The sequence below is a fragment of the Flexivirga endophytica genome, assembly GCF_014640635.1.
Lineage (GTDB): Bacteria > Actinomycetota > Actinomycetes > Actinomycetales > Dermatophilaceae > Flexivirga > Flexivirga endophytica.
The window spans coordinates 1-56,620 of the sequence record NZ_BMHI01000008.1 but is presented as its reverse complement, the minus strand read 5'-3'; the positions used below and the strand labels follow the sequence as shown (position 1 = coordinate 56,620).

At 68.0% G+C, this 56,620-nt stretch carries 52 protein-coding genes and 1 riboswitch (1 of these 53 cut by a window edge); of the genes, 20 read left to right on the top strand and 32 right to left on the bottom strand.

The annotated features are described in order from the left end of the window. From tsaE to IEX71_RS21260, 5 genes are all read right to left on the bottom strand, one after another. Positions 1-287, bottom strand: partial view of a tRNA (adenosine(37)-N6)-threonylcarbamoyltransferase complex ATPase subunit type 1 TsaE gene (tsaE, locus tag IEX71_RS21280; protein ID WP_188839099.1) — the 5' portion only. The gene continues 178 nt to the left of window position 1, outside the view; 287 of the gene's 465 nt are visible here — the first part of the coding sequence; it begins with the start codon at positions 285-287; its stop codon lies beyond the left edge, outside the window. Beyond that, positions 284-1,402 (bottom strand): alpha/beta fold hydrolase, encoded by a 1,119-nt coding sequence (locus tag IEX71_RS21275; protein ID WP_188839098.1) that lies wholly within the window; start codon positions 1,400-1,402, stop codon positions 284-286. Before IEX71_RS21275 ends, tsaE begins: the two co-directional genes overlap by 4 nt. Beyond that, entirely contained in the window at positions 1,392-2,513 is a 1,122-nt protein-coding gene (alr, locus tag IEX71_RS21270) for an alanine racemase (protein WP_229749938.1), read from the bottom strand. The genes IEX71_RS21275 and alr overlap by 11 nt, the downstream gene beginning before the upstream one ends. A gap of 155 nt (positions 2,514-2,668) precedes the next feature. Further along, entirely contained in the window at positions 2,669-4,147 is a 1,479-nt protein-coding gene (locus tag IEX71_RS21265) for a bifunctional ADP-dependent NAD(P)H-hydrate dehydratase/NAD(P)H-hydrate epimerase (protein WP_188839097.1), read from the bottom strand. Positions 4,148-4,187: 40 nt separating this feature from the next. After that, positions 4,188-4,754, bottom strand: a complete 567-nt coding sequence (locus IEX71_RS21260; protein WP_188839096.1) for a TetR/AcrR family transcriptional regulator — start codon at positions 4,752-4,754, stop codon at positions 4,188-4,190. A gap of 80 nt (positions 4,755-4,834) precedes the next feature. Between IEX71_RS21260 and IEX71_RS21255 the strand changes: the two genes are divergently transcribed. Next, entirely contained in the window at positions 4,835-5,722 is an 888-nt protein-coding gene (locus IEX71_RS21255) for an NmrA family NAD(P)-binding protein (protein WP_188839095.1), read from the top strand. On the opposite strand, the gene IEX71_RS21250 is transcribed toward IEX71_RS21255, so the two are convergent. Further along, positions 5,696-6,046 carry a holo-ACP synthase gene (locus tag IEX71_RS21250; RefSeq protein ID WP_188839094.1) on the bottom strand — a complete coding sequence of 117 codons (351 nt, stop codon included), beginning with the start codon at positions 6,044-6,046 and terminating at the stop codon, positions 5,696-5,698. The genes IEX71_RS21255 and IEX71_RS21250 overlap by 27 nt on opposite strands. A 61-nt stretch (positions 6,047-6,107) precedes the next feature. Continuing rightward, on the bottom strand, positions 6,108-7,961 hold the full coding sequence (glmS, locus tag IEX71_RS21245; RefSeq protein WP_188839093.1) for a glutamine--fructose-6-phosphate transaminase (isomerizing): 1,854 nt from the start codon (positions 7,959-7,961) through the stop codon (positions 6,108-6,110). A 181-nt stretch (positions 7,962-8,142) separates the two neighbouring features. On the opposite strand from glmS, the gene coaA reads away from it, so the two are divergent. Further along, positions 8,143-9,105: a type I pantothenate kinase gene (coaA, locus tag IEX71_RS21240; protein WP_188839092.1), complete on the top strand. Its 963-nt coding sequence runs from the start codon at positions 8,143-8,145 to the stop codon at positions 9,103-9,105. Positions 9,106-9,112: 7 nt separating this feature from the next. On the opposite strand, the gene IEX71_RS21235 is transcribed toward coaA, so the two are convergent. The 3 genes from IEX71_RS21235 to phoH2 all read right to left on the bottom strand — a co-directional run bounded on the left by IEX71_RS21235 (position 9,113) and on the right by phoH2 (position 12,176). Then, positions 9,113-9,592 (bottom strand): hypothetical protein, encoded by a 480-nt coding sequence (locus tag IEX71_RS21235; protein WP_188839091.1) that lies wholly within the window; start codon positions 9,590-9,592, stop codon positions 9,113-9,115. Positions 9,593-9,760: 168 nt separating this feature from the next. After that, the gene (locus IEX71_RS21230) at positions 9,761-10,582 is read right to left on the bottom strand and encodes an aggregation-promoting factor C-terminal-like domain-containing protein (RefSeq protein ID WP_188839090.1); all 822 of its coding nucleotides are present in this window, start codon (positions 10,580-10,582) and stop codon (positions 9,761-9,763) included. Between the two features lie 250 nt (positions 10,583-10,832). Then, a complete protein-coding gene (gene phoH2 / locus IEX71_RS21225) occupies positions 10,833-12,176 on the bottom strand; it encodes an RNA 5'-3' helicase PhoH2 (RefSeq protein ID WP_188839089.1) in 1,344 nt (447 codons plus the stop codon). Between the two features lie 379 nt (positions 12,177-12,555). Between phoH2 and IEX71_RS21220 the strand changes: the two genes are divergently transcribed. Next, positions 12,556-13,590, top strand: coding sequence for a S66 peptidase family protein (locus tag IEX71_RS21220; protein WP_188839088.1), 1,035 nt, complete (start codon positions 12,556-12,558; stop codon positions 13,588-13,590). A gap of 50 nt (positions 13,591-13,640) precedes the next feature. Here IEX71_RS21220 and IEX71_RS21215 read toward each other — a convergent pair whose 3' ends face one another. Beyond that, entirely contained in the window at positions 13,641-14,402 is a 762-nt protein-coding gene (locus IEX71_RS21215) for an isoprenyl transferase (RefSeq protein WP_188839087.1), read from the bottom strand. 117 nt (positions 14,403-14,519) lie between these two features. Here IEX71_RS21215 and trhA point away from each other — a divergent pair, with 117 nt between their 5' ends. Continuing rightward, positions 14,520-15,215: a PAQR family membrane homeostasis protein TrhA gene (gene trhA, locus IEX71_RS21210; protein ID WP_188839086.1), complete on the top strand. Its 696-nt coding sequence runs from the start codon at positions 14,520-14,522 to the stop codon at positions 15,213-15,215. A gap of 25 nt (positions 15,216-15,240) precedes the next feature. Here trhA and IEX71_RS21205 read toward each other — a convergent pair whose 3' ends face one another. Both IEX71_RS21205 and mca read right to left on the bottom strand, forming a co-directional pair. After that, the gene (locus tag IEX71_RS21205; RefSeq protein WP_188839085.1) at positions 15,241-15,504 is read right to left on the bottom strand and encodes a hypothetical protein; all 264 of its coding nucleotides are present in this window, start codon (positions 15,502-15,504) and stop codon (positions 15,241-15,243) included. Beyond that, positions 15,497-16,459, bottom strand: a complete 963-nt coding sequence (gene mca, locus IEX71_RS21200; protein WP_229749937.1) for a mycothiol conjugate amidase Mca — start codon at positions 16,457-16,459, stop codon at positions 15,497-15,499. Before mca ends, IEX71_RS21205 begins: the two co-directional genes overlap by 8 nt. Before the next feature lie 194 nt (positions 16,460-16,653). Between mca and IEX71_RS21195 the strand changes: the two genes are divergently transcribed. Further along, complete coding sequence (locus IEX71_RS21195; RefSeq protein WP_188839084.1) at positions 16,654-17,016, top strand: DUF4307 domain-containing protein; 363 nt, start codon at positions 16,654-16,656, stop codon at positions 17,014-17,016. A 169-nt stretch (positions 17,017-17,185) separates the two neighbouring features. Then, entirely contained in the window at positions 17,186-17,677 is a 492-nt protein-coding gene (gene greA / locus IEX71_RS21190) for a transcription elongation factor GreA (RefSeq protein ID WP_188839083.1), read from the top strand. Positions 17,678-17,778: 101 nt separating this feature from the next. Here the strand turns inward: greA and IEX71_RS21185 are convergent, their stop codons facing one another. The 3 genes from IEX71_RS21185 to IEX71_RS21175 form a co-directional block, all read right to left on the bottom strand. Continuing rightward, the gene (locus IEX71_RS21185) at positions 17,779-18,693 is read right to left on the bottom strand and encodes an ABC transporter permease (RefSeq protein WP_188839082.1); all 915 of its coding nucleotides are present in this window, start codon (positions 18,691-18,693) and stop codon (positions 17,779-17,781) included. Then, the gene (locus IEX71_RS21180) at positions 18,690-19,667 is read right to left on the bottom strand and encodes an ATP-binding cassette domain-containing protein (RefSeq protein WP_188839081.1); all 978 of its coding nucleotides are present in this window, start codon (positions 19,665-19,667) and stop codon (positions 18,690-18,692) included. The genes IEX71_RS21185 and IEX71_RS21180 overlap by 4 nt, the downstream gene beginning before the upstream one ends. A gap of 416 nt (positions 19,668-20,083) precedes the next feature. After that, positions 20,084-21,259, bottom strand: coding sequence for a cystathionine gamma-synthase (locus tag IEX71_RS21175; RefSeq protein ID WP_188839080.1), 1,176 nt, complete (start codon positions 21,257-21,259; stop codon positions 20,084-20,086). Positions 21,260-21,301: 42 nt separating this feature from the next. On the opposite strand from IEX71_RS21175, the gene IEX71_RS21170 reads away from it, so the two are divergent. Next, on the top strand, positions 21,302-23,068 hold the full coding sequence (locus tag IEX71_RS21170) for an alpha-amylase family glycosyl hydrolase (protein WP_188839079.1): 1,767 nt from the start codon (positions 21,302-21,304) through the stop codon (positions 23,066-23,068). A gap of 11 nt (positions 23,069-23,079) precedes the next feature. Here the strand turns inward: IEX71_RS21170 and IEX71_RS21165 are convergent, their stop codons facing one another. Beyond that, the gene (locus IEX71_RS21165) at positions 23,080-26,103 is read right to left on the bottom strand and encodes a glycine--tRNA ligase (RefSeq protein WP_188839078.1); all 3,024 of its coding nucleotides are present in this window, start codon (positions 26,101-26,103) and stop codon (positions 23,080-23,082) included. 166 nt (positions 26,104-26,269) lie between these two features. On the opposite strand from IEX71_RS21165, the gene IEX71_RS21160 reads away from it, so the two are divergent. Both IEX71_RS21160 and msrA read left to right on the top strand, forming a co-directional pair. Then, positions 26,270-26,743, top strand: coding sequence for a lamin tail domain-containing protein (locus tag IEX71_RS21160; RefSeq protein ID WP_229749936.1), 474 nt, complete (start codon positions 26,270-26,272; stop codon positions 26,741-26,743). A 39-nt stretch (positions 26,744-26,782) separates the two neighbouring features. Further along, entirely contained in the window at positions 26,783-27,487 is a 705-nt protein-coding gene (msrA, locus tag IEX71_RS21155) for a peptide-methionine (S)-S-oxide reductase MsrA (RefSeq protein ID WP_188839174.1), read from the top strand. Positions 27,488-27,631: 144 nt separating this feature from the next. On the opposite strand, the gene IEX71_RS21150 is transcribed toward msrA, so the two are convergent. From IEX71_RS21150 to IEX71_RS21140, 3 genes are all read right to left on the bottom strand, one after another. Then, on the bottom strand, positions 27,632-28,384 hold the full coding sequence (locus IEX71_RS21150; RefSeq protein ID WP_229749935.1) for a class I SAM-dependent methyltransferase: 753 nt from the start codon (positions 28,382-28,384) through the stop codon (positions 27,632-27,634). 45 nt (positions 28,385-28,429) lie between these two features. Continuing rightward, on the bottom strand, positions 28,430-30,898 hold the full coding sequence (gene uvrA / locus IEX71_RS21145; protein WP_188839076.1) for an excinuclease ABC subunit UvrA: 2,469 nt from the start codon (positions 30,896-30,898) through the stop codon (positions 28,430-28,432). A gap of 118 nt (positions 30,899-31,016) precedes the next feature. After that, positions 31,017-31,976, bottom strand: coding sequence for a hypothetical protein (locus tag IEX71_RS21140; protein ID WP_188839075.1), 960 nt, complete (start codon positions 31,974-31,976; stop codon positions 31,017-31,019). A gap of 104 nt (positions 31,977-32,080) precedes the next feature. On the opposite strand from IEX71_RS21140, the gene IEX71_RS21135 reads away from it, so the two are divergent. Both IEX71_RS21135 and IEX71_RS21130 read left to right on the top strand, forming a co-directional pair. Further along, positions 32,081-32,374: a GNAT family N-acetyltransferase gene (locus tag IEX71_RS21135; RefSeq protein ID WP_188839074.1), complete on the top strand. Its 294-nt coding sequence runs from the start codon at positions 32,081-32,083 to the stop codon at positions 32,372-32,374. Between the two features lie 109 nt (positions 32,375-32,483). Then, positions 32,484-33,002, top strand: coding sequence for a ferritin (locus tag IEX71_RS21130; RefSeq protein ID WP_188839073.1), 519 nt, complete (start codon positions 32,484-32,486; stop codon positions 33,000-33,002). Between the two features lie 27 nt (positions 33,003-33,029). On the opposite strand, the gene IEX71_RS21125 is transcribed toward IEX71_RS21130, so the two are convergent. After that, positions 33,030-33,884: an alpha/beta fold hydrolase gene (locus tag IEX71_RS21125; RefSeq protein WP_229749934.1), complete on the bottom strand. Its 855-nt coding sequence runs from the start codon at positions 33,882-33,884 to the stop codon at positions 33,030-33,032. 96 nt (positions 33,885-33,980) lie between these two features. Between IEX71_RS21125 and imuA' the strand changes: the two genes are divergently transcribed. The 3 genes from imuA' to IEX71_RS21110 all read left to right on the top strand — a co-directional run bounded on the left by imuA' (position 33,981) and on the right by IEX71_RS21110 (position 39,809). Next, a complete protein-coding gene (gene imuA' / locus IEX71_RS21120; protein ID WP_188839072.1) occupies positions 33,981-34,589 on the top strand; it encodes a DnaE2-dependent mutagenesis accessory factor ImuA' in 609 nt (202 codons plus the stop codon). A gap of 154 nt (positions 34,590-34,743) precedes the next feature. Then, on the top strand, positions 34,744-36,327 hold the full coding sequence (locus IEX71_RS21115) for a DNA polymerase Y family protein (protein ID WP_188839071.1): 1,584 nt from the start codon (positions 34,744-34,746) through the stop codon (positions 36,325-36,327). 68 nt (positions 36,328-36,395) lie between these two features. Then, positions 36,396-39,809, top strand: coding sequence for an error-prone DNA polymerase (locus tag IEX71_RS21110; RefSeq protein ID WP_188839070.1), 3,414 nt, complete (start codon positions 36,396-36,398; stop codon positions 39,807-39,809). A gap of 73 nt (positions 39,810-39,882) precedes the next feature. On the opposite strand, the gene IEX71_RS21105 is transcribed toward IEX71_RS21110, so the two are convergent. From IEX71_RS21105 to IEX71_RS21090, 4 genes are all read right to left on the bottom strand, one after another. Then, positions 39,883-40,614 carry a class I SAM-dependent methyltransferase gene (locus IEX71_RS21105; RefSeq protein WP_188839069.1) on the bottom strand — a complete coding sequence of 244 codons (732 nt, stop codon included), beginning with the start codon at positions 40,612-40,614 and terminating at the stop codon, positions 39,883-39,885. Positions 40,615-40,641: 27 nt separating this feature from the next. After that, positions 40,642-41,487: a bifunctional 5,10-methylenetetrahydrofolate dehydrogenase/5,10-methenyltetrahydrofolate cyclohydrolase gene (locus tag IEX71_RS21100; RefSeq protein ID WP_188839068.1), complete on the bottom strand. Its 846-nt coding sequence runs from the start codon at positions 41,485-41,487 to the stop codon at positions 40,642-40,644. Between the two features lie 23 nt (positions 41,488-41,510). Continuing rightward, positions 41,511-41,589, bottom strand: a riboswitch (ZMP/ZTP riboswitch). A gap of 1 nt (position 41,590) precedes the next feature. Then, entirely contained in the window at positions 41,591-42,061 is a 471-nt protein-coding gene (locus IEX71_RS21095) for an HIT family protein (RefSeq protein WP_188839067.1), read from the bottom strand. Between the two features lie 108 nt (positions 42,062-42,169). Further along, positions 42,170-43,252 carry a LacI family DNA-binding transcriptional regulator gene (locus IEX71_RS21090; RefSeq protein ID WP_188839066.1) on the bottom strand — a complete coding sequence of 361 codons (1,083 nt, stop codon included), beginning with the start codon at positions 43,250-43,252 and terminating at the stop codon, positions 42,170-42,172. A 72-nt stretch (positions 43,253-43,324) separates the two neighbouring features. Here IEX71_RS21090 and IEX71_RS21085 point away from each other — a divergent pair, with 72 nt between their 5' ends. Together IEX71_RS21085 and IEX71_RS21080 are read left to right on the top strand one after the other, a co-directional pair. After that, entirely contained in the window at positions 43,325-44,653 is a 1,329-nt protein-coding gene (locus tag IEX71_RS21085) for an MFS transporter (protein WP_229749933.1), read from the top strand. A 133-nt stretch (positions 44,654-44,786) separates the two neighbouring features. Beyond that, positions 44,787-45,164, top strand: coding sequence for a helix-turn-helix domain-containing protein (locus tag IEX71_RS21080; RefSeq protein WP_188839065.1), 378 nt, complete (start codon positions 44,787-44,789; stop codon positions 45,162-45,164). A gap of 145 nt (positions 45,165-45,309) precedes the next feature. Here IEX71_RS21080 and IEX71_RS21075 read toward each other — a convergent pair whose 3' ends face one another. Together IEX71_RS21075 and IEX71_RS21070 are read right to left on the bottom strand one after the other, a co-directional pair. Further along, positions 45,310-45,900: a ClpP family protease gene (locus IEX71_RS21075; RefSeq protein ID WP_188839064.1), complete on the bottom strand. Its 591-nt coding sequence runs from the start codon at positions 45,898-45,900 to the stop codon at positions 45,310-45,312. Next, a complete protein-coding gene (locus IEX71_RS21070; protein ID WP_188839063.1) occupies positions 45,897-46,517 on the bottom strand; it encodes a ClpP family protease in 621 nt (206 codons plus the stop codon). The genes IEX71_RS21075 and IEX71_RS21070 overlap by 4 nt, the downstream gene beginning before the upstream one ends. Positions 46,518-46,613: 96 nt before the next feature. Between IEX71_RS21070 and IEX71_RS21065 the strand changes: the two genes are divergently transcribed. Next, positions 46,614-47,339 (top strand): transporter substrate-binding domain-containing protein, encoded by a 726-nt coding sequence (locus IEX71_RS21065; RefSeq protein WP_188839062.1) that lies wholly within the window; start codon positions 46,614-46,616, stop codon positions 47,337-47,339. Here the strand turns inward: IEX71_RS21065 and IEX71_RS21060 are convergent. After that, positions 47,336-47,830: a hypothetical protein gene (locus IEX71_RS21060; protein WP_188839061.1), complete on the bottom strand. Its 495-nt coding sequence runs from the start codon at positions 47,828-47,830 to the stop codon at positions 47,336-47,338. The two genes, IEX71_RS21065 and IEX71_RS21060, sit on opposite strands and share 4 nt — an antisense overlap. A gap of 138 nt (positions 47,831-47,968) precedes the next feature. Between IEX71_RS21060 and IEX71_RS21055 the strand changes: the two genes are divergently transcribed. Then, positions 47,969-49,948, top strand: a complete 1,980-nt coding sequence (locus tag IEX71_RS21055) for a thioredoxin domain-containing protein (RefSeq protein ID WP_188839060.1) — start codon at positions 47,969-47,971, stop codon at positions 49,946-49,948. Here IEX71_RS21055 and IEX71_RS21050 read toward each other — a convergent pair. Next, positions 49,945-50,832 (bottom strand): amidohydrolase family protein, encoded by an 888-nt coding sequence (locus IEX71_RS21050; RefSeq protein ID WP_229749932.1) that lies wholly within the window; start codon positions 50,830-50,832, stop codon positions 49,945-49,947. The genes IEX71_RS21055 and IEX71_RS21050 overlap by 4 nt on opposite strands. 76 nt (positions 50,833-50,908) lie before the next feature. On the opposite strand from IEX71_RS21050, the gene IEX71_RS21045 reads away from it, so the two are divergent. Then, entirely contained in the window at positions 50,909-51,379 is a 471-nt protein-coding gene (locus tag IEX71_RS21045) for a phosphoribosyltransferase (RefSeq protein ID WP_188839058.1), read from the top strand. A 7-nt stretch (positions 51,380-51,386) separates the two neighbouring features. On the opposite strand, the gene IEX71_RS21040 is transcribed toward IEX71_RS21045, so the two are convergent. Then, positions 51,387-51,932, bottom strand: a complete 546-nt coding sequence (locus tag IEX71_RS21040; RefSeq protein ID WP_188839057.1) for a YciI family protein — start codon at positions 51,930-51,932, stop codon at positions 51,387-51,389. After that, entirely contained in the window at positions 51,929-52,327 is a 399-nt protein-coding gene (locus IEX71_RS21035) for a DoxX family protein (protein ID WP_188839056.1), read from the bottom strand. Before IEX71_RS21035 ends, IEX71_RS21040 begins: the two co-directional genes overlap by 4 nt. Before the next feature lie 30 nt (positions 52,328-52,357). Here IEX71_RS21035 and IEX71_RS21030 point away from each other — a divergent pair, with 30 nt between their 5' ends. After that, a complete protein-coding gene (locus tag IEX71_RS21030) occupies positions 52,358-53,017 on the top strand; it encodes a TetR/AcrR family transcriptional regulator (RefSeq protein WP_188839055.1) in 660 nt (219 codons plus the stop codon). 3 nt (positions 53,018-53,020) lie between these two features. Here the strand turns inward: IEX71_RS21030 and lysX are convergent, their stop codons facing one another. Then, positions 53,021-56,443 (bottom strand): bifunctional lysylphosphatidylglycerol synthetase/lysine--tRNA ligase LysX, encoded by a 3,423-nt coding sequence (gene lysX, locus IEX71_RS21025; RefSeq protein WP_229749930.1) that lies wholly within the window; start codon positions 56,441-56,443, stop codon positions 53,021-53,023. Positions 56,444-56,620 lie beyond the last annotated feature (177 nt).

Below are 56,620 nucleotides of genomic sequence, written 5' to 3'. Positions count from 1 at the left end.
AGGTCGAGGTCGTCGAGCTCGTCGGAGCCGCCGAGCCGGTAGGCGTCGACGTGCACCAGCGCCGGTCCCCCGACGAGTGACGGGTGGATCCGGGAGATCACGAAGGTCGGCGAGGTGATCGGTCCACGCACTCCGAGCCCGGCCGCGATCCCCTGGGTCAACGTCGTCTTGCCCGCGCCGAGACCGCCGGTCAGGACCAGCAGGTCACCCGCCCGCAGCAACGCACCGAGGCGCGCACCCCACTGCTGCGTGGCATCGGCGTCCTCCAGACGGACCCGGACGCTCATCGGTCGACCACCGATCGCTCGGCACGCTCCAGGAACGCCAGCAGCTCCGCGCTGACCAACTCGGGCGACTCCAGGGGCAGCACGTGTCCCGCGCCCTTGACCACCACCAGCTCGGCGCCCTGCAACGATCGGGCGAGCCGCTCTCCGTGCGCGATGGGAGTCATCCGGTCGCGCGTGCCGTGCACGATGAGTGTCTCGATCCCATCGAAGACCGGCAATGCCGCCTCGCGATCGTGCTCGATCAAGGTGGGCAGGAACGCGCCGATCACGTGCAAACGGGTGCCGAAGATCATCTCGGCGACTTCGCGTATGACGTCCTTCGGGACCGGACCACCGAACGAATACCGGTGCACGAGAGCGGATTCCACGTTACGTCCGAGTAGTCGCGCCGCGTTGAAGGTCTGCGGTCGCTTGTCGGCGCGTGCGACGGCGGCCGGGCCGAGCCGGTGCACGACCCCGCCGAGTTGCCTGCCGAGCCCGAAGTCCACCTCGGACATGCCGCCGGCACTGGTGCTGATCAGCGCGACGCCGACGACGCGATCCCGCACCACCTGCGAGCGTTGCTCGGCGAGTGCCATGAGCGCCATACCGCCCATCGAGTGTCCGACGAGTGCGATGGGCCCGGTCGGGGTCGTCTGCTCGATCACGGCCGCGAGGTCACGGCCCAACTGCGCGATCGTGTATGACGCGTCGTCGCCCTCGCCGGATCTGCCGTGACCACGCAGGTCCACGCAGACCACCCGGTAACCGGCTCCGGTGATGTCCCGGCGCTGCTGCGCCCAGATCGCGTGGCTGTGTGCATAGCCGTGCACCAGCAGCACGGTGGCCCGACCCCACGAAGTTCTCCCCCGCTTCGATCCTCCGATACCTCGCGGGGACCCCGGGTCCTTCGCAGCGCCGGTCGGCTCCTCGATCTCGACGTAGAGCGGCACGCCGTCGTCGGCGACGACCACGGAACCGCGCTGCTCCAGCTCGGGATCGTCCGGCGGGGACGGCGTCCCCACTCGCCGCCGACGCGAACGCAGCACCCGTTCGGTGGCCACACCGGCAGCCGTTGCGGCGCCGGCCGCGGCGACACCGATGCCCACACCGATCAGTCCGCGCCTAGCGCTCATTCGTGTCGCCGAGGTAGATGCGCGGCAGCCGAGAGCTCGTGCGGGTGACGATCTCGTAGCTGATGGTGTCGGTGACCTCCGCCCAGTCCTGAGCAGTGGGACCACCGTCGGCGCCGTTGCCGAAGAGCACGACGTCGTCACCGGCCTGCACCGGCAGATCGCCGACGTCGACGACGAACTGGTCCATGCAGACGCGACCGGAGACGGTGAAGCGCCGCCCGCCGATCAGCACGGGCCCCTTGGACGAGGCGGCCCGCGGGACCCCGTCGGCATACCCGCACGGGACGTCGACCAGGGTGGTCTCCCGTGGCGTGACGTAGGTGTGGCTGTAGCTGACGCCCTGACCGATCGGAACCCGTTTGGTAACAGTCACATTCGCACTCATCGTCATCGCCGGGATCAACCCGAAGCGGGACGACCCGCCGATGTCGGGCACCGGCGAGAGGCCGTAGACGGCCAACCCCGGGCGCACCATGTCCCAGGCGGCCTTCGGCGTGGTGAGCGTCGCCGCCGAGTTGGACATGTGCCGCACCTCGAGGTCGAAGCCGGCGCGTTCGCAGTCACGCACCGCATCGGCGAACCGCACCTGTTGCGCCTGCACCGTCGGGTGATGGGGCACGTCTGCGAAGGCGAAATGCGTGAAAACGCCTGTCACCTTGAGGGTTCCGTCTGCGACGTGGCGCTGCGCAGCCTGCACGAGCATCGGCCAGTCCGGGCCGAAGGCGCCGTTGCGGGCCAGGCCGGTGTCGACCTTCAGCTGCACCCTGGCGACGCGGCCGGTCTCCCGCGCCGCGGCCGCGATCGCGTCGATCTCCCAGACCGCGGGCACGCCCAGGTCGATGTCGGCCTCGATCGCGCGGGCGAAATCCACCCCGGGGGCGTGCAGCCAACTCAGCAGCGGTGCGGTGACGCCGGCGCTGCGCAGAGCGAGGGCCTCCTGCAACTGTGCGACGCCGAGCCAGCGCGCCCCGCCGCGCAGGGCGGCCCGGGCGCTCGGGACGAGCCCGTGTCCGTAGGCGTCCCCCTTCACGACGGCCATCACCATCGCGTCGCCCGCGTGCTGCTGCAGCACCCCGACGTTGTGGGCGATCGCGTCGAGATCCACCGTCACCCGCGCGGGAGCAAACTCACCCCACGAAGTTCTCCCCCGCTTCGCTCCTCCGATACTTCGCGGGGACCCCGAGTCCCTCGCATCGGTGTTTCGCGATGTTGCCGGCTGGTGATTCACAGGGGCAAGTGTGACACCTCGCCGACTTCGTGAGGTGATCAGCCGGGAAGCCGCAGCAGGTGCGCGACGGTGCGGCCCACCTCGTGGGCGATGTCCATCGCCCTCACCGGACCGCCGGGGTTGGCCCGGTCCCCCGCGACTCCGTGCACCAGCGCACCGAGTGCGCCGGCACGCAACGGGTCGAGTCCGGCCGCCAGCAGTGCCCCGCACACCCCGGCCAGCACATCTCCGCTGCCGGCTGTCGCCAGCCAGGCCGGTCCGTCGGCCTGGGTGTGGATCGGCTGCCCGGTGGCGGTCGGCGGCACCACCGCGGTCACCGCACCTTTGACCAGGACCGTGCACTCCAACCGGTCCGCCACCTCGCGCGCGACCACGGTGGGCGCGCGGTGTACGTCGTCCGCTGCCAACTCCCCACCGTCCGTCGCTCCTATGCCGAGCCGCTGCGCCAGCCGGAGCAACTCGCCCGCATGCGGGGTCAGCAACGTCGGCGCCGACCGGGGACGCTCCAACAGATCCAGGCCGCCTGCGTCGAGCAGCACCGGTAGGTCGGATGCCAGGGCATCCCGAGCGGCCGACAACTGCTCCGGGGAGGCGTCGTCGACGTCCATGCCGGATCCGATCGCCCACGCCTGCACACGGCCGACACCGAAGACGGCTTCGGGCGCCGCCTGCCGCAGCAGGTTCGTGGGTGCGTCAGGCCCGACGTACCGAACCATGCCCACGCCTGCGGTGACGGCCGCGGTGACCGACATCAGTGCCGCACCGGTGTAGTGCTCGCCGCCGGTGATGACGCCGAGCACACCCCGGGAGTATTTGTCGTCCCCGGGCGCGGGCACCGGCCAGGAGCCCGCGACATCGGTGTGTGAAAACCGTTGCACCGCAGGCATGTCCGGATCGGGCACGCCGATGTCGAGCACGGTGAGCAGGCCGATCGCCTGCTCCGTCGCCGGCATCAGGTGCACCGGTTTGGCCAGGCTGAAGGTCACCGTCTCGTCCGCGAAGATCGCGTCGCTGCGTATGTCGCCCGCCGGGTCGAGACCGGAGGGCAGGTCGACCGCCAGGACCAGCGCGTCCTCCGGGATCAGATCCGGCACGTCGCTCAGGTGCGGCGGCAGCCCGGGCCGGCCGCCGATCCCCAGGATCCCGTCGATCACCAGCTCGGCGGACGCGAGCGCCTCGCGAACGTCCGCCGGCGAGACTCCGGAGCGCCATTCGAGGACGTCGACGCCGGCCCCCTGCGCCGCGGCCAGCGCGGCCTCGTGCGCGCGAGAGCCGACCAGGACCGCGGTGACGTCCGCGTCCTCGGCGAGCCGGGCGGCGGCATACAGGGCATCACCGCCGTTGTCCCCGCTGCCGGCGAGCACCACGACCCGTTCGGCGTCCTCCTCCGCCATCCGCGCGGCCGCGACGTCGGCCAGGCCGCTCGCAGCACGCTGCATCAGCTCCCCGTCGGCAAGAGTCCGTCGGACCGCGTCCTCGGCGGCACGAACGGCCGCCACGTCATACGCCGTGATCATGGTCCGACGATAGGGCCTCCGGCCCGCAACGCCGCGGCGGTCACTGAGGGTCCGGACCGCGAACGCCCTCCAACATCAGCTCGACGTAGCGGCGCCAGTCGTCGGCGCCGGTCATGTTCGCCATCGCGCCACGGGAGATCAGGACGAAGTCCTGGGCGCTGAAGTCCGCACGGAGCCAGCCGGCATCGACCGCGCGCTGCACGACGCGCTCGATGATCTCGCCGAAGTCGGTCTTCTCGCTCGCGATCTGGACCCAGCTCGGTTCTTCCGGGCCGAGCAGGGCGAAGCGGAATCCCGCGTCGGCCTGCGCTGATTCCAGGTAGGTGTGCAGCAGTTCCTCGAACGCCGTCCCCGGCTCCTCCGAGTCGTCGGCCGCACGGGCCGACTCGGTCATCGCCTCGAAACGACGGCCGATGATCGCGGCGAGCAGGGCCTGCTTGTCCGCGAAGTGCCGGTAGACGGTGCCCACCCCCAGCCCGGCACGCTCGGCGATCTCGTCCATCTGCACGGCGTCGCCCCGCTCGGCGAAGAGCTCGCCGGCCGCGTCGAGGACCGACTCGCGGTTGCGTCGTGCGTCGGCACGCAGCGGACGTTCGGAAGCGCTCATGGTTGCTCCACTGTAGTTGACCGGTTCGGCCCTCCGACCTATATTCGGAACCTGAGTTCCGGTTCATCTTAGGAGATCGCATGATCGTCACCACCACCCCTACCGGTCAGATCGGTCGCCGGCTGGTCGCTCGGTTGCTCGCCCAGGACGAGCAACTACGGGTCATCGTCCGCGACGCCGCACGGCTGGACGGCGCCATACGCGACCGTGTCCAGATCGTCGAGGGCAGCCACGACGATCCCGTCGTGCTGGACAAGGCACTCGCCGGTGCGGACGCATTGTTCTGGCTCGTTCCGCCGAACCCGACCGCACCGAGTGCGGCCGAGCACTACCTCGCGTTCGCGCGAGCCGGCGCCGCTGCCATCGCGCGCAACGGCACACCGCACGTGGTCGGCGTCACCAGCGCCGGCCACGACTTCGAGGGGTCGGCAGGCGTGCTGTCCGCCGCCTTCCGGATGGACTCCGAGCTGGCGGCGTCGGGAGCGCCATACCGGGCGTTGTCGCTGCCCTTCTACATGGAGAACCTGCTCGGCCAGCTCGACGCGATCCGTGACGAGGGAGCGTTCTACCTGACCTGCGCCGCCGATCAACCGCTGGCCTCCATCGCTACCCGCGACATCGCCGAGCACGCGGCCGACCTGCTCACCGACCGGTCCTGGACCGGTCAGGAGAACGTCCCGGTGTTCGGACCCGACCGGCTGACGCCCGACGAGATGGCAGCCGTCATCGGTGAAGAACTCGGTCGACCCGTCTCCTACCGCCGAATCACCATGGACGACTTCGCATCGATGCTCCGCTCGCGCGGAGCGAGCGACCAGGCGGTCCAGGACATGACGGAGATGTTCGCCGCACAGGACAACGGCATCTACGACGCGGACTGGGCTACCGCCAAGATCGCGGCGACCGACTTCCGGACCTGGTGCCGGGAGGTGCTGCGGCCGTCAGCTCTCGGCGACGACGACCGCTGAGGCGATCCCGGCGTCGTGTGAGATCGACAGGTGCATCGACCGTATGCCGAGCGCCTCGGCGCGCGCCGCAACCGAACCTGCCAGCTCCCACGAGGGCTTGCCGATCTCGTCCTTGACCACGACCGCGTCGGTCCAGTGCAGCCCGACCGGCGCGCCGAGCGCCTTGGCGAGGGCCTCTTTGGCGGCGAACCGGCCGGCGAGGGAGGTGGGAGGCAGGTCGCGTTCCTGCACGGCGAACAGTCGCTCCAGCAGCCGTGGTGTCGCGCCGAGCTTGGCGGTGAAGCGCTCCACGTCGACGACGTCGATGCCGACCCCGACGATCACGAGGTCTCGATACGCCAGGAGCGAGCAAGCTCGCGGGGGGCTACCCGACCAGCATGGTCGGTCATTCCACGGTCACCGACTTGGCCAGGTTGCGCGGCTGGTCGACGTCCAGGCCCTTGGCGTTGGCCAGCTCCATCGCGAAGACCTGCAGCGGCACCGCGGTCAGCAGCGGCTGCAGCATCGGTGACGTGCGGGGCACCCTGATCACCTCGTCGGCGAAGGGCTCGACCGCAGTGTCGCCGTCCTGTGCGATGACGATGGTGCGAGCTCCTCGGGCGCGGATCTCCTGGATGTTGGAGACGACCTTGCCGTGCAACCCGTGCGGGGTGTCCGGACCGGGCACCACGATGAAGACCGGCTGGCCGGGCTCGATCAGCGCGATCGGGCCGTGCTTCAGCTCGCCGGCGGCGAAACCCTCGGCGTGGATGTAGGCGAGTTCCTTCAGCTTCAGCGCGCCCTCGAGCGCGATCGGGTAGCCGACGTGGCGCCCCAGGAAGAGGACCGAGCGGGTGTCGGCCATGAAGTGCGCGATCTCGCGGACCCGGTCCAGGCGGTCCAGTACCTCGGCGATCCGGTCCGGGGTCTCGTGCAACTCGGTGAGGACCACTCGGGCGTCGTCGGCGTACGACTCGCCACGCAACTGGGCGAGGTAGAGACCGAGCAGGTAGCAGGCGGTGATCTGGGCCAGGAAGCCCTTGGTCGACGCGACCGCGATCTCGGGACCGGCGTGCGTGTAGAGGACGGCGTCGGACTCGCGCGGGATGGTCGCGCCGTGCGTATTGCAGATCGACACGGTCAACGCGCCCAGGTCATGCGCGTGCTTCACCGCCATCAGCGTGTCCATCGTCTCGCCGGACTGACTGATCGACACGACCAGCGTGCGCTCGTCGGCGATCGGGTCGCAGTAGCGGAACTCGTGGGCGAGCGCGACCTCTACGGGGATCCGCGTCCAGCGTTCGATCGCGTATTTCGCGACCATCCCGGCGTATGCCGCAGTGCCGCACGCCACGAAGGTGATCCGGTCGACGTTCCGCAACTGCTCCTCGGAGATGCGCAACTCGTCGAGCACCAGCGCGCCGGTCTCGTCGGTCCGGCCCAGCAGCGTGTCGGCGACAGCCTGGGGCTGCTCGTGGATCTCCTTCTCCATGAACCACTCGTGGCCGCCCTTCTCGGCGGCGGCAGCGTCCCAGTCGACGTGGAAGGTCTTGCCCTTGGCGGACTCACCGTCGAAGCCGATGACCTCGACGCGGTCAGGAGTGATGGTGACGATCTGGTCCTGCTCCAGCTCCATCGCCTCGCGGGTGTAGCCGATGAAGGCGGCGACATCGGAGCCGAGGAAGTTCTCGCCCTCGCCGAGACCGACCACGAGCGGACTGTTGCGCCGGGCGCCGACCACGACACCGGGCTGGTCGACGTGGACCGCGAGCAGGGTGAAGGCGCCCTCCAGCCGCGCGACGACCGCGCGCATCGCGGTGGTCAGGTCGCCGTCATACGCGCGGGCCAGCAGGTGTGCCACGACCTCCGTGTCCGTCTCGGAGGCGAACTCCACACCGGCTTCGAGCAGTTCGGTGCGCAGCGCGTGGAAGTTCTCGATGATGCCGTTGTGGATCAGCGCCAGCTTGCCGTCCGGGCCGCCCAGGTGCGGGTGCGCGTTGGCGTCGGTCGGACCACCGTGGGTCGCCCACCGGGTGTGCCCTATCGCGGTGCTCGAGGCCGCCAGCGGGTGCTGACCGATGTCGCTGATGAGGTTGGCGAGCTTGCCCGAGCGCTTGCGGCTCTCGATGGCGCCATCCGCGACCAGTGCTATCCCGGCCGAGTCATAACCGCGGTATTCGAGTCGGGCCAGGCCCTCCATCACCACGTCCTGCGCTCGAGAACTCACCTGCGAGCCGACATACCCGACGATTCCACACATGGCCGGCTCACTTCGCGCCGGAAGGACAGGTCGCGAGCTCCCTGTCGTTCCAACGCGTCGTGGAGCGGCTGCGCCCGTGCTCATTCAACTTCATGAGGGCAATTGAACCCGATGGACGCGCTGCGCCGTGGAGGCGCCCCGGCGCGAGGGCTTCGAACGCGCGACCAACGTTTCGTGGACAATGGCGGTCGTGTCTCGCAGCCGCATCCCTGTGCCGTCGCCCTATCTCGAGTTCGACCGTGCCGCCTGGGCCGGCCTGCGTGACTCCCACCCGATGAGCCTCACCGCCGAGGACGTGCGGCGACTGCGCAGCACCGGAGACCGGTTGGACCTGCCGGAGGTCGAGGACATCTACCTGCCGCTGTCCCGGCTGCTCAACATCTTCGTGGCCGCGACGGGTCGGCTGCACCGGGTCACCACCGACTTCCTCGGCGAGCGACCGGCACGCACACCGTTCGTGATCGGTATCGCGGGATCGGTCGCGGTCGGGAAGTCGACCACCGCACGCATCCTGCGTGAGCTGCTCGCCCGCTGGCCGGGCACGCCGCGTGTCGACCTGGTGACCACTGACGGTTTCCTCTTCCCCAACGCTGAGCTGGAACGCCGGAACCTGTTGCAGCGCAAAGGCTTTCCGGAGTCCTACGATCGCCGGAAGCTGATCCGCTTCCTTACCGAGGTCAAATCCGGAGCCAAACACGTGACGGCGCCGGTGTATTCGCACCTGAGCTACGACATCGTCCCGGACGAGCACATCACCCTGGAGCAGCCGGACGTGCTGATCGTGGAGGGCCTCAACGTGCTGCAGCCGTCAGCGCCCACCATCGACCAGCGCGGCACGCTGGCGGTCTCCGATTTCTTCGACTTCTCGGTTTTCGTCGACGCCCGCGAGGAGCACATCAAGCAGTGGTACGTCGAGCGCTTCCTGCGCTGGCGGCAGACCGCGTTCGCGGACCCGAACTCCTACTTCCACCGGTATGCCGCACTGACCGACGAGCAGGCCGTCGAACGCGCCGGGCAGATCTGGGAGACGACCAACGGCCCGAACCTCGAGCACAACGTCGCGCCCACCCGCAGCCGGGCGACCCTGGTGTTGCGCAAGGACGCCGACCACAACGTGACGCGGGTCCGGTTGCGGAAGATCTGAGCGACCGTCAGCGGGCGTCCGGTCGGGCCGGGTACTCCTCGCCGTCATACGGGAGTTCGTCGTCCTCGTCGTCATACGACTCGGCGTCGTCCTCCGCACCGAGCTCGTTGTCCTCGTCCGCTACGGCGAGTTCGGCGTCCTCGTCGTCCTCGTCGGAGAACATCCCCTCGACGTCGTCGACCGACATCGTGTCGGCATCGTCGTCCTCGGAGTCGTCGTACGGCGGCTCGACGCGACGGCTACGCACCCACAACAAGAGCCAGACGCCGGCGAAGACAGCCGCCACGACCAGTGCCAGCAGGACGCCGCCGAAGACCTGGTAGAGCATGTGCGAGACGCCGTTGGCCGGGACCGAGCCCTTCTCCTTGTTGTTGAAGGTCGGCGCCTCACTGTCGCCCCATTTCGCCCCGAGCCCACCGCCGACAGCGATCAGCACGACCGCGACGATCCAGTAGACCGCCACGAACCAGCGCTTGTGCAGGAGCATGTTGCCCAAAATAGCCCGTCGGTCGAGAGTGTCCGGGTCAGCCATCGGTCGGCGTTTCGCGTTGGGAGCCTCCGTGGGGCGGAGTCGGGGTCCCCACGAAGTGTCGGAGGAGCGGAGCGGGGGGAACTTCGTGGGTGACGAAGCGGGGGAGAAACTTCGTGGGGTGAACTAGTACCAGCCGGTGGCCTGGGAGTGGCCCCAAGCACCGCACGGCGAGCCGTAGGTCGCCTTGATGTAGCCGAGTCCCCAGCGGATCTGCGTCGCCGGGTTGGTGCGCCAGTCGGCGCCGGCACTGGCCATCTTGCTGCCGGGCAGCGACTGCGGGATGCCGTAGGCACCGGACGACGGGTTGGTGGCACTGGCGTTCCAGCCGGACTCGCGGTTCCAGAGGCTGACCAGGCAGCTCATCTGGCCCTGGTCCCAGCCGTAGGACGGCAACATCGAGGAGGCGTAGGCCTGCGGGCTGCCGCTGAACGTGGCGGCCGGCGGCCGCGAACTGCTCCGGGAGGAGCTGGGCGCCTGCTCGCGCTTGGCCGCGGCCGCCTTCTGCTCAGCGGCCTTCTTGGCGGCAGCCTTCTCCGCCGCTGCCTTCTCGGCAGCCGACTTCTTGGCGGCCGCAGCGCTGGACTCGGCAGCGGTGCGCAATTTGCTCGCGGCGCTCGCGCGCTTGGCCGCGGCCGAGCGCGACTTCGCGTCGGCGGCCCGGCGGGCGCTCACGGCCTGCAACGCGGCGGCTGCCTGGGCCTGACCGTCGGCGGCCACACCGGAGTTGGCGGCGCGCAGCGCCGTCGACGTGGTGGCCGGAGCACCCAGCACCAAGTGTGCCTGCGCCGTGCCGGCGACGGTGGCGTTGGCGCTCGCCGCCGTGGAATACGCCGCAGCTGCGACCGACACGGTCGAGATCGCTGCGGTTGCTGCAACGGCCGGTCGGCGTAGGGCGCCGATCCCGGTGTCGCGACGGGCGCGGTGACGTCCCACGGGACGAGACATGTGGCGGCAGCCTTTCGGGGGGAGACATGGCCAACGCGCCCGCAAACCGGCAGAGCAATGCGACAGCACCAGAGGGTCCTGTCGCATCACTCTGCCGCGCTCGCGACGGGCCGATCCAGGGGGATCAACCGGCTCGAACCCTCTCGGGTTGCGGGCCTTTCGAGCGCGTCCGCAGGTACGTTACGCGAAAGTATGACGTGGCGTTACCGAAACGAGATAACCGGGTCAAAACTTTTGCGGTCCGAGCCCGTCAGGAGTCCGATCCTTCCAGCAGATCGGTCACCAGGGCGGCGATCGGGCTGCGCTCGCTACGGTGCAGGGTCACGTGCCCGAAGAGCGGGTGGCCCTTGAGCTTCTCGATCACGGCGGCGACTCCGTCGTGCCGGCCGACCCGGAGGTTGTCGCGCTGGGCGACGTCGTGGGTGAGCACGATCCGGGAGTTCTGACCGATGCGGGACAGCACGGTCAGCAGCACCCCGCGCTCCAGCGACTGCGCCTCGTCGACCACGACGAAGGCGTCGTGCAACGACCGGCCGCGGATGTGGGTCAGCGGGAGCACCTCCAGCAGTCCGCGATCCATGACCTCCTCGGTCACCTCCCGTGAGACGACCGCGCCCAGGGTGTCGAAGACCGCTTGGGCCCACGGGCCCATCTTCTCGTTCTCGGTGCCGGGCAGGTAGCCCAGCTCCTGGCCACCGACGGCATACAACGGCCGGAAGACGATCACCTTGCTGTGCTGGCGGCGCTCCATCACGGCTTCCAGGCCGGCGCACAGCGCGAGCGCGGACTTACCGGTCCCCGCCCGACCGCCGAGACTGACGATGCCGACGTCGGGGTCGAGCAACAGGTCGAGTGCGATGCGCTGCTCAGCCGAACGGCCGTGCAGCCCGAACGCGTCGCGGTCACCGCGCACCAGCCGCACCGACTTGTCGGCCATCACCCGGCCGAGCGCACTGCTGCTGCCGGCGCCCAGCATGACCACGCCGGTGTTGGTCGGCAGGTCCGCCGCCTCCGGGATCTCGGCGCTGCCCTCGTCATACAAGGTGTCGAGCACCTCGGGCGGGACGTCCAGCTCGGTGGTGCCGGTCCATCCGGAGTCGACAGCGAGCTCGGCGCGGTATTCGTCCGCGTGCAGCCCGACCGCTGACGCCTTGACCCGCATCGGCATGTCCTTGCTGACGACGGTCACGTCGTTGCCCTCGTTGGCCAGGTTGCGGGCCACCGCCAGAATGCGAGTGTCGTTGTCCCCCAAGCGAAATCCGCTCGGCAGCGACTGCGGGTCGGTGTGGTTGAGCTCCACCCGCAAGGTGCCACCGTCCCCGATCGGGACGGCGGAGTCGAGCCTGCCGTGCGTCGCTCTCAGATCGTCCAGGGCACGCAGCGCACTGCGGGCGAAGTAGCCCAGCTCAGGGTGGTGACGCTTCGCTTCGAGCTCAGTCACGACCACCACCGGAAGCACGACCTCGTGCTCGGCGAAACGGGTCATCGCCCGTGGATCGGACAACAGCACCGACGTGTCGAGCACATAGGTGCGTATGCCGCTGGCGGACTTGACGGTGGACGTCGAAGGGGAGGGCTGGGAGCTGGTAGCCATGACGATCTCCTCCAGTCACGCGGCATGTCTCGCCGTGTGACCTACTCTCGGACCAAGTGCCGGGACCGGGCCCATGAGGGCCGGTGCCGGCCCTTCGTCCGGAGCGAAGATCGCTCCATCTCGGGCCTCCCGAACGCAGCACGGGGATCGCGTTGCGTCACCGTCGACATTACGACTGCTTCCCCCGATCACCAGGCGACACACCGCATGACACGCGAGCCACCCGCCGAGTGTTCACCGGCAGGTCGGCTGCTCGTCGACCGGTTGGTCACACTGGCCCCAACAGCACCAAAAATCACAGGCGCCGTCCCCGCTCGAGTGTCCGTTGCCGGGCGAATCCGGTTGCTGGTGCTCGCCGGTGCCCGCTTGGATGGCGGGCATGACCACGCCCGTGCTGCCTCCGCCCCTGCGACCCGGCGATCGCATTGCGATCCTGTCGCCGAGCTGGGCCGCGCCGGCGCACTTCCCCGCCATACACGAGCAGGCGCTGGAGCGGCTGCGCAGCGAGTTCGGGCTGGAGCCGGTGGAATTCCCGACCACTCGGCGCGACAGCTCACCGGCCGAGCGCGCAGCCGATGTGAATGCCGCGTTCGCCGACCCGAGCATCAAGGCGATCATGTCGACCATCGGCGGCGACGACCAGATCACCGTCCTGAAACACTTGGACGCGGACATCATCCGGACGAACCCGAAGCGGTTCCTGGCCTACAGCGACAACACCAACCTGCTCAATTACCTGTGGTACCAAGGCATTGCGGGCGTGTATGGCGGGTCGACGCAGGTGCACCTCGGGCCGGTGCCGGACGCCGCGCACCTGGAGTCACTGCGCGTCGCGCTCTTCGGCGGCGATGTCCGGCTGACGCCACCCGCACGCACCCGGGACTTCGGCATCCGGTGGGACGACCCGCGCGCGCTCACCGACGCCGCGCCGGACCTGCCCGCCGAGCCGTGGACCTGGAGCGGGCCACCGCGCTCCGTCACCGGGCCGACCTGGGGTGGGTGCCTGGAGATCGTCGAGTGGACGCTCGCGGTGGACCGGTGGATGCGCCCGGTCGAGGACTACGCCGGTGCCATACTCCTGCTCGAGCCGCACGAGGAGCTCCCGACGCCGGCGCAGAACTACCGGCTGCTGCGCAATCTCGGCGAGCGCGGCCTTCTGGGCGTCGCGTCAGCGCTGCTCTGGGGCCGTCCCCCGGTCAGCGACCACGAGCACCCTGCGACCGAGCAACAGGCGTCCCAGCTGCGGTCCGAGCACCGCGACTCCGTGCTGCGCGCGATCTCCGAGTACAACCCGGAGCTGGTTGTCGCGCTCGACGTCGACTTCGGCCACACCAGCCCGCAGCTGCTCCTGCCGTATGGCGGCAACGTCACTATCGACCGCGAATCACAAACCATCACAGCCCATTTCGGCTGAGCCCTCCCCATGCCGAGTGGCCCAACCGGGCAGCGTGTGAGTGGGCGGTCCTACTTGCCGAGGCGGCGGTCGCGCACGGCATACGCACGCAACGCACGCAGGAAGTCGACCTTGCGGAAGTCTGGCCAGTAGGCCTCGCAGAAGTAGAACTCCGAGTGTGCGCTCTGCCAGAGCAGGAACCCACCGAGCCGCTGCTCCCCCGACGTCCGGATCACCAGATCGGGATCCGGTTGGCCCTTGGTGTAGAGGTGCTCCGCGATGTGCTCGACGTCGAGCGTCTCGGCGAGCTGCTCGATCGAGGTGCCACGCGCCGCGTGCTCCTGCAACATGGCGCGGACCGCATCGGCGATCTCCCGGCGGCCGCCATACCCGACGGCGATGTTGACGATCATGCCGTCGACGGCGGCGGTGCTGTCGGCGGACTCCTTCAGCACCTGGGCGGTGGTGTCCGGGAGCAGGTCCAGTGCGCCCACCGGGTGCAGCCGCCAGCGTTGCTCGGCGGCAAGGCCTTCGACCGCTCCTTCGATGATGCCGAGCAACGGCTTCAACTCCGCCGGCGAGCGGTTGAGGTTGTCGGTCGAGAGCAGCCACAGCGTGACGACCTCGACGCCTGCTTCCTCGCACCAGTCGAGCAGCGGTTTGATGTTGTCGGCGCCGGCGCGGTGACCATCAGCGGTCTGCGCACCGCGCGCCTTCGCCCAGCGGCGATTGCCGTCCAGCATCACGCCGACGTGTCGCGGGAGGTTCTCCTCGGGGAGAGACTTGCGCACGTGTCGCTCATACGCGAGATAGAGCAGATCGCTCATGCGCATCGGCCGTCCCCCACCTTCCTGTCATCGGGCGTTGCAGACACCCAGCGTATGCCGCGACGCACGCGTCGTGGACCGTGAGTGGGAACTGCACTCAGAAAAGACCCCTACCCTGGACTCATGACCGAGTCGACCGCCCGCGGACTGCAGCAGGACGCTATTGAGTTGGTGCGCGCAGTCAAGCCCAAGCTGCGTGGCTGGTTGCACGCCGGCATGACGCCGTTGGCGGTCGCCGCAGGCATCGTGCTGGTCTGCCTGGCCCCCAGCGACCGCGGTCGCATCGGCGCCGCGGTGTTCGCGCTGACCGCGGTGCTGCTGTTCGGCACCTCGGCGGCCTACCACCGCGGCACCTGGTCACCGCGGGTGGATCGCACGCTCAAGCGGATGGATCACTCCAACATCTTCCTCATCATCGCGGGCACCTACACGCCCTTCGCGCTGATGCTGCTGCACGGCAACCAGGCCCTCAGCCTGCTCCTGCTGGTCTGGGGTGGCGCCGGCCTCGGGGTGCTGTTCCGGGTGTTCTGGGTCGGCGCACCGCGCTGGCTCTACACGCCGATCTACGTCGCGCTCGGCTGGGTCGCGATCTTCTACTTCGGCCCGTTGATGCGCTCCGGCGGGCCGGCGATCATCACGTTGATCGCGGTCGGCGGGGGCCTCTACACGCTCGGCGCGATCGTCTACGGCACCAAACGCCCCAACCCGTCACCGCGGTGGTTCGGCTTCCACGAGATCTTCCACACCTTCACGGTCGTGGCGTTCGTCTCGCACTACATCGCCGCGTCCATGGCGATCTACGGGCACGCGTCGGCCTGACCATGCCGGCCGGCACATCGCCACGTCAGGTGTTGGTGTCGCCCTTGCCGGGGTCCGTGCGGTCGGCGGCCTTCTTCGACCGAGTCGGCTCGGCCTCCGTGGCGCGACGGGGCGCCGTCGGGATCCGTTGCCGCACCGGATGATCCTGCTCCTCCTGCCACTGCGACTTGCGCAGGTGGTTGTTCATGCTGCGGAACAGCAGCCAGCAGGCGATCGCCAGTCCGAAGAGCACCACGAAGCCCCAGAAGCCGGCGGTCACCGCCACACTCTCGTTGCCACCGTCACCCATGGTGCGCCTCCTGCGTCACTCGTTGTTTCACGTCGTCCACGACCGGTGCGCCGAGCGCTCCGGTGGCCGCCATCGCATCGGCTCGCGCCACGTCGGTCGGCAGACCGGCGAAGAGATCGTCCTCGTCGTCGGCGACCGGAACGAAGGAACGTGCCACGTCGAACTCCTCGGTCGGCCAGATCCGCGCCTGGTCGGCCGGGGACAGCGCGAAGAAACTGCCGTCGGGGTCGATCTGGGTCGCGTGCGCCAGTAGCGCCTGCTCGCGCACCGGGAAGTACTTCGAGCACTCGACGCGGGTGGTGACCCGGCCCTCGGGGCGGTCCTCGCGGTGCTTGAGCCACTCGGCGTATGGCGACTCGCGCCCCTCCTCCACCAGCGCCTCGTGGAAGGCCACCATCTTCGCCTTGGAGAAGCCGCGGTCGTAGTAGAGCTTCAACGGTTGCCACGGTGCTCCGGCGTGCGGGAACGCCTCCGCGTCGCCGGCTGCTTCGAACGCCGCGACCGTCACATCGTGGGTCATGATGTGGTCCGGGTGGGGATAGCCACCGTTCTCGTCATACGTCGTGATGACGTGTGGCCGGAACTCGCGGATCGCCCGGACCAGTGCCTCGGTGGTGATCTCCAGCGGCTCCAGCGCGAAGCAGCCTTCCGGCAATGGAGGAAGCGGATCGCCTTCTGGCAGACCGGAATCCACGAAACCCAACCAGGTCTGCTCGACACCCAGGATCTCGCGAGCCTTGGCCATCTCGGCCCGCCGGACCTGGGGCAGGTCACGCGCGATGTCGGCGTTGCCCTTCAGCCGCGGATTGAGTATGTCGCCACGCTCGCCACCCGTGCAGGTCACCACCATCACGGGGTGTCCTTCGTCGACGTAGCGGGCCATCGTGGCGGACCCTTTGCTGGACTCGTCGTCAGGGTGGGCGTGAACTGCCATCAGGCGCAGGGCCTCAGTCACGTGCTGCACTCCTTGAAGTTGATTCTGAATAAACACGTGAGGTTTGTGGTGCGGTGGCGTTGCCGGGAGCTTGCGACTCGCAACGCCTGCGCACGATAAACCTCCTTGCCACAATGCTCAGGAGACGGTCAGCTGCCGGTAGCGCTCGGGGGCGACCGTGGACCGTCGATCTTCGAGACCTATTCTCTCACTTCATGGCCGTCCCCCGAATTCCACCCGAGCAACGCGCGTGGTGGATCATCGGCACCATCGGAGTGCTCATCATGACGGCCGGCGCGGTCTGGTGGGGCATCTCCGCGACCAGCGGCGTGAGCTGGGACAACGGCCCCTTCACCGTGGTCAACGACCGGAGCGTCAAAGTGACGTTCTACGTCACCAATCAGGACGACAAGCCGGTGCGTTGCCGCCTCGAGGCGCAGGACATCAAGCACGACCGGGTCGGCGTACGCACGGTGGACCTGCCCGCCAGCCACTTCCGGACGACGGAATACACCCGGGTGATCCCGACCGTTGACACGGCCGTGACCGGTTTCGTCGATCACTGCGAATACCGCTGAGCAGAGGGTCCGTCCCTTCCCGCAACCGATTCGAACCGCACCGTTCTCGGTGCTATGGTTGGCCGTTATACCCAAGGTCTGGGACCAGCATCCGAGCCACGCGCCGGAGCGGCCCGGACCTCATTGTTTGACCACCGGTTCGACAGGTCCATCGACCTAAGGAGATGTCATGAGCACCGCTGACGCATCGGCCAGTTACCTGACCCAGGAGGCGTACGACCGCCTGAAGGCTGAGCTTGACCGTCTCTCCGGCGAGGGCCGCTCCGACATCGCGGCCAAGATCGAGGAAGCCCGCGAAGAGGGCGACCTGAAGGAGAACGGCGGCTACCACGCGGCCAAGGAGGAGCAGGGCAAGATGGAGGCCCGCATCCGCCAGCTCGAGGAGTTGCTCCGCAATGCGGTCGTCGGCCAGTCCTCCGCCACCGAAGGCACCGTGAGCCCCGGCATGGTCGTCACCGTCGAGATGTTCGGTGACAAGGAGAAATTCCTGCTCGGCAGCCGCGAGATCGCCGGTGACGCCCAGCTGGACGTCTATAGCGAGAAGTCCCCGCTGGGCGACGCCATCAACGGCGCGAAGGTCGGCGACAGCGTGTCCTACGAGGCGCCCAACGGCAAGACCATCGACGTCAAGGTTCTGGAGGCGACTGCCTACACCGGCTAGTCCCGCCGTACGACGCAAAGGACGCCTCGCAGCGATCGCTGCGAGGCGTCCTTCGTTGCTCCCCCGAGTCCGTTCTGGTCAATTTCCGACCTGCTGCAGTGCTACTTCGCGACGGCCTTCTTGTATGCCGAGGTCGCGAATGGCAGGAAGATCCCGAGCAGCGCGACCGACCAGATGAGCGTGTAGAGGTTGGGGTGCTGCAACGCCCACGTGTATGCCGTCTGCTTGTCGATCTGCGCGTGGGTCTGCCCCGGCGCCTGCATCGAGTAGAGGTTGCCAAAGTTTTCCCGGGCGGACTGGGTGATCGTCGAGACGGGGTTCCACCCGGCGATGGTCTTCAGCACCGACGGCATGTTCTGGGACGGCACGAAGGTGTTGGCGATGAAGGTCACCGGGAAGATCACCATGAAGGACGCGTTGTTGACGACCTCCGGTGACCGCACCCGCATGCCGATGTAGGCGAACACCCATGACAACGCGTAGGCGAAGAACAGCATCAGCACGTAGGCCCACAATGCCTTGACCGGCCCACCATGGACCCGCCAACCGATGACCAGCCCGGTGACCGACATGACCACCAGCACGACGATGTTGTTGACCACGTCGGTCAGCGTGCGGCCGAAGAGCACCGCGCTGGGATGCATCGGCAGGGTGCGGAACCTGTCTATCACGCCCTTCTGCATGTCCTCGGCCATCATGTAGCCGGTGATGGTCGCGCCGAAGATGATCGTCTGGGTGAAGATGCCGGCCATCATGAACTCTCGGTAACCGGCCTGCACCGAGGCACCGGAGCCGGCCAACGATCCGAAGACGTAGCCGAAGAGCAGCACGAACATGATCGGCTGCAACGTGGTGAAGATCAGCAGGTCGGGGACTCGCCGGATCTTGATGAGGTTGCGCTTGGCGACGGTCAGCCCGTCTCCGATCAGGCTCCCGGTGCGTGCCTCCCGGGGCGCACCGGTGGATGATGCCACCGGCGTCTCGGTCACACTGGTGGAGCTGCTGGGCGTCGTCATGCGGACTCACCGACCAACTCGAGCTCGGTGTCCGTCTCGGCCTTGTGACCGGTCAGGCTGAGGAAGGCGTCGTCGAGCGTGGGGCGGCGGATCCCGATGTCCTGCACCGTGATCGACTGATCGTCGAAGGCGCGCACCGCCTGCAGCAACGACTGGGTGCCACCGCTGACGGGGACGATCAGCCGCCGGGTGTGCTCGTCGGTCTCGGTCGCTCCGGCACCGACCGTGCGCATGATCTCCGCAGCCTCGGACAGCCGAGCAGCGTCGGCGACCGTCACCTCGAGCCGCTCGCCACCCACCTGCGCCTTGAGCTCGTCGGCGGTGCCCTCAGCGATGATCTGCCCGTGGTCGATCACCACGATGTTGTCGGCCAGCCGGTCGGCCTCCTCGAGGTATTGCGTCGTGAGCAGGACCGAGGTGCCGTGCCCGACCAGGTTGTTGATGACGTCCCACATGTCGCCGCGGCCCCGCGGGTCCAGGCCGGTGGTCGGCTCGTCCAGGAAGATCACCGGCGGCCGAGCGACCAGGGCACCGGCCAGATCGAGCCGTCGCCGCATGCCCCCGGAGTAGGTCTTGGCCGGCCGCCCCGCGGCGTCCTCGAGGCGGAACTGGCCGAGCAGCTCAGCGGCCCGGGACTTCGCCTCCTTGCCCGACAGGTGATAGAGCCGGCCGATCATCTCGAGATTTTCGCGGCCGGTGAGGTATTCATCCACGGCCGCGTATTGGCCGGACACCCCGATCTGCCGCCGGACCGCCTGCGGGTCGCGCAGCACATCGGCGCCCGCCACCGTCGCCGTCCCGGCATCGGGCCGGATCAACGTCGTCAGCATGCGCACCGTGGTCGTCTTGCCGGCGCCGTTGGGGCCGAGCACTCCGAGCACACTGCCTTCAGGCACTCGCAGGCTCACGCCGTCAACGGCCTTCACGTCCTTGTAGTGCTTGACCAGCCCCTCGGCTGTGACCGCGTCGGTCATGTCGTCTCCCTTGTCCCGACTGCCGTTCAACCGTCTCACGGACCTCTGACATCCGGCCTGTCATTTTTCGCGACATATCGTGAGTTCGAGATGACGATATATCGCGTTTGGGGTGGGAGTCAACGGGGTTTGTATGTCGCGTGCTTCTCATACCTCGACACCGGGGAGACTCCGGCACGCCGGAGCCGACGTACCCGTACCGGACCCGACACCGGGGAGACTCCGGCACGCCGGAGCCGACGTACCCGTACCGGACCCGACACCGGGGAGACTCCGGCACGCCGGACGGCAAGCGGACGCCCGGCGAGACGACGACCACGACTGAAGGGGCTGCGCCGCGAACTTGTTCGCGGCGCAGCCCCTTCAGTCGTGCGAGGAGTCGAGTCGAATGGGCACGACGAGCCAGAGGACCCGACTCAGCCGTCGAGGGCCTGCGCGAGGTCGGCGATCAGGTCGTCCGGGTCCTCCAGGCCGACCGACAACCGGATGAGGTCCGCCGGGACCTCGAGCTCGGTGCCGGCGACGCTGGCGTGCGTCATCCGGCCCGGGTGCTCGATGAGGGACTCGACGCCGCCGAGCGACTCCCCCAGCGTCCAGATCTTCGTGCGGCCGATCGCGTCGACCGCGTGCTGCTCGCCGCCTTCCAGCTGGAAGCTGACCATGCCGCCGAAGCGGCGCATCTGCTTCGCGGCGATGTCGTGGCCGGGGTGGCTGTCCAGCCCCGGGTAGTAGATGTGCGTGACGTCCTTGCGCCCGCGCAGGTAGTCGACGACCTTCTCCGCGTTGTCGCAGTGCCGCTCCATACGGACCGCGAGCGTCTTCAGGCCGCGCAGCACCAGCCACGAGTCGAAGGGCCCGGCGATCGCGCCCATGGAGTTCTGGTGGAAACCGACGCGCTCTGCCGCGTCGGCGAACTCGGGGACGCCGATGTCCTCGGCGACGACTACTGCGCCCCCGACGACGTCGCTGTGCCCGCCGGAGTACTTCGTGGTCGAGTGCACGACGATGTCGGCACCGAGGCTGAGCGGCTGCTGCAGGTATGCCGACGCGAACGTGTTGTCCACGACGAGCAACGCCCCAGCCTCGTGGGCGATCTGCGCGATCGCGGCGATGTCGGCGATGCCGAGCAACGGGTTGGTGGGCGTCTCCAGCCAGACCAGTTTGGTGACGCCCGGACGAATCTCACCGCGTATGGCGTCCGCCTGCGACACCTTCGCCAGGCTGTAGTCGACGCCCCAGACCTTCTGCACCTTGTCGACCAGTCGGAACGTGCCGCCATACGCATCGGTGGGAATGATCATGTGCTCGCCGGGTCGCAGGATCGCGCGCATGATGCAGTCCTCGGCGGCCAGGCCGGACGAGAACGCGAATCCCTTTGCGCCGCCTTCCAATGCAGCGATGCACTCTTCGAGCGCCGAACGAGTCGGGTTGCCCGAGCGGGAGTATTCGTAACCGTCCCGCAGCCCGCCGACGCCGTCCTGTTTGTAGGTCGACGTCTGGTAGATCGCGGGCACGACCGCTCCGGTGCGAGGGTCGGGCTCCTGCCCTGCGTGGATGGCGCGTGTGGAGAAGCCGGGTTGCTCAGTGGTCATGGTCCAACATTACGGTCACGCCGATCTGGCATCGTGGCGGCCATGAGTGATGTCGACTTCCGCGGGCTCGGTGCCCATCCGCACGACGGCGGGACCAGGTTCGGCGTGTGGGCTCCGCACGCCGAGTCCGTGACCGTGGTCGGCGACTTCAACGACTGGAACGACTCGGCCAGTCCGCTCACCCGTGACGGCGACGTCTGGAGCGCGGACGTCGCCGGAGCGGCGCCGGGGCACGAATACAAGTTCGCGATCAGCAATGGCGGCACCGTGTCCCGACGGATCGACCCCTACGCACGCCAGTGCACCAATTCGGTGGGCAACGGCATCATCTACGACGACAGCACCTTCGACTGGGACGACGATGACTTCCGGTGCCCACCGATGAATGAACTCGTCATCTACGAGACGCACGTCGGATCATTCGTCACCGATGGCGAGAGCGTCGGCCGGCTCGACCAGGCTGCAGCGAAGCTCGGTTACCTGAAATCGTTGGGCATCAACGCGATCCAACTGATGCCACTGATGGAGTTCGCCGGTGACTACTCGTGGGGTTACAACCCGGCCCACGTGTTCGCGGTCGAGTCCGCGTATGGCGGGCCGGACGCGCTCAAGCGACTCGTCAAGTCCGCTCACGAGCACGGGATCGCCGTGATCGTCGACGTGGTCTACAACCATTTCGGCCCGTCCGACCTCGACATGTGGCAGTTCGACGGATGGAGCGAGAACGACAAGGGCGGCATCTACTTCTTCCAGGACTGGCGGTCGACGACACCATGGGGTGACACACGCCCGGACTACGGCCGTCAGGAGGTGCGTCAGTTCATCGCGGACAATGCGCGAATGTGGTTGGCCAGCTACCACGCGGACGGGTTGCGGTGGGACATGACGCCATACATCCGCAGTGTCGACGCGACGGTGGAGAACATCCCCGAAGGGCGCGTGATGTGCCGCGAGGTCAACGACGAGATCCGCCGGGACTTCCCCGACTGCGTGTCGATCGCCGAGGACCTGCACGGAGACCCGACGGTGACCTCGACCGCCGACGGCGGCGCCGGCTTCCACTCGCAGTGGGACAACCACTTCGTCCACCCGATCCGGGACGCGATCATTCCCGCCGACGACGGGTCACGCTCGATGGCGTCGGTCGCCGAGGCAATCACTTACTCGTATGGCGACGCGTTCGCGCGAGTCATCTACACGGAGTCGCACGACGAGGTGGCCAACGGCCAGGCCCGCGTGCCCCAGGAGGCCGACCCGGACGACCCCGGCAGCGCGCGGGCTCAGAAGGCGTCCACCTTGGGCGCGGCGTTGACCCTCACCTCGCCGGGCATCCCCATGCTCTTCATGGGCCAGGAGTTCCTTCAGGACGAATGGTTCCGGGACAACGTGCCGCTCGACTGGTCCGCCCTGGGCGACTTCCACGGCATCGCGGTGCTCCACCAGGACCTGATCCGGCTCCGCCGCAACGGGGACGACACGACGCGCGGCCTGTCCGGCCAGCACGTCGCGCCGCTCGACGTCGACGAGGCCGCCAAGGTGATCGCCTACCACCGCTGGATGGACGGCGGGCCTGGCGACGACGTCACGGTCGTGGTCAATGCGAGTGGGGCCACGCACGAGAACGTCGGCGTGCGGTTCCCATCCGTCGGGCGTTGGAAACTGGTCCTCAACACCGACGCCACCGTCTACAGCAGCAGCTTCACCGGCACCTGGGTCGGTGATGCCGACGCGCAGGACCACAACGGGGTGCCGATGGCCCGGGTGACGCTGCCGCCATACACCGCGCTCATCTTCGCCCGCACCGAGTAGGCCTACGGGGCCTAGAGAGCGGAGTTCAACTCGCGCCAGTCGATGCCGCGCGGTGCCCGCTCGACGATGGTCTGCACCAGACCGAGGCGCGAGGCGCGCAAGGTCTTGTCATCCGCCATCAGCATGACGTCGTCGAAGAATGTCGCCAGGGGCGCGACGAGCGGCAGAGCGTCCGGGATCCATTGCGGCAGAGCGTCGTTCGCGTGGTCGGGCAGCTCGTCGACATACACAACGAGCGCCTGCTCCGGCTCGGAGGCCAACAGTGCGCGGTCGTATGACGCAGGCGTGCCCTCCGGCACGATCCGGGTGATGCGCTGGACCGCCTCGACGAGCGCTGGGAAGCGGTCGTCCTGGCGCGCCGTCTCGATGTCCGTGAGTGCCTGGGATGCGACGCCGGGCGCTGCGGCCAGGGGCGTGACGGTGGCCACCAGGCCCACCGGCACGCCCTCGTCGCGCAGTTGCTGGGCGAACCGACCGACGATGAATTCCTTTGCTGCAGCGATGGATTCGTCCGAGACCTCGATGCCTTGCTGACGCAGTCGCGCTGCGGCCGCAGCCAGACCGGCGTCGACAGTGACGGCGCCGAGCTCGGAGTGTCCGCGCAGGATGGACACCAACCCGAGTGCCGCGCGACGCAGCGCGAAGGGGTCCGACGAGCCGGACGGCTTGGCACCGATCGCGAACATCGCGGTCAGCAGGTCGAAGCGGTCGGCGAGGGCCAGCACGGCTCCGGGCACCGACTCCGGCAATGCGTCGCCGGTCGAGCGCGGCAACTCCATCTCCCACAGCGCCTGGGCGACCTGCGTGGTCTCCCCCGCCTTCGTCGCATACTCGCGCGCCATGAAACCGGCCAGCGAGGACAGCTCGATCACCATCTGGCTGGACAGGTCGAACTTCGCGAGCTGTCCCGCCCGCTCCAGCGCCTGCGCGTCCGAGCCGGAAAGCTCCAGCTGCGAGGCGATCTCGCGGGCCACGTCGTGGATGCGGTCAGCGCGGTCGGCCATCGAACCGAGGCGGTTCTCGAAGGTCAGTTTCCCGATGCCGGTGCGCAGGTCGGCCACCGGCCGCTTCAGGTCGGCGTCGTAGAAGAAGGCCGCATCCTCGTAGCGAGCGCGCAGCACCGTCTCGTTGCCGAGCTTGACGAGTTCGTCGTCGCATTCGCCGTTGGCGACCGTGACGAAGTAGGGCAGCAAAGCGCCGTCGGCGCCGCGCACCGGCAAGTAGCGCTGGTGCTTGCGCATCACCGTCGTCAGGATCTGCTCGGGCAGCTCGAGATGCTTCTCGCCATACGTTCCGAGTATGGCGTGCGGCTCCTCGACGAGGTTGGTGATCTCGTCGACGAGCGCCGACTCACCCTCGAAATCGATTGTTCCGCCGACAGATTCGGCGAGGGCGCGTGACTGGTCGATGACCTGCTGCCGACGCTGCACCGGGTCGATGACCAATCCGTGTGTCTCCAGCACGTTGCGCAGTTGGTCAGCCGCCTCGACCCGGACCAGCGGTGTCGCATCGGTGCGCTGCACGTAGGTGGTGCGGCCGGCGGACAGCTCGGAGGCGTGCACCGGGACCACGGTCGCGCCCCAGAGCGCAACGATCCAGCGGACCGGACGGCTGTAGGACAGCTGCGGGTCCTCCCACCGCATGTTCTTGTCGGCGCGCAGTGCCTCGACAATCTCGGCGATGATCCCGCCGGCGACCGTGAGCACGTCACGTCCGGTCTCGGTGATCCTGACCGCGACGTGCTCGACGCCGTCGAATTCAGCGCGGATCAGCTCACTCGGATCCACCTTCTGACCGCGCGCGAAGCCTTGTGCGGCCTTGGTCGGCTCGCCCTTGTCGTCATACGCCGCAACGACTTTCGGGCCCTTGCGCAGGCTCTCGGCATCCGGCTCGTGCGCGGAGAGCGCTGCCACCGTCGCGACGATGCGTCGCGGTGTGCCGACGACGTCGATCGCGCCATGGGTGAGCCGGGTCGCGTCCAGGCGCTCAGTGAGCGAGGTGCGGACGAAGTCGATCGCCTGGTCGACGACGTGCGGCGGCAACTCCTCGACGCCGATCTCGACGGCCAGCGTCTGGTCGTCGGTCGGCAGCGTCGTGAGGTCGACGTCCTCCGGGTCGTCGGCGGGGTGGCGTACCGCGGAACCGGTCAGCACCTTGGCCGCCTCGGTCTTCAGGAGCGGGAAGTCGAGCTCCTCACGGCGCTCGACCCACAGCTTCGAGACATCACGCGCCAGGCCACGCATGGTCGAGAACGCCTTGGCGCGTTCGGTGGTCGAGATAGCGCCGCGGGCGTCGAGGACGTTGAACGCGTGCGACGACTTCAGCACGTAGTTGTATGCCGGGACCGGCAACCGCTGCTCGATCATCCGCGTCGCCTCGGCGACGTAGCGGTCGAAGAACTCCTGGTTGACCGCGACGTCGGCGTCGTCCAGGTAGTAGCGCGACATCTCGTACTCCTGCTGGCCGAAGGCCTCGCCATACATGATGCCGGGGGCGTACTGCATGTCCTTGAAGTGCGAAACCCCTTGCTGCGCCATCATGATGCGCTCGATGCCGTAGGTGAGCTCGACGGGGATCGGGTCGAGGTTCTGGCCGCCCACCTGCTGGAAGTAGGTGAACTGGGTGATCTCCATGCCGTCCAGCCAGACCTCCCAGCCCAGGCCCCAGGCGCCGATCGCCGGCTGCGCCCAGTTGTCCTCGACGAAGCGGATGTCGTGTGCGTGGATGTCGATGTCGAGGGCCTCGAGCGACTCGAGGTAGAGCTCCTGCGGGTTGCCCGGCTCCGGCTTGAGGATGACCTGGAACTGCGTGTGCGTCTGCAAGCGGTTGGGGTTCTCGCCATACCGGCTGTCATCGGGGCGTACCGACGGCTCGACGTAGGCGACCCGCCACGGCTCCGGCCCGAGCACCCGCATCAAGGTGGCGGGGTTCATGGTTCCCGCCCCGACCTCGGTGTTGTTGGGCTGCACGATCATGCAGCCGCGGTCGGTCCAGAACTTCTGGAGGCGGATGAGGGCGTCTTGCACGGTCAGCACCGGGACAGGCTACCGAGAGGCTGCGTATTCGCTCACGTCGCGTCCACGGCCCAGCCGCATCGGGAGCTTCCCCGGATCCGCTGGACGCGGGGCCGGCCACTCTTTACTCTTCCTTTACCCGGCGGGCAACGCCGTCACACCACTTCTCGCCGAAAGACCTCTCGCCATGCGTCGCCTTGCCTCCCTCCTCGTCGTCACCGCGGTCTCCACCGGTATGGCGGTGCCCCTCGCCGCGCCCGCCCACGCAGCGACCACGCTGAAGTTCGCCCGCTTCTACGCCGACCAGCCGGGCTCGGACACGCCATACACGACGACCCGCCTGAACCGCGAGTACATCCAGGTCAAGAACGTCACCCGCAAGACGATCAGCCTGTCCGGCTACCTGATCCACGACCGGAAGAACTACCACGTCTACCGCTTCCCGACGACCTTCCGGCTCGGCGCGGGCAAGACGGTGACCGTGCACACCGGCAAGGGCCGCAACACCTCGGCGAACCTCTACTGGGGCATGCGGTCGATGGTGTGGAACAACACGCTCGACACGGCATACCTGATGAAGGGCCGCACCAAGGTCGCCACCTGCACCTACAAGCAGACCGCGACGCAGAAACGGCTGAAGACCGGCTACAAGAACTGCTGATCCGGGAAGGCTTCCGCCCACCTTTTCGTTGTGCTGGGCATGAGCTTCCTCTTCGGCCGCAAGACCACGATGGTGTCCCCCGACGAAGCACTCCCCGGTCGCCAGGCGCAGCTGCCCGGCATACCCGAGAAGCACGAAGTGCTCGGCACGCCGATGCAGGGTCCGTGGCCCGACGGCACGCAATTGCTGTATGTCGCCATGGGTTGTTTCTGGGGTACCGAGCGCATCTTCTGGCAGCAGCCCGGCGTCGTCGCGACCGCCGCGGGTTACATGGGCGGCTACACGCCGAACCCGACCTACGAGGAGACGTGCACCGGTCGCACCGGGCACACCGAGGCTGTGCTGATCGCGTACGACCCGGCGAAGACGTCACCGGAGTTGCTGCTGAAGGCGTTCTGGGAGAACCACGACTCGACCACCGCCAACCAGCAGGGCAATGACGTCGGCACGCAATACCGCTCGGCGATCTACTGGACCGCTCCGGAGCAGGAGCAGGCCGCGATCGCCACGCGCGACGCCTTCCAAAAGGTGTTGCACGACAACGGTTTCGGCGAGATCAGCACCGAGATCCGCCCGGCGGCCGACGCGGGGCCGTTCTTCTATGCCGAGGACTACCACCAGCAGTACCTGCACAAGAACCCGGCGGGCTATTGCAATCACGGCCCGAACGGCATGACCTGCCCGGTGGGCCTGGTGCGCCAGGACCAGCTGCCGAGCCAGCAGTCGGTGCTGCCACCGCAGTGATCTCGTAGCACTCGCCTGTGCTCCGACCGAGTCGTAGGCGCAGTACGACTTCTGCCGAGATCAGCGGAAATCGGGCAACCGATCACGGCTGCGGTCGTCCTCCCCCATGTGTCCCACCGCCGGCCCTCAGGGCAGCGCTGTCGTTCAGCCCGGCAGGGGGCGGAGCTTGAAGAGGAGGATGCCGAGGTACTTGTTCAGAACAGCCTGCTTGTGTGGGTACCGCCGACGGGCGTCCTCGGACAGCTGGGGCTCAACCGCAGCCTCGATCCACAACCCGGCCGCGCTGAAGACATTGAGCAGATCCGACATCGTGTAGGGCCGCTTCGTGAGCGTGACCTGATCGTTCCAGCCGTTGTGACGGTAGGAGAACGAGTCGGTGGAGAAGTACTCCTCACCCAGCGAGGTGCCGTTCTGCTCGGCACGTTCGATCGCATATCGGATCGGCTGAGTCCGGGTCAGCACGATGAATCCGTTGTCGGCCAACATCATTCGTGCGGTGCGCAATGCGGCAACCGGGTCCTTCGCATATCCGAACGACTGCAGGAACATGATCCGGTCGAACCGCCGGCCACCAAGGCCGGGCACCGCGGCCAGGTCGGACAGGTCGCCCTGGATGAGTTGCGTGCCGGGTGGCGGTGCATCGACGAAGTTGCCACTGATATCGACTCCCACCGAAGCGGCTGCGCCGTCGCGCACCAGCTCCGCGACCTTGGCTCCATTGCCGCAGCCGGCATCAAGCACGGACAGTCCGTTGACATCACCCAGCAGCTCACGCTGCGCCGGCCACTCGACGAGCCGATCCAGCGAGTCTTCCCGGGATCGTGCCTGTTCGTAGTCCGAAGCAAGCTGCTCCCACGGTCGACTGGCATCGCCGGCGCCGTGGGAGTTCGATGTCACGTGAGAATCGTCGGGCACCACACAACACAAGCTAGCGGCTCGGCGTCAGCCCGCCGCGAGATGCTTGGCCAGGTATGGCGCCGTGGCGCTTCCCTTCGCACGGGCGACCTTCTCGGGCGTGCCCGTCGCGATCACTCGACCACCCTGGTCACCACCGCCCGGCCCGAGATCGATCACCCAGTCCGCGCTGGCGATCGTGTCGAGGTCGTGCTCGACCAGCACGACGGTGTTGCCGGCGTCCACCAGCCGGTGCAGTTGGCGAACCAGCAGCGCGATGTCGGCAGGATGCAACCCTGAGGTGGGCTCGTCGAGCAGGTAGAGCGCGTGCCCGCGGCGGGCTCGTTGCAACTCGGTCGCCAGCTTGATCCGCTGCGCCTCGCCACCGCTGAGCTCGGTCGCCGGCTGCCCAAGGCGCAGGTAGCCCAGGCCGACCTCGCGCAGCGTGGTCAGGCTGCGCGAGGCGGCCGGTACGTCGCTCAGGAACTCCGCAGCCTCGTCCACGGACAGGGACAGCACGTCCGCGATGGTCTTGCCGCGGTAGTCGATCTCGAGTGTCTCCGCGTTGTAGCGCGCACCGTGGCAGGACGGGCAGGGCGCGTAGGTGCCGGGCAGGAAGAGCAGTTCCACCGAGACGAACCCCTCCCCCTGGCAGGTCTCGCAGCGGCCGTCGGCGACGTTGAAGGAGAAGCGACCCGCGCCATACCCGCGGCGACGAGCTTCCGGGGTGGCGGCATACAGCTTGCGCACGGCATCGAACAGCCCCGTGTAGGTGGCCAGGTTGGACCGTGGCGTGCGCCCGATCGGCCGCTGGTCCACGCGCACGAGCCGGTCGAAGGACTCGAGGCCGGTGGCGTCGTCGACATCGACCTCGAAGTCGCTGTCCTCCGCGTCGTCGGGCGCCTGGCCGAGGTGGCGGCGCACCAGCTCGGCGAGCACCTGCGTGACCAGCGTGGACTTGCCCGACCCGGAGACCCCGGTCACGGCCGTCAGCACGCACAGCGGGATCTCGACAGAAAGGTCCTGCAGATTGTGGCGGGTGACTCCGTGCAGATGCAGCCGACCGTGAGGTTGGCGCTGGGGGCGGACGAGGGGTTCGGCACGACCGAAGAGGTGGTCCCCGGTGATCGACCCCGCAACCTGCTCGAGGCCAGCGACCGGCCCGGAGTAGAGCACCTCGCCACCGCCCTCGCCGGCGCCCGGGCCGATGTCAATGATCCAGTCGGCTCGGCGCACCACGTCGAGATCGTGCTCGACCACGAACAGCGAATTGCCGGACGACTTCAGGGTGTCCAGCACGTCCAGCAGCGGCTCGGCGTCAGCAGGGTGCAGCCCCGCGGACGGCTCGTCGAGCACGTAGACCACTCCGAAGAGGCCCGAGCGCAACTGGGTCGCGATGCGCAGCCGCTGCGCCTCGCCCGGCGAGAGTGTGGTGGAGCTGCGCCCCGGCGAGAGATAGCCCAGCCCGAGGTCGAGCAGCACCTGGACCCGCGCGACGAGGTCGGCGCAGATGCGCACCGCGACCTCGGTCGCCTCGCCCGATCCGGCCGATGACGTCGCTGCGCCGGCCTCTTCGAGCTCGGCCACCGGGCGCAGCAGGGTGACCAGATCGCTGAACGACAGCGCGTTGAGCTGCCCGATGTTCAGCCCGCGGAAGGTGACCGCCAGTGAGTCCGCCTGCAGCCCCGTGCCGCCACAGGCCGAGCAGGACACGCTCTGGACGAAGCGCATCACCTTGTCGCGCATCATCTGGCTCTGGGAGTTGGCCAGCACATGGTGGACGTGTGTGCGGGCACTGCGGAACAAGCCGTAGTAGCCGTGGTCGACACGACCCGGTTCGGGCTCGATCATCACCTTCGGCTGCTCCTCGGTGAAGAGCAGCCACTGCTGATCCTTCGCCCGCAATTTGCTCCAGGGGGTGTCCAGATCGATGCCCAGCCCGGACACGATGCTCCGCAGATTGGCGCCCTGCCAGGCACCCGGCCAGGCGGCGATCGCTCCTTCCCGAATCGTCAGCGATTGGTCCGGCACCATCAGTTCCTCGCTGACGTCGTGCTCCTCACCCAGCCCGTGGCAGCGCGGGCAGGCTCCTGCGGCTGTGTTCGGGGAGAACGCCTCGGCGGCCAGCCGCGACGCGCCCTCGGGGTAGGTGCCGGCGCGCGAGTAGAGCATCCGCAACAGGTTGGACAAGGTAGTCAGCGTGCCGACCGTCGAGCGCGAACTGGCGGCACCGCGGCGCTGCTGGAGCGCTACGGCAGGCGGCAACCCGGTGATCTCCTGCACGTGCGGGGCGCCCACCTGTTGCAACAGGCGGCGAGCGTATGGCGCCACCGACTCGAAGTAGCGGCGCTGCGCCTCGGCATAGAGGGTGCCGAAGGCCAGGGAGGATTTGCCCGAACCCGAGACGCCGGTGAAGGCGACCATCGCATCCCGCGGCAGGTCCACGTCGACGTTCTTCAGGTTGTGCTCGCTGGCGCCCCGAACACGGACGAAGTGGTCGCGCTGATCATCGGTCACTGCCCATGTGTATCTGCTGCCGTCGCCCAGCACAACGGGATCCCTTCCGGGTGCTCCTGGAACCGTTGCCAGTGGATTTTCGACCGCTCAGGTCGGCACGAATCACCGATCACCGCAATCAGGCAGTCGCCTCGTCGGTCCAGCGCAACACCCGCAGGGCACGAAGGGTGTTCCAGCGACTCGGCTTGCCGTCGCCGTCCTCGAGCTCGAAGTGAATCAACCCGGGATGGGTGTTCTCCTGCAGCCAACTGCCATCCGGCTGTCGCTTGGAGCGGACGTGCTCGACGGCGTCGGTCAGCCGCTGGTCGGGCGTGCCACCGACCGCGCGGAAGTAGTCGAGGCCGCGCAGCACGTCGTAGTGCCACTGCGTCGGGAACGAGAACTGCAACCAGTCCGCATCCGCGACCTCGCCGCTGCTCGCCCGCCGAAAGAGCTTGCGCTGCAACAGATATTGCTCGCCCAGTCGCCGCGCGTCCGCGACCTCGAGATCACCGCCGGATCGCTCGTAGTCGAGCAATCCCTCCAACACGCAGATCGTCGTGTGGAACGACGACCGCGTGGAGCCGTTCTCAGCCTCGCAGTTCCAGCCACCGTCGTCGAGTTGCTCGCCGAGCAGGCGCCGGACGACGCCGTCCACGTCCTGGCCGAAGTAGGCACCGACCGCGACGGTGCCGCCGTTGATGCACGGCTCGACCTCACCGTCGAAGAACGCCGACCCGTCATACTCCCAACGACAACCCTCACGAACGCCATCGACGGCAGTCACCACTCGCGAATCCTGAGGATCCACACCGAATTCGCGCAACAACCGCAGCGTCGGAAGCGTGGCAGTCCACGGTTGTCCCTCGGGGTCGCCGACCGGTCCGTCCGGCGGTCGCCAATCCTGGCTCGGGAAGCAGGCACCACCGGCCCACGCCCCCTCGACATACAGATCGAGCAGTCGCTTGCCCTGACCCGTCTGCGCGACCCGAGATCGCTCGACCGTCACCTCGTCCTCGGATGCGCCGGTCAGGTCGCGCAGCACCTGCCAACGGACCGACGGATCCCCCTCGAGGAGCCAACTCTCCAGGTCATTCATCTGTCTCACTCCTCCACGAATGATGCGACAAAACGCTAGACCCGACCTCTGACATTCGGCATCGGTCGCGCAACGCCCCTTGCCACGAGGTCCAAGATGGATCCATGACTGACGACATCCCAGTGCGCGACAACCTGGACCAGAGCCGCTACGAGGCCCGCATCGGCGGTCTGCTCGCAGGGTTCGCGGTCTACCGGCTCTCCGAGGGCCGGATCACCTTCGTGCACACCGAGGTCGACCCGAAGTTCGAGAGCAAGGGCGTGGGCTCGGCGATCGCGCGGTATGCGCTGGACGAGGTGCGCTCCACCGGCGAACGTTCCGTGGTGCCGGACTGCCCCTTCATCAAGGCCTGGATCGACCGGCACCCCGACTATCAGTCATTGGTCCGGCAGGACTGAGTGCAAGCCTCGGGTTGGCTCGTGGATCCACAAGAAGGTGAGGCAAACCCAACTGTGGGTAGGCAAACTTTGCTGGCCGCGGCAACCGTCGCCACCTACGCTGAGGCCCATGAAGATGAGCGCCGCACTTGAGAAGAAGTTCAACGCCCAGATCACCCTGGAGTTCGAGTCCTCGATGGTCTACCGTCAGCTCGCGATCGAGATGGAGGACCGAGACCTGCCGGGCATCGCCGCGTGGTTGCGACACCAGGCCGACGAGGAGATCGTCCACGCCAACAAGTTCATCGACCACCTCAGCGACCGCGCCAACCACCCGGTGATCGGTGCCATCGCCGCCCCCAAGGTCAGCGTCAAGTCCGTACTCGCCGTCTTCGAGGCCGCCCTCTCGCACGAGCAGAAGGTCTCCGCCTCGATCCGCGATCTCTACGCCGCGACGGAGAAGGCCGGCGATCTCGACTCCCGTCCGCTGCTGCTGTGGTTCCTGAGCGAGCAGGTCGAAGAGGAGTCGTCGGTCGACGAGATCGTCGGACGCGTCAAGCTGATCAACGACGACGGTCCCGGCCTGCTGCGCCTCGATGACGAGCTGGCCCAGCGCCCGGTGGCCACCACCGAGAACACCGCCGGCTGATAGACCGACGCACCCCGTGCGGGCCGGTCACCGATCTTCGGTGACCGGCCCGCACGCGTTCAGAATGCGCTCCAGGGTCTGCCGCCACGCCTGCGGCTGTTCCAGGTGCAGGTCATGACCGGCGCCGGCGATCACGGTGCACTCGACGTTCGCACGGCGGCGCATCCGCTCCACCTGCTCGGTCGGTATGGCGCTGCGCTCGGCCACCACCAGGTGCGTCGGGACGCTCACGGACTCCCACGCCCGCCACCGGGGCAAGACGTGCACCGCGCGCAGTGCCTCGACCAGCACGTCCGTGTCCCAGCACGGAACCAGGCCACCCGCGTCGAACTGCAGGCCGTCCGCCCACGCTTCACCGGCCGCCGGCGTCCCGTTGCTTCTTGCCTCGCCTCGGTCGGCACTCATGAAGAAGTCGGTGAAGGCATCCCGGTCCGGGAAGCGCGCCGGCCAACTGCGCAGCCACTGCTCAACCGGTGCCGTGGCAGCATCACCGCCACCACCGACTCCGGCTTCGACCATCACCAATTGCCTTACCAAGTGCGGGTTTTCGGCTGCCACGAGCATCGCCGTATGACCGCCCATCGATTGCCCGACGAGTGTCACCGGGCCGCCGCCGAGTCGATCGATCAACGCCACCACGTCCGCGACGTACGCCGCCCGGGTCACATCCTTCGGCACACGCGTCGAATGCCCGTGACCGCGCTGTTCCAGGGCCGCCACCCGATGGGTGTCGCTGAGCGCGCGTAGCGTGACCGACCATTCCTGGGCCGTGCCGGCCAGGCCGTGCAGCAGGACCACCGGGTGATCGCCGGCGCCGGCTTCGGCATACGCCAATTCGACCGGACCACGTGCCAGGGCGCGCCAGGCGGTAGATGCGATCACCCGACGATTATGGCCGTGGGGTGATTGCCGCCGACCACCGCATCGACGCTGCACCGCCGATTGACTTTATCGAACACACGTTCGATCATGGAACGCATGACAGCACCCACCGCGACCCGGGTTGCCGAGTTGCACGACCTGCTGCAGCGGCACGAGCAGACGCCCGCTGCTGACAGCGTGCCGGTGCACCCCGCCCTCACGGAGTTGTTCCCCCGGGGGCTGCGCGGCGGTGCGGTCTACGCGTTGCACGGCTCGATGAGCGCCGCGCTCGCCCTGCTCGCCGGGCCGTCGTTGGCCGGGTCGTGGTGCGGCGTCGTTGGGCTGCCCGATCTCGGCGTCGAGGCGGCCGCCGAGTGGGGTGTTCGGCTCGACCGGCTGGCGCTGGTCCCCCAGATCTCCCCCGCCGACTGGACCTCGGTGATCGCGTCCCTCGTCGAGGTCACCGCGCTGGTCGTCGCGACGCCTCCGGAGCACATCTCGCCTGGCGAGGTGTCCCGCCTGCTCGCCCGGCTGCGCACCAGCGGCAGCACGCTGGTCGTGCTCGGTGACTGGCCGCGTGCTGCCGCCGCGCTCACCGGCCGGATCGTGCGGTGGGCCGGCCTGCATGCCGGGCACGGCCACCTCTCCGGCGGCACCCTGCGGTTCGAGGTGACCGAGCGGCACCGCACCCGGCACGTCGATCTCGCCATACCGGTCCGGCCATGATCGGCACCCCACGAAGTTTCTCCTCCGCTACCCTGCACCCAACGAAGTTCTCCCCCGCTCCGCTCCTCCGATACTTCGTCGGGGCCCGCCTCCTCCGAATACTTCGCGGGGACCCCGCCCATCCTTCGGCAAACATGTGCTCGGAGACGGGACCATGATCACCAACTCACCCGTGCGCGTCATGCTCCTCTGGTGCCCGGGCTGGTCGGTGCTGGCGGCCCGGCTCACCCAGGGCATCTCCGCCGATCAGGCCATCGCCCTCACCGACCGCGGCTTCGTCGTGGCCTGCTCCGCCGCCGCCAAGCTCGAGGGCGTCACCGTCGGATTGCGCATCCGCCAGGCACAGCATCGGTGCCCGGAGCTGATCGTGCTGCCCCATGACGTCGTGGCCGAAGCACGCGCCTTCGAGCCGGTGCTGCAGGCGGTCGAGGAGAAGATCCCCGACGTGCACGTGGTCCGTCCGGGCATCGCCGCGGTGCGCGCACAGGGAGCCGGTCGTTTCTACGGTGGTGAGCACGCCGCCGCGAACGCCCTCCTCGCCCACCTGCACGACTTCACCGAGCACGAGTTGCGCCTGCCGGTCGATCTGCGGGTCGCCGTCGCCGACGGTCTCTTCACCGCCGAGCAGGCTGCTTACACCAGCTCCACCGTGACACCGCTGCACATCGTCCCCGCAGGAGGTTCCGCCGACTTCCTCGCCGGGCTGCCCGTTGCCGTCGCGTGCGACAAGAAGCTGGACAACCTCTTGCAACGCATGGGGATTCGCAAGCTCGGTGACCTGGTGCAGCTGCCGCGCGATCAGGTGCACGCCCGGTTCGGCGCTGCCGGCCTACGCGCACACCAGCTCGCCAGCGGCGAGGACGCACCGATCCTGAGTCCTCGCACGGTGCCACCGGAGCTGGGCATGCATGTCGTCTTCGACCCGGCCACCGACCGGGTCGAGCAGATCATCGCGCACTGCGAGCCGGCCGCCTCCGACTTCGCCCAGCTGCTCACCCGTTCGTCGTTGATCTGCACCGAGATCCGGGTCACCGTGCAACTCGAGCCCGACGCTCTCTTCGAGCGCCTCTGGCGTCATCCGTGGCAGTTCGGCAGCTCCGAGGTTCTGGACCGGATCCGTTGGCAGTTGGAGGATCTCGCGACCGAGGCGGCAACCGTCGATGACGACTCCTTGGGAGCTTCGGTGCTCTCCGTGCAGGTGTTGCCCGAGTCGATCGACAACGCCGAGCACCACGCGCAGGGTCTGTGGGGTGACCGGCCGGACGAGAAGGTCGAGCACGCCCTGACCACCCTGCAACACCGGCTCGGCCACGATGCCGTGCTGACCGGCACGGTGGCCGGTGGCCGGCTGCTGCACGAGCGGCGCGTCCTGCGGCCGTGGGGTGACGCCCTGCCGACCGTTCGCGAACGCCGCCTCGAGCAGCCCTGGCCAGGCGCCGTGCCCGGCCCCGCCCCGGCCACCGTCTTCAGCAGCGCCAGCCAGGTGCAGGTGCTCACCGATCTCGGCGAGCCGGTGACCGTCGACGACCGCGGCACGGTCAGCGGGCAACCCGCCTGGTTGCGGCTGCAGGAAGGCCATCGGCGCATCGAGCAGTGGGCTGGGCCGTGGCCGATCCAGCAACGCTGGTGGCGAAAAGGCAGGCACCTCAACCGTTTCCAACTGACCGACAATCAGCAGGCTGCGTGGCTGCTGCTCGCCGACGGCGACACCTGGTTCACCGAGGCTCGTTATGACTGACCTCGCTGGTCGAGTAGGCGGAGCGCTAGCGGAGCCGTATCGAGACCAAGAGCTCCCACGGAGTCGCCATGGGTTGGAGTAACCCCGCCATACCGTGGTCGCAGCTGGAGCAGGCGTTGTCCCGCGGCATACGGCCCGAGGAGCGCAGCGTGCGTGGCCAGCCTGCCGATGGAGGTGACGGACCGGTCTTCTCGCGCAAGCGGAAGCCCTTCCGACCATCGGAGCTGGAGACGCCGACCGGCCCGGTCGTCCCGTATGCCGAGCTGCACGCGCATTCCCACTACAGCTTCCTCGACGGTGCCGCGGCACCCGAGGATCTTGTCACCGAGGCCGCGCGTCAGCGGCTGCACGGCCTGGCCATCACCGACCACGACGGTCTCTACGGCATCGTACGTTTCGCCGAGGCAGCCGAGAGTTATGGATTGCGAACGGTTTTCGGCACCGAGCTGTCTCTCGGTCTCACCGCCCCGCAGAACGGCGTGCCCGACCCCGAGGGCAAGCACCTGCTGGTCCTTGCGCGCGGCGCCGAGGGTTACCGCCGGCTGGCCAGGGCGGTCACCGAGGGCCAACTCGCGGACACCGCCGAGAAGGGCAAGCCGCTCTACGACCTGCGTGCGCTGGCCGAGGAAGCAGCAGGCCAGTGGGTGGTCCTGACCGGGTGCCGCAAGGGCAGCGTGCCCAGTGCGCTCGCGCGACACGGCCACAATGCCGCTGTCGCGGAGTTGCGTTCACTGCAGGAGCTTTTCGGCAAGGAAAACGTCTTCGTCGAGTTGACCGATCATGGCGATCCGAACGACAGCGCCACCTGTGACCGACTCGCCGGCGTCGCGCACGAAGCGGGCGCACTCACCGTCGCGACCAACGCGGTGCATTACGCCGGCCCGGACCAATACCCGCTGGCAACGGCCCTGGCCGCAGTCCGATCCCGCCGCAGCCTGGAGGAGCTGGACAGCTGGCTGCCGGTGCACGGCGCGGCATACGTGCGCAGCGGGGCAGAGATGGCGCAACGCATGCGCCGTTTCCCAGGTGCTGTCGAGCGGACCGTCGAGCTCGCCGACGACCTGGCATTCAGCCTGCGGGCCGCTTCTCCGCGCCTCCCCCGGCAGGAGGTTCCGGCCGGTCACACTCCGATGAGCTGGCTGCGTGAGCTGACGATGCGAGGTGCGGCGGAACGCTATCCGAAGGACAACCACGCGGCATACGAGCGCATCGCGCGTGAGCTGAATGTCATTGAGAAGAAAGACTTCCCGGGCTATTTCCTGATCGTGCACGAGATCGTGCAGTTCGCTCGCTCGCGCGGCATCCTGTGCCAGGGGCGCGGGTCTGCTGCTGCATCGGCGGTTTGCTTCGTCCTCGGCATCACGGTGATCGACCCGATCTTCTACGAGTTGCCCTTCGAGCGGTTCCTGTCCGAGTTGCGCGAGGAAGCACCGGACATCGACGTCGACTTCGACTCTGGCCGGCGCGAGGAGGTCATCCAGCACGTCTACCAGCGCTACGGCCGGCGCAATGCCGCGCAGGTGGCCAACGTCGTCACCTACCGGCCGAAGAACGCCGTGCGTGACATGGCCAAGGCGCTCGGCGCGAGTCAGGGACAACAGGATGCGTGGTCCCGGCAGGTCGAGCGGTGGGGTGCGGAGATCTCCAGTGCGGACCACGACATACCGGCGCCGGTCATCGACCTGGCGAGGCAGGTGCTGAGCTATCCACGACACCTCGGCATCCACTCCGGCGGCATGGTACTCACCGACCGGCCGGTCAGCGAGGTGTGTCCGATCGAGCACGCGCGGATGACGGATCGCACTGTCCTGCAATGGGACAAGGATGACTGCGCGTGGATGGGGCTGGTGAAGTTCGACCTGCTCGGGCTCGGCATGCTGGCGGCCCTGCAGCACACGTTCGACCTGGTCGAGCGCCATACCGGCGAGCAGTGGCGCATCGAGACGCTGCCCCGCAACGAGCCCGGCGTCTACGACATGCTGTGCCGCGCCGACTCGATCGGCGTCTTCCAGGTCGAGAGCCGCGCGCAGATGGGCACACTCCCCCGACTGAAGCCGCGGTCGTTCTACGACCTGGCCGTCGAGATCGGGCTGATCCGCCCGGGGCCGATCCAAGGTGGCGCGGTGCACCCCTACATCCGGCGCCGCACCGGCAAGGAGGACGTCACCTACTCGCACCCGTTGCTGCAGCCGGTGCTGGAACGAACGCTGGGGGTGCCGCTCTTCCAGGAGCAGCTGATGCAGATGGCGATCGCAGTCGGCGACTGCAGTCCGGCCGACGCCGATCTGCTGCGCCGGGCGATGGGGTCCAAGCGCGGGGTCGAGCGCATCGACACCCTGCGCACCAAGCTGTATGACGGGATGGCCCGCAACGGCATACCGCCGGAGACCGCGGAGGAGATCTACAACAAGATCGAGGCCTTCGCCAATTTCGGTTTCGCCGAGTCGCACGCGCTGAGCTTCGCGGTGTTGGTCTACGCCAGCTCATGGCTCAAATTGCATTACCCCGCAGCGTTCTTGGCGGGTCTGCTGCGTTCTCAGCCGATGGGGTTCTACTCACCGCAGACGCTCACCGGCGATGCCCGACGGCACGGTGTCGAGGTGCTGTCGCCGGATCTGATGCGCTCCAGTGTGCACGCCGATCTCGAGCCGGACTCCCCCGACGCGGTCGACCGGCGTGGAGGCAGCGACGAATGCCTGCGCGACCACACCCAGGAAGAGATCGGCGAGTTCGACTCCGACACATCGCCGGATTGGCAGGAGCACCGCCGTGACTGGCACTACTCGGTGCGGCTCGGCCTGGCCGACATCACCGCATTGGGTGAGGCCGCCGCCGAACGCATCGTGCAAACACGCGACCTGTCCGGTCCGTTCAGCGATCTCGCCGACCTGGCCCGTCGCGCAGACCTGGACACCGAGCAGATGGAGGCGCTTTCGCTCTCCGGGGCACTCGACGCGCTGACCGGGTCACGCCGGGACGCGTTGTGGCGCTCGGCGGAGGCAGCATCGATCCGTGGTGACCAGTTGCCGGTCCGTGTCCCCTACCAGCCGCCGCTGCTGCCGGAGCTGTCCATCGGCGAGCTGCTGATGCACGACCTGCAGGCGACCGGCATCAGCCCCGGCGATCACCCGATCCGGCATGTCCGGGCGGACCTGGACGCGCGCGGGGTGCTGCCGATCGAGCAGCTGAAGGGTTTCCACACCGGGCGCCGGGTGCAGGTCGGCGGGGTGATCACGCACCGCCAGCGCCCGGCGACGGCCGGTGGGATCACCTTCGTCAACGTCGAGGACGAGACCGGCATCCTGAATGTCATTGTGTCCAAAGGGGTTTGGCACCGTTACCGGCGCATCGCACGTTCTTCGCCGGCGATGGTCGTGCGCGGGATCCTGGAGCGCTCCGAGGACGGCGTCACCAACCTGCTCGCGGACCGCCTGGAGCACCTCACGATCCATGTGCGGAGCATGTCCCGCGACTTCCAGTGAAACCCCATTTGCCGAGTGACGGCTTCTTCGCCGAGTGACGGTCAAATCTCGCCGTCCCTCACCGAAGAAGCCGTCACTCGCGGAGGACCTGGGCGAAGAAGACCCACTCCTTGCCTGGTCGGTCCGGCGCGTCGCGCACTTCGACGACCTTGAAACCGTGGCATCGCAGATCGTCCTCGATCTCCGCGCGCTCCCGAAAACGCAGTGTCGACACCGATCTCAGCGTCTCGTCAGGCAGCTTGAGCGTCGACTCGAACGTCACCAGCGGCAGCGCGACCTCAGTCACCGTCATCGAGTCCGTGCCGCGTCGCCCGTCGGGCAGGACCACTTCGGTCGGCGGAGTGGTCCAATGCTCCCAAGCACGCATCTCCGGCCGTCGGGTCTCGAAGACGAGCCAACCGCCGTCCCGCAACGCACCGTGTATGGCGCCCAGCGTCGCCGACCAATCCACGTCGTCCACGAAAACCTGCGCGACATTCCCAACCATCACGGCAAGATCCGCGCCATCGACCCGCCCGGTCAACGCCGTCGCGTCGCCCTTGAGCCAGGTGACTCTGTCCGCATACGGCTTGGCGCGTGCAACATCGACAGAGGCGACCGCGGGGTCGACTCCGATCACTTCCAGGTCACGTGCCGCCAATCGCACTGCGAGAGAACCAGTTCCGCAACCTACGTCGATGACCTTGCGAGCACCGAACTCGTCGATGATTGCCTCGTAGCCGTCGAGATCACTGCGGTCGTCATCGAAGAAGTCGTAGAGCACCGCGAGGCGAGGGTCGGCGAAGCCGGCATCAGGTGCGCGCATATCTCGAAGGTATGCTCGGTCGTCGCGCTACCGCACCCGGTTTTCCGCCGCAGTCACCGTCTGCTCCATGAGGACCGCGATCGTCATGGGACCGACGCCACCGGGCACCGGCGTGATGTATGACGCCCGCGCCGCTGCGCGCGAAAATTCAACATCGCCAACATTCCCCGGGTTATAGCCGGCATCCACTACGACGGCATCCGGCTTGATCCACTCGCCCCGGACGAGCTCCGGCCGACCGACGGCTGCGACCACGATGTCCGCCTCCGACACCTGTGCCGCCAGATCGGTCGTGTGGGAGTGGCAGAAGGTGACGGTGGCGTCCCGAGCGAGGAGCAGCAGCCCGACCGGCTTGCCGAGGATCGCGCTGCGTCCGACCACGCAAACGCGACGACCCGCGGTCGGCACGTCATACGCATCAAGCAGCCGAACGATGCCTTCTGGCGTGCAGGAATGAAAACCGTTGGCAGACAGTCCCATTGCCGCGAAACTGTGCATGGTGACGCCGTCGACGTCTTTCTTCGGCGCGATCGCCTCGAAGACGGCCAACTCGTCCACCTGCGCGGGCGCCGGGTGCTGCACGAGGATGCCGTCGACCGTGTCGTCCTCGGACAAGGCGCGCACTGCGGCAACGGCCTCGTCGGTGGTTGTCTCCGCCGAAAGCCGGACCCGCCGTGACTCCAGCCCGAGCTGTGCCGCGCGCCGTTGCTTCATTCGTACGTAGGTTTGGGATGCCGGGTCGTCACCGATCAGCACCGTGGCGAGACATACCGAACGCCCTTGCGCCGCAGCGAAATCCGCGGCCCGTTCGGCGGTCTCGGCGAAGCTTCGGCGGGCGACGGCTGTGCCGTCCAGCAACTGTGCAACGGACATCTGGGGACTCCTTGAATCGATCGGAGTCGCACCCAGGCGGGCGATACGACGAACTCACACTCCCCGGTGGTAACCCACCCTTCGCCAGTCGTGTGCCTTCAGTTTAGCCAAGCGCGTCGCTCAACCGTGCCGCGAAGTCCGCGCGCTCCGCGGCGTCGACGTAGCGCGCCGCGCGATGCCGTAGGTAGAGATCGTCCCCGTCATACCGGGGCAGCACGTGCAGGTGCAGGTGCCAGACATCCTGGTCACCGGCCGGCTCGTTGTGCTGGCGAGTCGAAACACCCTGACATCCATAGGTTTCCCGCATTCCGATGGCAACCTCGCGAGTCAGGTCCCACAGTGCGTGGCCGACGTCGGTCGGCAGCTCGTAGAGGTTCTCCACATGCTCATTCGGTATGACGAGTGCCCCGCCGGCGTTCTCCGGCCACCACTTCGGCGCGATCCGCGCGAAGACCAACTCGCGCTGCACGACCAGGTCCGACGCGGCGTTGCGGTCATTCCATTCGCCGCGCTGGAACGCGCAGAACGGGCAGCGATAGCCGACCGGTTCGTGCCGCCACCGTGAGGTCTCCATCGCGACCCGAAGCTACCAGCCCGCCCGCCGGATGACGGTGCAGGCGGCCATTGACGGCTGAAACGGCGGATGACGGTGCATCTGCGCCGTCAACGGCAGGTTCAGCCGTCAACGGCCGACCGGCGCGGGACCGGTCGTGTCGCCTGCACGCAACGTCACCGGCACGACCACGTCCGACACGTCCTCGCCGGCGAGCAGCGACCGCACGACCTCGCCGACGGCGCGCCCCTTGTCGATCGGGTGCTGGTCGATCGTGGTGAGGGTTCGCGGGAACCACGGCAGCGAGACACCGTCGTAACCGGTCACGGACAGGTCTTCGGGCACCCGCAGACCCCGGTCAATGGCTGCTTGGACGACACCGGCCGCCAGCAGGTCGCTCTGCGCGACGATCGCGGTCGGCGGGCGTTCAGCGTCCAGCAACAACCTGGCAGCGGCATACCCGGAGTCGAAGTCAGGCTCCTTCGCCTCGATGAGGGGCGCGTCCGCGAACACGTCACGCACGCCGATCGCCCGGTCACGGGTGTCCGGGAAGTGGCTCGCGCGCACCTGCGCGATTGTGCGGGCACCCGTCTCGCCACCCCAGCGCAACGGCATCATCACGTGCCCGACCCGGCGATGCCCGAGGTCCCGCACGAGCTGGGCGATGCTGCGGGACGCTCCGCGCTCGTCCGACGTCACCTGCACATCCGCACCCTTGGGAGCACCGGTGCCGACGACCGGAACGCCACGGGTGGTGAATTGCGTTGCCAGCACGTTGTTCTCGTCCCCGCAGAGCATGAAGACCGCCGCATCTGCTGCGACACGCGACACCTGTGGCCCGCTGTCGCCATACCCCTCCGCCGTGTCCGGCAGGAGCAGCAATCCGCACCCCATTTCGCCGACGACCTGTGACAGACCGTCGAGCACCGACACGACATACGGGTCCCGGAAGGCGTGCAGGATGCGTCGCTCGACGACGGCCGCGATCACACCGCTGCGGCCGTGGCGCAGCGACGACGCGGTCGGGTCCGGTCCGCCATAACCGAGTTGGGCGGCAGCGGCCACGACCCGCTCTGCCGTGTCGGACGCGACCGGCTTGTTGCCGCTGAAGACCAGGGACGCGGTCGACGTGGCGACCCCGGCGAGTTCGGCCACATCACGCAGGGTGACGCGGCCTGTTGGCCCGTTTCCCGCTTGACCTCCGACTGACATGTGGAGCAGACTATCGAATCGATTCGATCGAATCGATTCGACAACCTTTCAGCACCTCCGACAAGGAACGGCATGACGATGACCGAGCGGGCGACGGCACCCGTGGCGGACCACCCAGACGCCGAGCGGGTGCGCCGCGCGACACTGGCCGTGACGGTGATGTTCGCGCTCAACGGCGCGGCCTTCGCGACGTTCGCCGCCCGGCTGCCGGACGTGAAATCGCTGCTCGACCTCTCCCCCGCCGGACTCGGCCTCTTCCTGATCTCCGGCTCCATCGGCAGCGTGATCGGCCTGCCGATGTCCGGCTGGGTGGCCGGTCGCCTCGGCGCACGGATCGCGGTCCGTATGGCGACCCTGATCACCACCGCGGCATACATCGCCACGGGGGTGGCCGTCAGCACGCATCACCACTGGACGGCCGTGGGCTTCCTGATGATCGCCGGCTGGGGCATCGGCCTCTGGGACGTCGTGATGAACCTCGAGGGCGCGATTGTCGAACGTCGCCTGGGCCGCTCGATCATGCCGCGTTTTCACGCCATGTTCAGTGGTGGAACGGTGCTGGCCGCGCTCGTCGGCGCGGCCGTCACCGCCGCGCACGTCCCCGTCTGGCTGCACGTCGGGGTGGTGATGTGCGTCCTGGCCACAGTCGGCATGTGGGCCGCGCGCAACTTCGAGAGCGTGCCGCGTCTCGACGGGAAGCGATCCGATGACAAGGCGACCGATGACAAGGCGACCGATTCCGCTGCGCAGCAGAAGGTTTCGAGCCTCAGTGCCTGGCTCGACCCGCGGGTACTGCTCATCGGTGTCGTGACGCTCGTGGCGGCGTTCACCGAGGGGACCGCCAACGACTGGCTGTCGTTGGCATTCGTCGAGGGCCACCACGTGCCCAAGTGGGCCGGCGTCCTCGCCTTCGCCATCTTCCTGTCCTGTATGACGGCCGGGCGCCTCGTCGGCACCAAGCTGCTCGACACCTACGGTCGGGTGCTCGTCCTACGCGTGTGCTTCAGCCTGGCTGTGGTGGGCTGCCTTGTCGTCGTCTTCGGCCCGACCGCGCTGGCCTATCTCGGAATCATGGTCTGGGGCGTCGGGGTCTCCCTCGGATTCCCCGTCGGGATGAGCGCGGCAGCGGACGACCCGGCGCACGCCAACGCACGGATCTCGGTGATCAGCACGATCGCCTACACCGCGTTTCTCGCCGGGCCGCCGTTCCTCGGCCTGCTAGGGGAGCACGTCGGCGTGCTGCACGCGCTGCTCGCGGTCGGCGCCGCCGCGACCATCGCGCTCGCACTCGTGCCGGCAGTGCGCGAGCCGGAGACTCCCGCACCCGCGCCGGAGGATCGTTCGCCGGCGTGCGCCACGTCCGACCCGGCCGTCCTACCGCCCGGCTCCTTCCGCGATTGACGGCTCTCTCGCCGAGTGACGGCGAGATGGGACCGTCGTTCGGCGAAGAAGCCGTCATTCGGCATAGGTGGTGGCGTTCTGCCCTGAGCAGAAAAGGTATGGCGCGACGGGCCCCCCGGGCTAGCGTCGACACATGGGTGAAGTGCGACAACTCCGACAGCAGCGTCCGACCGTCGAGCCCCTGTGGCGGGAAGTGCTAGGCGCTCAACTACGCCGCGTCCGGCTGCACCGGCATCGCACGATCACCACGACCGCGGACCGCGCCGGCATCTCCGCGCAATACCTCTCGGAGGTGGAGCGGGGCCGCAAGGACCCGTCCTCGGAGATCGTCGCCGCGATCGCCGGCGCCCTCGACTCCTCCCTCGCCGAGATCACCGACCTGACCGTCCGGGAGTTGCGTCGCGAGTCGGCGCGCGCTCAGGCGGCGCAGGTCCTGGAGTTGCGCAGCACCGCCAACGCCCGGCGACCGGCACCCTCGTCGATGCAGGGACCGGTCGCGCTGGCCGCTTGAGCACCCCGAGAAGTTTCTCCCCGCTTCCCTGCACCCAACGAAGTTCTCCGCTCGTACCTCGCTCCGATACTTCGTCGGGGCCCGCAGCCTCCGAATACTTCTTGTGGCCCCCGCTTCCTCGCTCCGGTACTTCGCGACGAACCGGTCAGCTGCGGTAGGCCATCACCTCGTCGGCGAGTCCGTAGTCGACCGCCGCCTGCGGCGTGAAGATCTGGTCCCGATCGGTGTCCTTGCGCAGCACGTCCACCGGCTGACCGGTGTGGTGCGCCAGCACCTCCTCGGCCTCCGCGCGTAGCCGGATCACCTCGTCCGCCGCCAGGATGATGTCCGGTATGGCGCCACGACCGCTCCCGGACGGCTGATGCAACAACACCCGCGAGTGCGGCAGCACACTCCGCTTGCCCGGCGCACCGGCGGCGAGCAGGATCGCCGCGGTGGAGCAGGCCTGCCCCACGCACGTCGTCGCCACCGGGGAGCGCACGAACTGCATGGCGTCATACACCGCGAAGGTCGCGGTCAACGAGCCACCGGGCGAGTTGATGTAGAGGTTGATCTCCTGGTCCGGCGCCACCGACTCCAGGTGCAGGATCTGCGCGATCAGGGCGTTCGAGACACCGTCGTCGATCTCGGTGCCGAGGTAGACGATGCGTTCGGACAGCAGATGGCTGTAGACATCCATGACCCGGTCGCCACGCGGCGACGACGCGATGACGTTAGGAATGGTGTAGGAACTCATTTCTCCGAAACCCCCAGTCCGACAGGTGTTTTGCGCGGCTTGATGTGGTTCAGATCCGTGATGACGTGATCGACGAACCCGTAGTTGACGGCCTGCTCGGCGGTGTACCAGCGGTCCCGCAACGAGTCCTCGAAGACCCGCTCCAGCGGTTGCCCGGTCAGCTCGGCCGTGATACCGAGCACGGTGTCGCGCGTCTGCCGGAGATCGTCGGCCTGCAGCTCGATGTCGACCGCGGTCCCGCCGAAACCGGCGCTGCCCTGGTGCATCAGGATCTTGGAATGCGGCAATGCGTAGCGCTTATTCTTCTCGCCCGCCGTCAGCAGGAACTGCCCTGCGCTGCAGGCCAGTCCGAGCGCCAGGGTGGACACGTCGTTCGGAATCGCACGCATCACGTCCATGATCGCGAGCATCGCCGGCACCGAACCGCCCGGCGAGTTGATCCAGAAGCTGATGTCGGCACGCGGGTCGGCCGCGGACAGCAGATAGAGCTGGGAGATGAGCCGGGTGCCGATCTCGTCATCGAGTGCGGTGTCGAGCACGATCACCCGTTGATCGAGCAGCTGCTCGGCGACCTGCCTGCTGAGTGGGTGCGGTGGTTTGACTTCTTCATCGGACATGTTTCGAGCATGCGCGAAACCGACTACCAACAACCAGCTTTCGCTGCTGTGGGCAGCGAAGCGCGAACTTCGCCGCCGGGGCTCTACCATCGAGCCATGACGACGATCGCCGATCAGGTGCGCGCCGACCTCGCTCCCGATGGGGTCCTGCGGGCGGCCATCAACCTCGGCAATCCTGTGCTCGCGCAAGGCGATTCACAGCAACCGAACGGCGTGACCATCGACCTGGCCCGCGAGATCGCCAACCGCCTCGATTCCGAGGTGCGCTTCACCTGTTTCGACGCGGCGCGCAAGTCGTTCCAGGAGTTGGCCGAAGGTCCGGCGACCCTGGGTTTCCTCGCCGTGGAGCCGGCGCGTGCCGAGCAGGTCACGTTCACAGCGCCATACGTCCTCATCGACGGTGTGTATGCCGTGCCCGACGCCGCACCGCACCACGCGCCGGCGGACGTCGACGCCGCCGGCGTCCGGATCGGCGTGAAGGAGGGCTCGGCATACGACTTGTTCCTCTCCCGGACCCTCGAGCACGCGACGATCGTCCGCGGCGCCGACGGCACCACCACGTTCGCCGAACAGGACCTCGATGTCGCAGCCGGCATCCGTGAGCCGGTCACGGCGTACGTCGCCTCGCATCCCGGCCTGCGGGTCATCGACGAGCCCTTCATGCAGATCCGGCAAGCCGTCGCCACCAAGCCGACGGTCCGCGCCGAGACCACCGGGTGGCTCGACGCACTGCTCGACGAACTCCTCGCCAGCGGATTCGTGGCCGACGCGCTGCGCCGATCGGGCCAGTCCGAGAAGCTCGCGGCACCACGCACTCGCTAGGACGACGCCCGTAGATCCTGCACCAGCCGAGGTGTCCGCAGGCGACCGACCTCGGTCAGCCACCGCCGCGCGGGATACGCCAGTCGCACGACGAAGTAGTTGACGTATTCGGCCACACCGAACGCCCAGACCGCGAGTGCGAGCACGAGCACCGACGGGCTGCTCGGACCGGCCGCGACCACACCGACGAATCCGACAGCCAGCAGCACGCCGTCGACCGAACGGAAGCATCGATAGATCGACGCCATGCCATGCGGCATCCGACCACCGCCCAGCCAGGTGCGCGCGATCAGCCAGTAGACGCCCGCCTGGACCAGGATGACGACCAAGGGCACCAGCGCTGCCCAGCACGCGAATCGGTCCGCGTCGGAGTCCAGTCGCGGTCCGACTGCGGTGGCCGCAACACCGCAGAAGACAACGGCGGCGACAAGCTCGCCCAGCCCGAGGCTGAGATATCTCCGCCGCAATTGCCGAGTCCGCCCCGAAGTCATGGCCGCAGGCTAACCCGGGCCGGCTGAGGGCCGCGGTGCGCCACTCGCCGGTCGCCTCACTAGCCTGGACGGAGAACGGCTGCCCGGGCCGGATCCACGCCCCGGGACGACCCCGACCGGACGACCATTGGATGCATCGTGACCAACCGACTCGCCGACTCCCTGTCCCCGTACCTCCGCCAGCACGCGGACAACCCGGTCGACTGGCAGGAATGGGGTCCGGCCGCACTGCAGGAGGCCGCCGACCGTGACGTCCCGATCCTGTTGTCCGTCGGCTACGCCGCCTGCCACTGGTGCCACGTCATGGCCCACGAGTCGTTCGAGGACGCGCAGGTCGCAGCCGCGATCAATGCGTCCTTCGTCGCCATCAAGGTGGATCGTGAGGAACGACCCGACATCGACGCGGCATACATGACCGCGACCACCGCCATGACAGGCCAGGGCGGCTGGCCGATGACCTGCTTGCTCACTCCGGACGGCAAGCCCTTCTTCGCCGGCACCTACTTGCCGAAACCGCAATTCCTGCAATTGCTTTCGGCGGCCGCGCACGCCTGGGACAACCAGCGCGAGGAGGTGCTGACCTCCGGGAAGCACATTGCGACACAACTTGCGGAGGCGGCGACCAGAGGCACCGCGATCGCGATCACCGGCGATGTAACCGCAGCCGCGGTCACCACCTTGCGTCGCTCGTATGACGAGAGGCACGGCGGTTTCGGAGGTGCTCCGAAGTTTCCGCCTTCGATGGTGCTGGAGTTCCTCCTGCGCCATCACGCGCGCACCGGGGACCGCAATGCGCTCACGATGGCCGAGCACACCTGCGAGGCGATGGCGCGCGGCGGCATCTACGACCAGCTCGCCGGGGGCTTCGCCCGCTACGCCGTCGACGGCTCGTGGACCGTTCCGCACTTCGAGAAGATGCTCTACGACAACGCGCAACTGCTGCGGGTCTACGCACATCTGTGGCGCGTCGACCAGAGCCCACTGGCAGCCCGGATCGCTTCGGAGACAGCGCAATTCATCATTCGGGACCTCGGCACCACCGAAGGCTGCTTCGCCAGTGCACTCGACGCGGACACCGAGGGTGTCGAGGGCGCGACCTACGTCTGGTCCCCGGACGAGTTGCGCGAGGTGCTCGGCGCGGAGGACGGCTCGCGTGCCGCGGCGCTGCTGGAGGTGACGCCCGACGGCACGTTCGAGCGTGGCACGTCCACGCTGCAACTACTGCAGGACCCTGAGGACGAGACCTGGTGGGAGTCGGTCCGCGCCGCCCTGCTGGCCCGCCGCGCACGACGCCCGCAGCCCGCCCGGGACGACAAGGTCGTCACCTCCTGGAACGGCCTGGCGATCAGTGCCCTCGCCGAAGCCGCGATGATCCTGCGGGAGACCTCATGGTTGGACGCTGCTGTCACGGCGGCCGATTTCCTGCTCGACCGGCACGTCGTCGACGGCCGGCTGCGCCGGACCTCGTTGGCGGGCCGAGTAGGTGCGGCATACGGTGTCGCGGACGATTACGGCAACTTCGGCGCAGCGTTGCTGGTGCTGCACCAGGCGACCGGCGAGAGCCGCTACCTCGCCGCCGCGCAGGAGCTGTTGACAACAGCACAGGACCTGTTCGCCGACGAGTCCGGCGGGTTCCGTGACGCCGCAGCCGATGGTGAGCAGCTCTTCTTCACACCCCGCGGAGCCGGCGACAACGCCGAGCCGTCCGGCACCTCGAGTCTGGCCGAAGCCCTGCTCGCCCTCAGTGCCTTGACGGGCGGCACCACTGCTCGCGACCGCGCCGAGACAGGGCTCGCTGCCATGGGCGAAATCGTCTCGCAGGCACCGCGATTCGCCGGGTGGGGTCTCGCGGTCGCCGAGGCCGTGCTGGCTGGCCCGGCGCAGGTCGCCGTCGTGGGCGAGGACCGGGCCTCCCGCGGGCTTGCCCGCACCGCCTGGACGGCGCCCAGCGCCGGCACCGTGATCGTGCACGGCACGCCCGACTCGGGGTCCTCCCCGCTACTCGCCGATCGGTCCCTGGTCGGGGGCCGCGCGGCGGCATACGTCTGCCACGGGTTCGTCTGCCGGATGCCGGTCACCGAACGTGACGAGCTGCTCGCAGAGCTGGCCACCCGCTAGCTGCGGAGCAAGCGGGCACCGTTGTGCCAAAGGACGTTTCGCATCCAGTCGTCGCCGAGGTCGAGCCTGGCGAGCGCCGCGAGCTGGTGCGCGTAAGGATACGGGATGTTGGGGTAGTCGGAGCCGAGAACGACCCGGTCCCCCAGCGCGCCGAGCCGGGCCACGTAGGCGTCCGGCAACGGTGCGAAGCGTTCGGTGAAGTCGGTCGCGACCATCGTGGTGTCCAGCCGCACGTTGTCGTAGCGCTCCACCAGATCCGCGAATTCGTGATATTCCGGCATACCCGCGTGCGCGACCACCAGCGCGAGCTTCGGATGCTTGTGCAGCACCCGGGCTATTCGTTCCGAACCGGTGAACTCACCTGGCAACGGAGCAGATCCAGCATGTATGACGACAGGCACACCCGCTTCGGCGAGCTGCTCCCACGCACTGTCCAACTGGTCGTCGTCCGGCGCGAAGCGACCAACCTGCACGTGCATCTTGAAAAGTCGCGCACCCGAGGAGAGCGCCGCGGCGACATACTCGGCGACGTCCGGCTCGGGATAGAGCGTCCCGCAGTGCACACTGTCCGGCACCCGGCGCGCGAAGTCGGCATTCCACTCATTGAGCCAGCGCGCCATACCGGGCTTGTGCGGATAGGTCAGCGCCGGGATCGAGCGCACCCCGAACCCGCGCAACACCGCCAACCGAGTCGCCTCGTCGAAGCGATAGGTGATCGGCCACGCAGCGCCATAATTGGCAGTCGCCAGGTCGAAGTAGGCCCACACCTTCTGCAGCATCGGCTCCGGCAGGAAATGCACGTGGATGTCGGCGAGCCCAGGAATCCCCAATGACCGCAGGTAGTCCGGGATGTCACTGTCGGTAGCAGGCCCGGGCGTCGTCACGCCGAAACCTGTCCAGAAGTCCTCATGATGCAAACCTAACAACACGCCGACCGCGCTCCTGGAGTTGAATGACCTCATGACACAAGACCGCGAGGTACTCACCTGGGACCTGTTCGGCACTGCGAGCCGTGAGCTCGCCCAAGCGATCCACGACGACGGCTACCGCCCGGACCTGATCATCTCGATCGCCCGCGGTGGGCTCATCCCGGCAGGAGCCATCAGCTACGCGCTCGGGATGAAGAACGTCCACGTGCTCAATGTGGAGTTCTACACCGGCGTCGACGAGCGGCTGCCGATGCCGGTCATGCTCCCGCCTGTGCCACAGCCCGTCGATCTCTCCGGTGCAACGGTGCTGATCATCGACGACGTCGCCGACACCGGTGGCACGCTGGACCTGGTCCGCACGTTCTGCGAGGGCCACGTCAAGGAGACGCGGTCCGCGGTCATTTACGAGAAGTCCCGCTCGATCGTGAAGTGCGAATACGTCTGGAAGCGCACCGATCAGTGGATCGACTTCCCCTGGTCGAGCCAGCCGGAGATCAGCTGACACCGCGTCATCCGTCGCTCGGACGTCCGCCGAAGTCCCAGCGATGCACTTCGGCTTCGGTGCCGTCCCCGCCGAACAGCACCGCCGAAGCCACCCGCGGATCCTGGATCTGCACCAGTGCAGCAGCGCCGAGCGACCGACCACCGTCGTCCGAGAGCAGCGGACCACACGCGATCACCGACGTCTGATCGGAGGCGTGACCCACGCGCTGCCCGCCCAGACCGAGCACCAGGTAGCGATGGGCGTCCTCTCGTGGATTCGGGAACTGCCACATGGTCCGTCCCAGCAGGTTCTCCCACCGCCGTAGCAGCACGTCACGGAAAACGCCGGCCTGATAGTACGGCTCCTCGAAGGCGAATGCCCGGGCCTCCGCCGCGTTCGTCGTGCGCACCACATGGACACTGCCGGTCACGGCTCCGTCGGCGTTGAAGGTCGGCCCGCGTGCGATGAGCTGGCCGGCGAACCTGTCCATGTAGGACCAGTGCTCCTCACGGAGTTCATCGCGCAGCACGCCCGACCCGACCCGATCCCGGTGAAAACAAAAAAAGTTCACGACATACCTGCGTTCGGCCGTGTCGTCAGCGTGCTCCGTAGGCTGATGATGCTGTCTCGACGTCCCCACGCGGTCAGCGCCGTGAGCGCGAGCATGATCAGCGGGGCGACAACACTCTCACCTGTGCTCACCTGAACGACGCTCGCACAGATCGTCAGTGCGACGAACCCGGAGGCCGCCACGCCGGCCAGCACCGGGACGAACAGCGCGACGGCCCCAACGACCTCGAGGACTCCCAGCACGATGCGCGGCGGTGTGCTCCACCCCATGGCATCGAAAGTGCGCATGACCGATGGCGCCGCCTCGAACTTCTGGATTGCCGCGCCCAGGAAGCCCAGCGCCGTCACCAACTGCACGATCCACATCGCCCGATTCCTATACACCGTATAATTCATGTCGCGACTATACGGCGTACAGTTCCGTTTGTGAAGACCGACCGACCCGGCCGCCGAGCGCTCACACCCGCGTCGATCCTGACTGCGGGCATCTCCGTAGCCGATGCCGAAGGCCTCCCCGCCCTGTCGATGCGTCGACTCGCCAGGGAGCTCGGCGTCACCCCGATGGCGCTCTACTGGCACTTCGCGGATCGTGACGCACTGTTGGACGCGATGGCCGAGCAGATCACCTCCGATGCTCGCTTCAGCGACGATCCGGACGATGCGTGGGACAGCCGATACCGGGCGGTGCTGTCCACCCTCGTCGATCTGCTGCGGGCCCATTCGTGGATGGGGCGGTTGTTGATCGAGCGGCTCGTGCCGCTGCCGCACTACCTCTCTGCCCTCGAGATGCTGCTCGACAGCAGCCGGTCAGCCGGGATCGCCGTGCAGGACTCGGTGCTGCTCGCGCAGCAGGCGGTGCAGGACCTGGTGACGCTCGTGGAATACGAGCCCGTGGTGCCGGCGGATCCCGCCAAGCCCGCCGCCGAACTCACCGCGCTCCACGCCGCGCTGAACGACTTGGCCGAAAAGGACTTCCCGCGCGTTCGCGAAGCGGCGACTGCACTGACCATGCCGCTCGACGTCGATCGCTACTACCGGCTGGGGATCGACACGATCATCGCCGGACTACGCGCCGCAGCGGGCTGACAGTCACGCCTGTGGTCGAACGAACGGGAAGGCCAAGGTCGCCTTGATGCTCTGCCCCGTCAGCATCATCACGACGCGATCCACGCCGAGCCCCAGCCCGCCGGTCGGCGGCATCGCCAGCTCGAGCCCGGCGAGGAAGGCCTCGTCGAGTTGCATCGCCTCGACGTCGCCGCCCGCCGCGGCGAGCGACTGTTGGGTGAACCGTTGCCGTTGGTCGACCGGGTCGGTCAATTCGCTGTATGCCGTGCCGAGTTCGACGCCGAAGGCCACGAGGTCCCATTGCTCGGTGAGCTGCGGATCGTCCCGGTGCCGGCGCGCGAGCGGGGACACATCCACCGGGAAGTCGCAGTAGAACGTCGGGTATGTCGTCTGCTTCTCGACGAGAGCCTCGTAGAGCGCCATCACCAGCTGCCCGGTCGTCTGCTCCGCACGAACCTCGACGCCGGCGCTGCGGCACACCGCCGCCACCTCCACCCGGTCGGACGCGGACGTCACCGTCGCGCCGGTAGCCCTGGACACCGCGTCGTGCACGGTGATGACAGGCCAGGGTTGCGACAGATCGATCTCGTCATACCCGCCGGATCCGCCCGGCCGCAACGCGATCGGTTTACCGTGAACTGCGGTCGCGACCTTCAGCAAGAGCTCACGGGTGAGCTCGCGCATCATCACGTAGTCGCCGTAGGCGGCATACGCCTCCAATGAGGTGAACTCCGGGTTGTGGGTGGCGTCGGTGCCTTCGTTGCGGAAGTTGCGGCCGATCTCGAAGATGCGCTGCATGCCACCGACAGCCAGCCGCTTGAGGTAGAGCTCGGGAGCGATCCGCAGGTAGAGCTCCATGTTGTAGGCGTTGATGTGGGTGGCGAAGGGGCGCGCCGCCGCTCCCCCGTGCACGGGTTGCAACATCGGTGTCTCGACCTCGAGGAATCCTTGCTCCTGGAACGCTTCCCGCATTGCTCGCACAGCGGCGGAGCGCTGGACGAGCAGGGCACGGGCCCGGCTGTCCACGATGAGCTCGAGCGACCGGTTGCGCGCGCGGGTGTCTTCGCGCGGAACCACGCCGAAACCGGGCACCGGGCGAAGGCATTTCGCCGCCATCTGCCAGGTGTGCATCAGCACGGACACCTCTCCCGTGCGCGAGGTCGCCACCGGGCCGGTCACGCTGACCAGATCACCGAGGTCGACCGCCCGACGCCACAGGCAGCGTGCGTCGTCCGGCGAGTCGGCTGTGGTGACCATGATCTGGAGCGTCTCGTAGCCGTCCTCGACAACGGCGAAGCAGACACCGCCCAGATCACGCAGCGCGCGGACGCGGCCGGCGACCGACACGACGTGGTCGGTGACCTGGTCTGCCGGCAGGTGCGCGTACTGCCGGCGGACGTCATACGCACGGTCGGTGCGAGCGACGGTCGCCGGGTAGGCATTGACCCCGACCTCGTCGAGCATCTCCAGCTTGTCGCGTCGCACCCGCTGCTGCTCCGACAGGTGCACGGGAGGCGGGCCGGGCAGTCGCAGTGCACTCTCCTGCTCGCGCACGCGGTCGACGAACCAGGGCTCCGGCCGGGGCGGCTGCACGTCCGAGGGACGCGGCCCAGTCAGCACCCGCGGGCCGATCATCGGCACGAAGCCCTCAGCAATACCCATGGCCAGTCCGGCCCGCGGCACCGTCAGCGCCGGGTCGTAACAGAGCAACCGCGGCACCCAGGTGGGCTTGTACTTGTCGTTGGACCGGTAGAGGGTCTCGAGCTGGAAGAAGCGCGACGCGAACGACAACGCGGCATCGTTGAACCGGGTGATCGGCCCCGCTCCCACCTGGTCAGCGCTGCTGAACACCTCGCGGAACACTGCGAAGTTCAACGAGAGCCGTCGTATGCCGTGCTCGGGGGCCGCTTCGATCAGCTCCGATACCAGGTATTCGTTCAAGCCGTTCTCGGCGTCGCGGTCCCGGCGCATCAGGTCCAGCGACGCACCGCGCACGCCCCACGGCACGAAGGAGAGGAAGCCACGGATGGTGCCGCGCGCATCGTGCGCCGTGATGATCACGCACTGGCCGTCAGCGGGATCACCGAGCCGGTTCAACGCCATCGAGAAACCGCGTTCGGTCTCCTCCCCACGCCATTGCTCCGCGAGTTGCCCGATCCGCTCCAGTTCCTCGACCGACAACTCGGCGTGCCGGCGGACCTGCGTCGTGTAGCCGGCACGACGCAGTCGGGTCACCGCCTGCCGGACCGGACGCATCGACCGCCCGCGCAGCGAGAACGTCTCGACATCGATGATCGCCTCATCGCCCAGCGCAAAGGCCTTCAGTCCGGCCTCGACGTACTCGCGGGATCCGTGCTCGGAGCTGGAGAGCACCGCCGGGTAGAGACCGTGCTCACGGCATTGCTCGAGCCAGGCCTGGATGGCGGGCTGCCAGGACGTCGCACGGCCGATCGGGTCGGCACTCGCGACACTCACGCTGCCTTCGTTGCGATAGGTCACCGCGGCCTGACCGTCCGCGGAAAAGATGACGCTCTTGTCCCGTCTGGTCGCGAAGTAGCCGAGTGAGTCGTTCTCACCGTGCAACAACAACAGCCGGCGGATGGCGAGCTCCTCGTCCGCGGACTGGAACTGCCGCCCACGTCCCGACCGCACGAAGACCAGACTGGCCAGCAGCAGTGCGACCGTCGACATGATGCCGGCCAGCCCATAGACCCAGGTGTGCCCCACATGACCGTGCAGGCCCGGGGTCGAGGTGTCGGACGTGATGCCGAAGGTGGAGCGCAGTGCGAACCGCGCGATCTCGTGGGTGCCGCGCAACGTGTTGTCGGCGGTCGTGGAGACGGCGAACGTGACGAGGAAGGACACGGCCAGCCCGAGGACCAGCACCACTGTCGCCGCGACACGGCTGCCGGCGGCCAGGCGTGCAGGGAATCCACTCCGGGCGGCCGCCACCGCCACCAGGACCGCCAGCCCGATCACGAAGGCGAATGCCGTCGCGGGAATGCTCGTCACGAACGAGTGGTAGTCCCTGGCGAATCCGGTCAGCCGGGAATCCTGCAACCAGTCCTGTCGGAAGATCGCGCCCAGCAACAGCAGCAGGCTGCTGAGCACGCTCAGCACCATCAGCACCAGCACCACGGTGTGCCCGAACCGAAGCCGGCGCCGGACTGCGCCCGCGAGCACGAACAGCAGGCACACGATGAACAGGCTCGGCTCTGCGGGCACATTCACCAGCCCGAGCGCGTCGTCCATGATCGACACGACGATGTTGCCGTGCAGCGGGACACTGAGCAGCGACACGATCGCGGCCAGCAAGTAGGTGCGGCCGATCCAGCGTGCGACCTGCTCCCGCCACGGCACACCGGCGCTCGAGCGCTGCGCCGGACCGCCATACGGATTGAACGAGCCACGAAGAAGTCGTGACACAGGCAACCGGTCCGCGTTCACATACACTCCTTCGGCACCATTTCCGGCCGGCAATGACCGGCACGGCGCATACTACAGACCGAAATAGAAAAGTGGCCCCGCCTGAGACAGGCGGGGCCACTTTGAATGATTGTTCGGCGGTGTCCTACTCTCCCACACCCTACCGAGTGCAGTACCATCGGCGCTGAAGGGCTTAGC

Bases quoted from the DNA above. Each gene is read 5' to 3' on its own strand.
- IEX71_RS21275 (WP_188839098.1), bottom strand. From the start codon at position 1,402: ATGAGCGCTAGGCGCGGACTGATCGGTGTGGGCATCGGTGTCGCCGCG.
- IEX71_RS21265 (WP_188839097.1), bottom strand. From the start codon at position 4,147: ATGATCACGGCGTATGACGTGGCGGCCGTTCGTGCCGCCGAGGACGCG.
- IEX71_RS21260 (WP_188839096.1), bottom strand. From the start codon at position 4,754: ATGAGCGCTTCCGAACGTCCGCTGCGTGCCGACGCACGACGCAACCGC.
- IEX71_RS21255 (WP_188839095.1), top strand. From the start codon at position 4,835: ATGATCGTCACCACCACCCCTACCGGTCAGATCGGTCGCCGGCTGGTC.
- glmS (WP_188839093.1), bottom strand. From the start codon at position 7,961: ATGTGTGGAATCGTCGGGTATGTCGGCTCGCAGGTGAGTTCTCGAGCG.
- coaA (WP_188839092.1), top strand. From the start codon at position 8,143: ATGGCGGTCGTGTCTCGCAGCCGCATCCCTGTGCCGTCGCCCTATCTC.
- IEX71_RS21235 (WP_188839091.1), bottom strand. From the start codon at position 9,592: ATGCTCCTGCACAAGCGCTGGTTCGTGGCGGTCTACTGGATCGTCGCG.
- IEX71_RS21230 (WP_188839090.1), bottom strand. From the start codon at position 10,582: ATGTCTCGTCCCGTGGGACGTCACCGCGCCCGTCGCGACACCGGGATC.
- phoH2 (WP_188839089.1), bottom strand. From the start codon at position 12,176: ATGGCTACCAGCTCCCAGCCCTCCCCTTCGACGTCCACCGTCAAGTCC.
- IEX71_RS21220 (WP_188839088.1), top strand. From the start codon at position 12,556: ATGACCACGCCCGTGCTGCCTCCGCCCCTGCGACCCGGCGATCGCATT.
- IEX71_RS21215 (WP_188839087.1), bottom strand. From the start codon at position 14,402: ATGCGCATGAGCGATCTGCTCTATCTCGCGTATGAGCGACACGTGCGC.
- trhA (WP_188839086.1), top strand. From the start codon at position 14,520: ATGACCGAGTCGACCGCCCGCGGACTGCAGCAGGACGCTATTGAGTTG.
- IEX71_RS21205 (WP_188839085.1), bottom strand. From the start codon at position 15,504: ATGGGTGACGGTGGCAACGAGAGTGTGGCGGTGACCGCCGGCTTCTGG.
- IEX71_RS21195 (WP_188839084.1), top strand. From the start codon at position 16,654: ATGGCCGTCCCCCGAATTCCACCCGAGCAACGCGCGTGGTGGATCATC.
- greA (WP_188839083.1), top strand. From the start codon at position 17,186: ATGAGCACCGCTGACGCATCGGCCAGTTACCTGACCCAGGAGGCGTAC.
- IEX71_RS21185 (WP_188839082.1), bottom strand. From the start codon at position 18,693: ATGACGACGCCCAGCAGCTCCACCAGTGTGACCGAGACGCCGGTGGCA.
- IEX71_RS21180 (WP_188839081.1), bottom strand. From the start codon at position 19,667: ATGACCGACGCGGTCACAGCCGAGGGGCTGGTCAAGCACTACAAGGAC.
- IEX71_RS21175 (WP_188839080.1), bottom strand. From the start codon at position 21,259: ATGACCACTGAGCAACCCGGCTTCTCCACACGCGCCATCCACGCAGGG.
- IEX71_RS21170 (WP_188839079.1), top strand. From the start codon at position 21,302: ATGAGTGATGTCGACTTCCGCGGGCTCGGTGCCCATCCGCACGACGGC.
- IEX71_RS21160 (WP_229749936.1), top strand. From the start codon at position 26,270: ATGCGTCGCCTTGCCTCCCTCCTCGTCGTCACCGCGGTCTCCACCGGT.
- msrA (WP_188839174.1), top strand. From the start codon at position 26,783: ATGAGCTTCCTCTTCGGCCGCAAGACCACGATGGTGTCCCCCGACGAA.
- IEX71_RS21140 (WP_188839075.1), bottom strand. From the start codon at position 31,976: ATGAATGACCTGGAGAGTTGGCTCCTCGAGGGGGATCCGTCGGTCCGT.
- IEX71_RS21135 (WP_188839074.1), top strand. From the start codon at position 32,081: ATGACTGACGACATCCCAGTGCGCGACAACCTGGACCAGAGCCGCTAC.
- IEX71_RS21130 (WP_188839073.1), top strand. From the start codon at position 32,484: ATGAAGATGAGCGCCGCACTTGAGAAGAAGTTCAACGCCCAGATCACC.
- imuA' (WP_188839072.1), top strand. From the start codon at position 33,981: ATGACAGCACCCACCGCGACCCGGGTTGCCGAGTTGCACGACCTGCTG.
- IEX71_RS21115 (WP_188839071.1), top strand. From the start codon at position 34,744: ATGATCACCAACTCACCCGTGCGCGTCATGCTCCTCTGGTGCCCGGGC.
- IEX71_RS21110 (WP_188839070.1), top strand. From the start codon at position 36,396: ATGGGTTGGAGTAACCCCGCCATACCGTGGTCGCAGCTGGAGCAGGCG.
- IEX71_RS21105 (WP_188839069.1), bottom strand. From the start codon at position 40,614: ATGCGCGCACCTGATGCCGGCTTCGCCGACCCTCGCCTCGCGGTGCTC.
- IEX71_RS21100 (WP_188839068.1), bottom strand. From the start codon at position 41,487: ATGTCCGTTGCACAGTTGCTGGACGGCACAGCCGTCGCCCGCCGAAGC.
- IEX71_RS21095 (WP_188839067.1), bottom strand. From the start codon at position 42,061: ATGGAGACCTCACGGTGGCGGCACGAACCGGTCGGCTATCGCTGCCCG.
- IEX71_RS21090 (WP_188839066.1), bottom strand. From the start codon at position 43,252: ATGTCAGTCGGAGGTCAAGCGGGAAACGGGCCAACAGGCCGCGTCACC.
- IEX71_RS21085 (WP_229749933.1), top strand. From the start codon at position 43,325: ATGACGATGACCGAGCGGGCGACGGCACCCGTGGCGGACCACCCAGAC.
- IEX71_RS21080 (WP_188839065.1), top strand. From the start codon at position 44,787: ATGGGTGAAGTGCGACAACTCCGACAGCAGCGTCCGACCGTCGAGCCC.
- IEX71_RS21075 (WP_188839064.1), bottom strand. From the start codon at position 45,900: ATGAGTTCCTACACCATTCCTAACGTCATCGCGTCGTCGCCGCGTGGC.
- IEX71_RS21070 (WP_188839063.1), bottom strand. From the start codon at position 46,517: ATGTCCGATGAAGAAGTCAAACCACCGCACCCACTCAGCAGGCAGGTC.
- IEX71_RS21065 (WP_188839062.1), top strand. From the start codon at position 46,614: ATGACGACGATCGCCGATCAGGTGCGCGCCGACCTCGCTCCCGATGGG.
- IEX71_RS21060 (WP_188839061.1), bottom strand. From the start codon at position 47,830: ATGACTTCGGGGCGGACTCGGCAATTGCGGCGGAGATATCTCAGCCTC.
- IEX71_RS21045 (WP_188839058.1), top strand. From the start codon at position 50,909: ATGACACAAGACCGCGAGGTACTCACCTGGGACCTGTTCGGCACTGCG.
- IEX71_RS21035 (WP_188839056.1), bottom strand. From the start codon at position 52,327: ATGAATTATACGGTGTATAGGAATCGGGCGATGTGGATCGTGCAGTTG.